At 64.4% G+C, this 55,892-nt stretch carries 54 protein-coding genes, 2 tRNA genes and 2 riboswitches (1 of these 58 running past the window's edge); of the genes, 34 read left to right on the top strand and 22 right to left on the bottom strand.

Annotated elements, in window-relative coordinates:
- Both LB519_RS22645 and LB519_RS22640 read left to right on the top strand, forming a co-directional pair.
- A protein-coding gene (locus tag LB519_RS22645) for an endonuclease/exonuclease/phosphatase family protein (RefSeq protein ID WP_224621261.1) crosses the window boundary here: on the top strand, positions 1-134 show its 3' end. It extends 979 nt beyond the left edge of the window; 134 of the gene's 1,113 nt are visible here — the last part of the coding sequence; its start codon lies off the left edge, out of view; the stop codon is at positions 132-134.
- A gap of 3 nt (positions 135-137) precedes the next feature.
- Complete coding sequence (locus LB519_RS22640) at positions 138-854, top strand: hypothetical protein (RefSeq protein ID WP_013531068.1); 717 nt, start codon at positions 138-140, stop codon at positions 852-854.
- Here the strand turns inward: LB519_RS22640 and LB519_RS22635 are convergent.
- The 4 genes from LB519_RS22635 to LB519_RS22620 form a co-directional block, all read right to left on the bottom strand.
- Positions 851-1,093, bottom strand: a complete 243-nt coding sequence (locus LB519_RS22635; RefSeq protein ID WP_013531069.1) for a hypothetical protein — start codon at positions 1,091-1,093, stop codon at positions 851-853. The two genes, LB519_RS22640 and LB519_RS22635, sit on opposite strands and share 4 nt — an antisense overlap.
- Positions 1,094-1,225: 132 nt before the next feature.
- Positions 1,226-2,443 (bottom strand): ABC transporter permease, encoded by a 1,218-nt coding sequence (locus LB519_RS22630; protein WP_224621258.1) that lies wholly within the window; start codon positions 2,441-2,443, stop codon positions 1,226-1,228.
- Positions 2,440-3,153 carry an ABC transporter ATP-binding protein gene (locus LB519_RS22625; protein ID WP_224621257.1) on the bottom strand — a complete coding sequence of 238 codons (714 nt, stop codon included), beginning with the start codon at positions 3,151-3,153 and terminating at the stop codon, positions 2,440-2,442. The genes LB519_RS22630 and LB519_RS22625 overlap by 4 nt, the downstream gene beginning before the upstream one ends.
- Before the next feature lie 4 nt (positions 3,154-3,157).
- Positions 3,158-4,450 (bottom strand): efflux RND transporter periplasmic adaptor subunit, encoded by a 1,293-nt coding sequence (locus LB519_RS22620; protein WP_224621256.1) that lies wholly within the window; start codon positions 4,448-4,450, stop codon positions 3,158-3,160.
- A 101-nt stretch (positions 4,451-4,551) separates the two neighbouring features.
- Here LB519_RS22620 and LB519_RS22615 point away from each other — a divergent pair, with 101 nt between their 5' ends.
- Positions 4,552-5,460 carry a PhzF family phenazine biosynthesis protein gene (locus LB519_RS22615; RefSeq protein ID WP_027160563.1) on the top strand — a complete coding sequence of 303 codons (909 nt, stop codon included), beginning with the start codon at positions 4,552-4,554 and terminating at the stop codon, positions 5,458-5,460.
- A gap of 106 nt (positions 5,461-5,566) precedes the next feature.
- A tRNA-Lys gene (locus LB519_RS22610) sits at positions 5,567-5,642 on the top strand.
- 461 nt (positions 5,643-6,103) lie between these two features.
- On the opposite strand, the gene cobT is transcribed toward LB519_RS22610, so the two are convergent.
- Genes cobT through cbiE form a run of 7 tightly spaced genes read right to left on the bottom strand, consistent with a single transcriptional unit; the run spans position 6,104 to position 12,445 of the window.
- Positions 6,104-7,114 (bottom strand): nicotinate-nucleotide--dimethylbenzimidazole phosphoribosyltransferase, encoded by a 1,011-nt coding sequence (cobT, locus tag LB519_RS22605; protein WP_224621255.1) that lies wholly within the window; start codon positions 7,112-7,114, stop codon positions 6,104-6,106.
- Between the two features lie 52 nt (positions 7,115-7,166).
- The gene (gene cobS / locus LB519_RS22600; RefSeq protein ID WP_224621254.1) at positions 7,167-7,943 is read right to left on the bottom strand and encodes an adenosylcobinamide-GDP ribazoletransferase; all 777 of its coding nucleotides are present in this window, start codon (positions 7,941-7,943) and stop codon (positions 7,167-7,169) included.
- Positions 7,944-7,946: 3 nt separating this feature from the next.
- Complete coding sequence (locus tag LB519_RS22595) at positions 7,947-9,260, bottom strand: cobyrinate a,c-diamide synthase (protein ID WP_224621253.1); 1,314 nt, start codon at positions 9,258-9,260, stop codon at positions 7,947-7,949.
- Entirely contained in the window at positions 9,257-10,075 is an 819-nt protein-coding gene (gene cobA, locus LB519_RS22590) for a uroporphyrinogen-III C-methyltransferase (RefSeq protein WP_224621252.1), read from the bottom strand. Before cobA ends, LB519_RS22595 begins: the two co-directional genes overlap by 4 nt.
- On the bottom strand, positions 10,072-10,836 hold the full coding sequence (gene cobM, locus LB519_RS22585; protein WP_224621251.1) for a precorrin-4 C(11)-methyltransferase: 765 nt from the start codon (positions 10,834-10,836) through the stop codon (positions 10,072-10,074). Before cobM ends, cobA begins: the two co-directional genes overlap by 4 nt.
- The gene (locus LB519_RS22580; protein WP_027160558.1) at positions 10,833-11,219 is read right to left on the bottom strand and encodes a cobalamin biosynthesis protein; all 387 of its coding nucleotides are present in this window, start codon (positions 11,217-11,219) and stop codon (positions 10,833-10,835) included. Before LB519_RS22580 ends, cobM begins: the two co-directional genes overlap by 4 nt.
- On the bottom strand, positions 11,216-12,445 hold the full coding sequence (gene cbiE, locus LB519_RS22575; RefSeq protein ID WP_127385520.1) for a precorrin-6y C5,15-methyltransferase (decarboxylating) subunit CbiE: 1,230 nt from the start codon (positions 12,443-12,445) through the stop codon (positions 11,216-11,218). The genes LB519_RS22580 and cbiE overlap by 4 nt, the downstream gene beginning before the upstream one ends.
- A 1-nt stretch (position 12,446) precedes the next feature.
- Here cbiE and LB519_RS22570 point away from each other — a divergent pair, with 1 nt between their 5' ends.
- On the top strand, positions 12,447-13,223 hold the full coding sequence (locus tag LB519_RS22570) for a cobalt-precorrin-6A reductase (RefSeq protein ID WP_024501371.1): 777 nt from the start codon (positions 12,447-12,449) through the stop codon (positions 13,221-13,223).
- Here LB519_RS22570 and LB519_RS22565 read toward each other — a convergent pair.
- From LB519_RS22565 to LB519_RS22530, 8 genes are all read right to left on the bottom strand, one after another.
- A complete protein-coding gene (locus LB519_RS22565) occupies positions 13,187-13,951 on the bottom strand; it encodes a precorrin-3B C(17)-methyltransferase (protein ID WP_024501370.1) in 765 nt (254 codons plus the stop codon). The genes LB519_RS22570 and LB519_RS22565 overlap by 37 nt on opposite strands.
- A complete protein-coding gene (locus tag LB519_RS22560; protein WP_063172428.1) occupies positions 13,948-14,706 on the bottom strand; it encodes a precorrin-2 C(20)-methyltransferase in 759 nt (252 codons plus the stop codon). The genes LB519_RS22565 and LB519_RS22560 overlap by 4 nt, the downstream gene beginning before the upstream one ends.
- The gene (locus tag LB519_RS22555; RefSeq protein WP_224621250.1) at positions 14,703-15,335 is read right to left on the bottom strand and encodes a precorrin-8X methylmutase; all 633 of its coding nucleotides are present in this window, start codon (positions 15,333-15,335) and stop codon (positions 14,703-14,705) included. Before LB519_RS22555 ends, LB519_RS22560 begins: the two co-directional genes overlap by 4 nt.
- Before the next feature lie 2 nt (positions 15,336-15,337).
- The gene (gene cobG / locus LB519_RS22550) at positions 15,338-16,831 is read right to left on the bottom strand and encodes a precorrin-3B synthase (protein WP_224621249.1); all 1,494 of its coding nucleotides are present in this window, start codon (positions 16,829-16,831) and stop codon (positions 15,338-15,340) included.
- Entirely contained in the window at positions 16,828-20,190 is a 3,363-nt protein-coding gene (cobN, locus tag LB519_RS22545; RefSeq protein WP_224621247.1) for a cobaltochelatase subunit CobN, read from the bottom strand. The genes cobG and cobN overlap by 4 nt, the downstream gene beginning before the upstream one ends.
- Before the next feature lie 18 nt (positions 20,191-20,208).
- A complete protein-coding gene (gene cobW, locus LB519_RS22540) occupies positions 20,209-21,246 on the bottom strand; it encodes a cobalamin biosynthesis protein CobW (protein WP_127369892.1) in 1,038 nt (345 codons plus the stop codon).
- A gap of 2 nt (positions 21,247-21,248) precedes the next feature.
- Positions 21,249-21,677 (bottom strand): DUF1636 family protein, encoded by a 429-nt coding sequence (locus LB519_RS22535; RefSeq protein WP_224621245.1) that lies wholly within the window; start codon positions 21,675-21,677, stop codon positions 21,249-21,251.
- 38 nt (positions 21,678-21,715) lie between these two features.
- Positions 21,716-21,920: riboswitch (cobalamin riboswitch) on the bottom strand.
- A 30-nt stretch (positions 21,921-21,950) separates the two neighbouring features.
- Positions 21,951-23,150 (bottom strand): winged helix-turn-helix domain-containing protein, encoded by a 1,200-nt coding sequence (locus LB519_RS22530; RefSeq protein WP_224621242.1) that lies wholly within the window; start codon positions 23,148-23,150, stop codon positions 21,951-21,953.
- Positions 23,151-23,481: 331 nt separating this feature from the next.
- Here LB519_RS22530 and LB519_RS22525 point away from each other — a divergent pair, with 331 nt between their 5' ends.
- The 23 genes from LB519_RS22525 (at position 23,482) to LB519_RS22415 (ending at position 48,368) form a co-directional block, all read left to right on the top strand.
- Positions 23,482-23,847 carry an NADH-quinone oxidoreductase subunit A gene (locus LB519_RS22525; protein ID WP_010910112.1) on the top strand — a complete coding sequence of 122 codons (366 nt, stop codon included), beginning with the start codon at positions 23,482-23,484 and terminating at the stop codon, positions 23,845-23,847.
- Positions 23,838-24,419 (top strand): NuoB/complex I 20 kDa subunit family protein, encoded by a 582-nt coding sequence (locus LB519_RS22520; protein ID WP_013531090.1) that lies wholly within the window; start codon positions 23,838-23,840, stop codon positions 24,417-24,419. The genes LB519_RS22525 and LB519_RS22520 overlap by 10 nt, the downstream gene beginning before the upstream one ends.
- A 4-nt stretch (positions 24,420-24,423) precedes the next feature.
- Positions 24,424-25,026 (top strand): NADH-quinone oxidoreductase subunit C, encoded by a 603-nt coding sequence (locus LB519_RS22515; protein WP_013531091.1) that lies wholly within the window; start codon positions 24,424-24,426, stop codon positions 25,024-25,026.
- The gene (locus tag LB519_RS22510) at positions 25,027-26,217 is read left to right on the top strand and encodes an NADH-quinone oxidoreductase subunit D (protein WP_024501361.1); all 1,191 of its coding nucleotides are present in this window, start codon (positions 25,027-25,029) and stop codon (positions 26,215-26,217) included.
- Positions 26,218-27,498 carry an NADH-quinone oxidoreductase subunit E gene (locus LB519_RS22505; RefSeq protein ID WP_224621240.1) on the top strand — a complete coding sequence of 427 codons (1,281 nt, stop codon included), beginning with the start codon at positions 26,218-26,220 and terminating at the stop codon, positions 27,496-27,498. It abuts the gene before it with no gap.
- A gap of 10 nt (positions 27,499-27,508) precedes the next feature.
- On the top strand, positions 27,509-28,813 hold the full coding sequence (gene nuoF / locus LB519_RS22500) for an NADH-quinone oxidoreductase subunit NuoF (RefSeq protein WP_013531094.1): 1,305 nt from the start codon (positions 27,509-27,511) through the stop codon (positions 28,811-28,813).
- A gap of 70 nt (positions 28,814-28,883) precedes the next feature.
- Positions 28,884-29,573 carry an NADH-ubiquinone dehydrogenase gene (locus tag LB519_RS22495; protein ID WP_027160548.1) on the top strand — a complete coding sequence of 230 codons (690 nt, stop codon included), beginning with the start codon at positions 28,884-28,886 and terminating at the stop codon, positions 29,571-29,573.
- Between the two features lie 73 nt (positions 29,574-29,646).
- Positions 29,647-31,728 (top strand): NADH-quinone oxidoreductase subunit NuoG, encoded by a 2,082-nt coding sequence (gene nuoG / locus LB519_RS22490; RefSeq protein ID WP_224621238.1) that lies wholly within the window; start codon positions 29,647-29,649, stop codon positions 31,726-31,728.
- A 2-nt stretch (positions 31,729-31,730) separates the two neighbouring features.
- Complete coding sequence (gene nuoH / locus LB519_RS22485; RefSeq protein WP_013531097.1) at positions 31,731-32,774, top strand: NADH-quinone oxidoreductase subunit NuoH; 1,044 nt, start codon at positions 31,731-31,733, stop codon at positions 32,772-32,774.
- Positions 32,774-33,265, top strand: a complete 492-nt coding sequence (nuoI, locus tag LB519_RS22480) for an NADH-quinone oxidoreductase subunit NuoI (RefSeq protein WP_013531098.1) — start codon at positions 32,774-32,776, stop codon at positions 33,263-33,265. Before nuoH ends, nuoI begins: the two co-directional genes overlap by 1 nt.
- Before the next feature lie 122 nt (positions 33,266-33,387).
- Complete coding sequence (locus LB519_RS22475; RefSeq protein WP_013531099.1) at positions 33,388-34,008, top strand: NADH-quinone oxidoreductase subunit J; 621 nt, start codon at positions 33,388-33,390, stop codon at positions 34,006-34,008.
- Position 34,009: 1 nt separating this feature from the next.
- The gene (gene nuoK / locus LB519_RS22470) at positions 34,010-34,318 is read left to right on the top strand and encodes an NADH-quinone oxidoreductase subunit NuoK (RefSeq protein ID WP_010910101.1); all 309 of its coding nucleotides are present in this window, start codon (positions 34,010-34,012) and stop codon (positions 34,316-34,318) included.
- Between the two features lie 10 nt (positions 34,319-34,328).
- A complete protein-coding gene (gene nuoL / locus LB519_RS22465) occupies positions 34,329-36,302 on the top strand; it encodes an NADH-quinone oxidoreductase subunit L (RefSeq protein ID WP_224621237.1) in 1,974 nt (657 codons plus the stop codon).
- The gene (locus LB519_RS22460; RefSeq protein WP_024501357.1) at positions 36,302-37,807 is read left to right on the top strand and encodes an NADH-quinone oxidoreductase subunit M; all 1,506 of its coding nucleotides are present in this window, start codon (positions 36,302-36,304) and stop codon (positions 37,805-37,807) included. Before nuoL ends, LB519_RS22460 begins: the two co-directional genes overlap by 1 nt.
- A gap of 18 nt (positions 37,808-37,825) precedes the next feature.
- Positions 37,826-39,262, top strand: a complete 1,437-nt coding sequence (gene nuoN, locus LB519_RS22455) for an NADH-quinone oxidoreductase subunit NuoN (protein WP_013531102.1) — start codon at positions 37,826-37,828, stop codon at positions 39,260-39,262.
- A 5-nt stretch (positions 39,263-39,267) separates the two neighbouring features.
- Positions 39,268-40,089, top strand: coding sequence for a biotin--[acetyl-CoA-carboxylase] ligase (locus LB519_RS22450; protein WP_024501356.1), 822 nt, complete (start codon positions 39,268-39,270; stop codon positions 40,087-40,089).
- Positions 40,090-40,206: 117 nt separating this feature from the next.
- A complete protein-coding gene (locus LB519_RS22445) occupies positions 40,207-41,877 on the top strand; it encodes a ribonuclease J (protein ID WP_224621235.1) in 1,671 nt (556 codons plus the stop codon).
- A gap of 110 nt (positions 41,878-41,987) precedes the next feature.
- Positions 41,988-42,392 (top strand): methylmalonyl-CoA epimerase, encoded by a 405-nt coding sequence (mce, locus tag LB519_RS22440; RefSeq protein WP_063168232.1) that lies wholly within the window; start codon positions 41,988-41,990, stop codon positions 42,390-42,392.
- Complete coding sequence (locus LB519_RS22435; protein WP_013531106.1) at positions 42,389-42,673, top strand: DUF1467 family protein; 285 nt, start codon at positions 42,389-42,391, stop codon at positions 42,671-42,673. Before mce ends, LB519_RS22435 begins: the two co-directional genes overlap by 4 nt.
- A 633-nt stretch (positions 42,674-43,306) precedes the next feature.
- Positions 43,307-44,635, top strand: a complete 1,329-nt coding sequence (gene proS, locus LB519_RS22430) for a proline--tRNA ligase (protein ID WP_064993748.1) — start codon at positions 43,307-43,309, stop codon at positions 44,633-44,635.
- Positions 44,632-45,918, top strand: coding sequence for a lipoprotein-releasing ABC transporter permease subunit (locus LB519_RS22425; protein WP_013531108.1), 1,287 nt, complete (start codon positions 44,632-44,634; stop codon positions 45,916-45,918). The genes proS and LB519_RS22425 overlap by 4 nt, the downstream gene beginning before the upstream one ends.
- Positions 45,915-46,598, top strand: a complete 684-nt coding sequence (locus LB519_RS22420; protein ID WP_224621307.1) for an ABC transporter ATP-binding protein — start codon at positions 45,915-45,917, stop codon at positions 46,596-46,598. Before LB519_RS22425 ends, LB519_RS22420 begins: the two co-directional genes overlap by 4 nt.
- Positions 46,599-47,117: 519 nt before the next feature.
- On the top strand, positions 47,118-48,368 hold the full coding sequence (locus tag LB519_RS22415) for a site-2 protease family protein (protein ID WP_224621233.1): 1,251 nt from the start codon (positions 47,118-47,120) through the stop codon (positions 48,366-48,368).
- Positions 48,369-48,389: 21 nt separating this feature from the next.
- On the opposite strand, the gene lipB is transcribed toward LB519_RS22415, so the two are convergent.
- Positions 48,390-49,133 (bottom strand): lipoyl(octanoyl) transferase LipB, encoded by a 744-nt coding sequence (lipB, locus tag LB519_RS22410; protein ID WP_013531111.1) that lies wholly within the window; start codon positions 49,131-49,133, stop codon positions 48,390-48,392.
- Between the two features lie 232 nt (positions 49,134-49,365).
- Here lipB and LB519_RS22405 point away from each other — a divergent pair.
- The 3 genes from LB519_RS22405 (at position 49,366) to LB519_RS22395 (ending at position 51,602) form a co-directional block, all read left to right on the top strand.
- Positions 49,366-49,450, top strand: a tRNA-Leu gene (locus LB519_RS22405).
- Positions 49,451-49,639: 189 nt separating this feature from the next.
- Positions 49,640-51,058: a magnesium transporter gene (gene mgtE, locus LB519_RS22400; protein ID WP_013531112.1), complete on the top strand. Its 1,419-nt coding sequence runs from the start codon at positions 49,640-49,642 to the stop codon at positions 51,056-51,058.
- Between the two features lie 157 nt (positions 51,059-51,215).
- Positions 51,216-51,602, top strand: a complete 387-nt coding sequence (locus tag LB519_RS22395) for a MerR family transcriptional regulator (RefSeq protein ID WP_013531113.1) — start codon at positions 51,216-51,218, stop codon at positions 51,600-51,602.
- Positions 51,603-51,686: 84 nt separating this feature from the next.
- Here the strand turns inward: LB519_RS22395 and LB519_RS22390 are convergent, their stop codons facing one another.
- Together LB519_RS22390 and LB519_RS22385 are read right to left on the bottom strand one after the other, a co-directional pair.
- Complete coding sequence (locus LB519_RS22390; protein WP_024501351.1) at positions 51,687-52,163, bottom strand: methyltransferase family protein; 477 nt, start codon at positions 52,161-52,163, stop codon at positions 51,687-51,689.
- Positions 52,160-53,158 (bottom strand): heparan-alpha-glucosaminide N-acetyltransferase, encoded by a 999-nt coding sequence (locus LB519_RS22385; RefSeq protein WP_224621231.1) that lies wholly within the window; start codon positions 53,156-53,158, stop codon positions 52,160-52,162. Before LB519_RS22385 ends, LB519_RS22390 begins: the two co-directional genes overlap by 4 nt.
- Before the next feature lie 223 nt (positions 53,159-53,381).
- On the opposite strand from LB519_RS22385, the gene LB519_RS22380 reads away from it, so the two are divergent.
- The 3 genes from LB519_RS22380 to LB519_RS22370 all read left to right on the top strand — a co-directional run bounded on the left by LB519_RS22380 (position 53,382) and on the right by LB519_RS22370 (position 55,844).
- Positions 53,382-54,581, top strand: a complete 1,200-nt coding sequence (locus LB519_RS22380) for an MFS transporter (RefSeq protein WP_224621228.1) — start codon at positions 53,382-53,384, stop codon at positions 54,579-54,581.
- A gap of 65 nt (positions 54,582-54,646) precedes the next feature.
- Positions 54,647-54,843, top strand: a riboswitch (cobalamin riboswitch).
- 35 nt (positions 54,844-54,878) lie between these two features.
- A complete protein-coding gene (locus tag LB519_RS22375; RefSeq protein WP_013531117.1) occupies positions 54,879-55,058 on the top strand; it encodes a CbtB domain-containing protein in 180 nt (59 codons plus the stop codon).
- Between the two features lie 15 nt (positions 55,059-55,073).
- Positions 55,074-55,844 (top strand): CbtA family protein, encoded by a 771-nt coding sequence (locus LB519_RS22370; protein WP_063172412.1) that lies wholly within the window; start codon positions 55,074-55,076, stop codon positions 55,842-55,844.
- Positions 55,845-55,892: the final 48 nt, after the last annotated feature.

The raw sequence follows: 55,892 nt of genomic DNA, 5'->3' as shown, positions 1-55,892 counted from the left end.
TCATCCGCAACGGCCAGCCCTGGCGCACCATCTTTCCGCCGGGGCAGGAAGTGGAGCGGTTTCCGCGTGCCGGCTGGGACCGGCCGAAGGCGTCGGACCATTGCCCGGTGGCGATCACGCTGGACATGACCTGACGCATGAGTTTCGACCTGCCACGCAACGTCATCCTGCCGGTCGACGCCATCGACGTCCGGCTCGATCCCGGTCCGCACCCGTTCGCAAGGGACAATGCAGAGGCGATCGCCGAGAACTGGCAGCACGAAATCGCTGCCAATCCGGCGCTGTTCGACGGCATGGTGGTGCTGCTGTCGCAGCTTGCCTACCGCGACAACCGTCTCGCCGGCCGCTGCCATGCGGTCAACTATTCGACTTTCATGCTGTGGCGGAAGCGGCGCGAGAATTCGGGCGCCGAGCATGCCTATGCCCATGCCATGCTGGTGGCTGCCGACAATGCGCTGGTGGCGATCCGCATGGGTCCGCACACGGTCAACGCCGGCCGCGTCTATTTTGCCGCCGGCTCATTCGAGCCGGTCGATTTTCGCGATGGCCTGGTCGATGTCGATTTCAACATGATCCGCGAAGTGCGCGAGGAAACCGGCCTCGACCTGTCAGGGGCTCATCGCGGCAAGCGCTACCACGCCATGTCGACCAACAGCGGCACGGTGATCTTCCGCCGCTACCACGCGGCGGCGCCCGCAGACGAGATCGCCCAGCGCATCTCAGCCTTCGTCGCCACCGAAACCGAGCCGGAGATCGACGGGCCAGTGATCATCCGCCATGCCGCCGACCTGCCGGTCGGCCTGTCACCGCACATGAAGCCGCTGATCGAGTGGCATTTCGCAAACGGGAGTTAAGGGCGCGTCTTGTTCTGTGCCGCGTTGCGATCGTTGCGGGCGGCGACGAGGAACAGGATGAAGCCGATGCCCAGCAAACCGCCCATCGCCATTCCCATGGTCTGGCCGACGACTGCCTGAAAATCGGCTGTGACGCGATCGGGATTGGCCATGCCGAAGCGGGCGAGATACCACCAGATGCCTGCAAGGAAGGCCTCGATGACGACCATCGTCAGGATCAGTCGTGCCTTCTTGCTCATTGGCTATTCCTCCACCCAAGCGTGAATTGCCCTAGCATCATGAACGGCGCGGCGACAGTGGCGGGTAGGGTGGAAACGTCTAAGGCTGTGCAAAACCGGTCTGAGCGCTGGCCGCGTCCCGGCCGGGTTGCCCTATTCGTGCCTAAGCGCGTCGATCGGATCGAGCCTGGCGCCGCGCAGCGCCGGGAAGAAGCCGAACACCATGCCGATGAGCGCGGAAAAGCCGACGGCGAGCAGGATCACCGCCGGGCTCGGCGCGAACGGGATGGTCAGCGTCACCGCGGCGAGGCCGGCCAGCGCCAGCCCGATCAGGATGCCGATAATGCCGCCGAGCAGCGACAGCACCGTGGCCTCGACCAGGAACTGGATCAGGATGTGCTTTTCATGCGCGCCGATGGCGAGCCTGATGCCGATCTCGCGGGTGCGTTCGGTGACCGACACCAGCATGATGTTCATGATGCCGATGCCGCCGACCAGCAGGCTGACGCCGGCGACGGCGCCCAGCATGCCGGTCATGGTGGTGGTGGCGCTGGCCATGGCGTCGGCGATCTGGGTCATGTCGCGGATGGCGAAATCGCTTTCACGATCGGGCGTGATGCGTCTGGCGTCGCGCAGAATGTCCTCGACGCGCGGCTGCAGCTCGCTGGTCGGCGTGCGGTCATCGGCGGCGATGTAGATGTTGTCGATGTCGCGGTTGCCGGCGATGCGGCGCTGGTAGGCGTGCAGCGGCATCAGCACGACATTGTCCTGATCCTGACCGAAGCCGGTATAGCCCTTGGGCTCGAGCAGGCCGATGATCTTGCAGGAGGTGCGGTTGACGCGGATGATCTCGCCCTCGGGATCGCCAGCGCCGAAGAATTGTTGGCGCACCGTCTCGCCGATCAGGCACACGCCGGTGCCCGAGCGGGTTTCGGAATCGCTGAACGGGCGGCCCGACACCAGTTTCCAGTCGCGCGCATCGAGATAGGCGCTGTCGGTGCCGGTAACGCCCGAGGTCAGGCTCTCGGTGCCGAAGATGACCCGGACCTGCTTTTGCGAAGCCGGCGAAATGGCGCGGGCGCCAGTCAGATGCGCAACCAGCGCCGTCAGCTCCTTTTCGGCCAGCGGACGCACCACCTGGTCGAGCCCGCCCGGGCCACCGGGACCGGCCGGGCGACCGGAGCGGACGACCAGCAGATTGCTGCCGAGCTTGGAGATGTCGGCCTTGACCTTCTGCGTGGTGCCCGAGCCGATGGTGAGCATGGCAATGACGGCGGCAACGCCGATGACGATGCCGAGCAAGGTCAGGAACGAGCGCAGCACGTTGCGGCGGATCGAGCGCAGCGACAGGCGGACGGTTTCCCAGATCATGGTTGTGCGATCTCCAGCTTCCTGGAATCAGAGGCGACGTGGCCGTCGAGGAAGCGGATGGTGCGTTCGGCATAGTCGGCGACATCGGCCTCGTGGGTGACCATGGCGATGGTCAGGCCAAGCTCCTTGTTGAGCCGCGTCAGCAACTCCATGATCTCGTGCGTGCGGGCGGTGTCGAGATTGCCGGTCGGCTCGTCGGCGACGAGCAGCGTCGGGCGCGTGACGATGGCGCGCGCGATCGCCACGCGCTGCTGCTGGCCGCCGGACAGTTCGGCCGGCGTGTGGTGCTCGCGGCCGACAAGGCCGACCTCCGCCAGGGCCTGCATGGCAAGGTCGCGGCGCTCGCGGGCGGCCACGCCGCGATAGATCAGCGGCAGTTCGACATTTTCGGCCGCCGTGGTGCGGGCCAGCAGATTGTAACCCTGGAAGACGAAGCCGACATAGAGGTTGCGCAGCATGGCGCGGCGGTTGCGGTCGAGGCGGCCAGCGTCGATGCCCATGAAGGAATAGGTTCCGGTCGTCGGCGTGTCGAGGCAGCCGATGATGTTCATCGCCGTCGACTTGCCGGAGCCGGACGGCCCCATGATGGCGACGAATTCGCCACGCCGGATGGCAAGATCGACGCCGGCCAGCGCATGCACCTTGGCCTCGCCCTGGCCATAGCTCTTCCAGACCTTGTCGAAGGTGATGAGGGCAGCACCGGCGGCCACGGCATCAGCTCCGCTGCTGCGACGCGGTGATGACCTGTACGCCTTCGTCGAGGCCAGAAATGATCTCGGTCAGTTCGCCGTCGGTGGAGCCGATCTTGACGTTGACCGGGTGCGGACGCCCGTTCTCCAGCACGTAGAGCGTGCGCGAGCCGTCGGTGGGCACTGTGGCGGCCTGGCGCTGGCGGTTGCCGCCGGGGCGGCCCATGCGGCCGGTGAACAGGTCGCTGAGGCTCCAGCCGCGGGCGGCCTGCTGGGCAGGACGATAGCGGAAGGCGGTGGCCGGTACGGTGAGCACGTCCTTGGCCTGCTTGGTGACGACCGAAACGGTGGCGGTCATGCCGGGCCGCAGCAGCAGCTCGTTGTTGTCGACCTCGAGCCGCGCATTGTAGGTGACGACGCCGTCAGTGGTGACCGAGGCATAGGAGATGTCTCGGATCTCGGCATCGAACGGCCGCTCGGGGAAGGCATCGACAGTGAAGCGGGCATGCTGGCCGGATTTGACCGCACCGATGTCGGCCTCGTCGACCGCCGCCACCAGTTCCATGTTCCTGAGATCGGCGGCGATGATGAACAGCACCGGCGCCTGCAGCGAGGAGGCGACCGTCTGGCCGGGATCGACCGAGCGCGTCAAAACGATGCCGTCGATCGGCGCATAGATGGTGCTCTTGGCAAGGTCGGTCTGCTGCGCCTTGAGGTCGGCCTGGGCGATGGCGAGGTTGGCCTGCGCACTGTCGAGAGCTGCCTTGGAACGGTCGCGCGTGGCGGTTGCTGCTTCAAGCGACTGGTCGGTCGCCATGCCGCGCTTGGTCAGTTCGGCGGCGCGCACCAGCGCCTTCTCGTTTTCCGCCAGCGTAACCGTGGCGTCCTCGACATTGGCGGCGGCGGCCTTGGCCGAAGCTTCGGCGCGCTCGATCTGGACTTCGAGTTTCACCGTGTCGAGTGTCGCCAGCACGTCACCCTTCTTGACCTGCTGGTTCTCCTCGGCCGAGACCGAGCGGATGATGCCGGACAGTTCGCTTGAAATATCGACTTGGGTGAGTGGCTGCAACGTGCCGGTCGCCGACACCGCGACGGTGAGGTCGGCCTTGGCGGCAGGCACTGTGGTGTAGTCAATCCTGGCCGGCGAGCCCGCATACCATTGATAGAGGCCAAGCGCGGCGGCGAGCACGATCAGCGCCAGCAACGCATAGAGCCACCCACGACGGCGCGATCTGCGCCGGCCTGTCTGGTCGAGCCCAAGCGCCGTCTCGATGGCGGAATCCGATTCCGTCTTTGGCAGATTGACAATCTGGTCCACGCTGGACCCCTATAATGCGCAATGTCCCTATCTGTGCACAGATCAGGCTTACCGGTTCAAATATCAAATTAAATTTCGCCCATGTTGGGATTGAGGCAGGAATGAAAACCCGGAATTACTTGCTTTACGATGTGTTTACGACCGAGCGACTGGCCGGCAATCCTTTGGCCGTCGTGCTCGATAGCAAGGGATTGGACACGGCCGCGATGCAGGCCATCGCGCGCGAATTCAACCTGTCCGAATCGGTGTTCGTCTTGCCGCCGGACAATCCCAAGCACAAAAACCGCATCCGCATCTTCACGCCCGACTATGAAATGCCGTTCGCCGGCCATCCGACGGTCGGCGCCGCGATCGCGCTGGCCGAACTGGCGGAAGAGGGCGGCGCCGGCATCTTCGTGCTGGAGGAAAACATCGGTCCGGTGCGGTGCGCCGTCAGCAAGCATGACGGCAACACTTTTGCCGAGTTCGACCTGGCGAAGCTGCCGGAGCCGCTGAAGCTCGATGCCGATCCGGAGGCGATCGGTGCCGCGCTTGGGTTGACGCCGCATGAGATCGGCTTCGAGAATCACCGCGTCGCGTTCTGGTCGGCGGGCGTGCCCTACGTCACCATCCCGGTTGCCAATCTCGAGGCGGCGGGCCGCATCCGGCTGGACAACCAGGCATGGTCGGAACTGGCGCCGCGCAAGAGCGAGTGGGCCTTCGCCAGCCCCTATGTCTACTGCCGCGAGACGGTGAACCACGAAAGCGCCTTCCATGTGCGCATGATCGTGCCCGGCACGCCTTCCTACGAAGACCCGGCGACCGGCTCGGCGGCAGCCGCCTTTGCCGGCGCCATCATGCATTTCGACGCGCCGACCGATGGCATTTCACAGCTGTGGATCGAGCAGGGGCTGGAGATGGGCCGGCCATCGCGCATCCGCCTCGAACTGACCGTGCAAGGCGGAAAACTGGCCTCGGCGCGCATCGGCGGCAACGCAATCAAGGTGGCGGAGGGCAAGCTGTTCGTTTGATCGAACGCATGCTCGGTCGATTTGTCGGGAAATGATTCCGGCAGGGCTGGACAGGACCGATGGTGGCGGCTATATGCCCGCCAACGCCGGTTTTTGCCGGCCGAGTGGGTGCGTAGCTCAGTTGGTAGAGCAGCTGACTCTTAATCAGCGGGTCCACAGTTCAATCCTGTGCGCACCCACCAAATTCCTAGAAGAGTTGGTGGAAAGACCCTGAAAGCGAGACGCGTTTGGCGCGTCCCGGGCAGGCTGTCTGACTGTGATTTTTTAACCGCGCTATCCGGATCTTGTGGCGATTCAGCCGCGTTGGAAATGCGGCTCAGAAACCGGCCGAATCGAAAAGCAAGGCTCTTTTCCCCGGCTGCAGCATCGCTGGCGCCAATTCCGTCTTTTCCCCCGGAGAAATCGCTGATGGGCCACCAGAAGAAGACCAGGAAGACAACGAAAATGCCGGTGTCGATCGGGCCATGACTTGAATAGCTGCTGTGACGGAACACAACAGCGACCGCCCCGGCGATAACACCGCAGCTGCGGCAGGATGAAATTTCTTCATCCACAAAAATCTATTTGAGAATCGCCGTTGCCGTAAGATGCCTCCTTTGTCGTGACAACGGCATCTTTGTCGGCCGATACGGGGAATGAATAATTACTTCTCCGAAACGCCAGCCTCGGCAAAACTCGCCATGCGGGCATGGCACTCCAGCGCCGAGCGGACGATGTTGACGGCGAGGCAGGCGCCGGAGCCTTCGCCGAGCCGCATGCCGAGATCGAGCAGCGGCGGCAGGCCGAGCGCTTCGAGCAGGCCGCGATGGCCGGACTCAGCGGAGACATGGGCTGCGATGGTGTGGGCGAGGCCGGTTGGATGCAGCTTTGCCAGCGGGGCTGCGGCGGCGGTGCAGACGAAGCCGTCGAGCAGCACGGGTATGCCGAGATGGCGGGCGGCCAGCGTGGCGCCGAAGATGGCGGCCAGTTCGCGTCCGCCGAGTGCGGCAGCAATGCCAAGCGGATCGGCGAGGGCTGCGGCGTGGCGCTTCAGGCCGGCTTCGATGGCGACCACCTTGCGCTTCAAGCCGGCGTCATCGACGCCGGTGCCGCGCCCTGTCCACTTTTCCGCGCCGCCGCCGAACAGGGCTGCTGAGATGGCAGCCGCCGGCGTGGTGTTGCCGATGCCCATCTCGCCGAAGCAGATAAGGTCAAGATCCTTCGTCACCGCATCATAGCCGGCCGAGATCGCCGCCAGAAAGGGCGCTTCGTCCATTGCCGGACCTTGGGTGAAGTCGCCGGTCGGATGGTCGAGATCGAGCGGGATGACGTCGAGTTCGGCGCCGGCCATGCGGGCAAGCTGGTTGATGGCGGCACCGCCGCCAGCGAAATTCGCCACCATCTGCACGGTGACTTCCGAGGGATAGGCCGACACACCTTGCGCGGTGACGCCGTGGTTGCCGGCGAAGACGAAAACCTTGACGCGGTCGAGTTTCGGCATGTCGCGGCCCTGCCAGCGCGCCAGCCACGCGGCGATGGTCTCGAGCCGGCCGAGGCTGCCTTGCGGCTTGGTCAGCGTGTCCTGGCGGCGTGCGACCGCATTGGCCGCGGCATCGCTGCCAGCCGGCAGGTCGAGGCAGGCGGCGCGCAATTCACGTAGGGATTTGAAGGGCATGGGGGCAAAGTCTCCGAAAAGGAATCAGGCCATGGGGATCAGGCCAAAGGGATCAGGAAAGCGCTACGGAAGCGACGAGCAGCACCGCGATCTCGCTTGCCTGCTGCAAGGCGCCGATCGTGTCGCCGGTCTGGCCCTCGATCTGGTTGAAGCAAAGGGCGCGGAATGCGGCAAACAGCAGGCCAAGCAGGATCAGCGCGAAGACGGCGCCGCCCAGCCCGAGCAGGAGAAGCGGGATCGCGCCGAGCAAGGCGCCGGCTATGGCGGTTTCCTGCGAGACGGTGCCGGCGTCGACCGAGAGGCCGTTGACGCGCGCTGGAGGCAAGAGATGCATGAAGGCGCCAAGCAGGCCGCGCGAGGCCGCGTGTGCGGCCAGGAGGGCAAACAGGGCCTGTGTGGGATCGACGAACTCCGACAGCGCGCTCCAGCGGATCAGCAGCGACAGAGCCAGCGCCGCCGCACCATAGGCGCCGATGCGGCTGTCGCGCATGATCTCAAGTTTGCGGCCGCGCGATTTGCCGCCGCCAAAACCGTCGGCGACGTCGGACAGTCCGTCCTCATGCAGGCAGCCGGTGGTGAGCAGGGTTGCAGCAAGGGCAAGTGCGGCCGCCGGCCCCATGGCAAGGCCGAACCGTTCCGCCGTGGCAAAAACGATGGCGGCGATCAGGCCGACGACGAGACCGGCGATGGGGGCGGCCCAGATCGCCGCGGCAAGGCTGCGGCCGCGAAAATCGAAGACGGGCAGCGGCAGCCTGGTGAAGAAGACCAGGCAGAGCGCGATGTCGTCGACGACCTGTCGTGGTGAGAGGGCCAGATTCCCGAATTTCATGCTCTAGCCCCTCGCAATCGCATGGAAGAAGGTGCCGCTGACATGGCCGCGCCGGTAGCCTGAGGCGCCGATCGGATTGCCCTGGCCGTCCGCAAGGTCGGCCAGCGGCTCGTCATTGCCGGTGGCCGTCATCTGCGCATAGTGGAATTCGTGGCCACGAATCAGCGCCCCAGCCGGGCCCAGCGGGCAGTCGGCGCGCAGCCGCGCCTCGCGGTAGCCGAGGTTCATCTTGCGCCTGGCGAAGCTTGTGGCATGGCCGAGCAGGCCGAGCATCGCATGCGTTTCGCCCGACGCGTCCTCCAGGGCTTCGCCGAGCACCATGAAGCCACCGCACTCGCCATGGATGGGCTTCGTCGCGGCGAAACGCGCCATGCCGGCGCGGAAAGTCGCGGCGGCGGCGAGCTTGCCGGCGTGAAGCTCGGGATAGCCGCCCGGCAACCAGCAAACGTCGCAGGTCCCGTCGGGCGCTTCGTCGACGAGCGGCGAGAACGGGACGATTTCCGCACCCGCCTTGCGCCAGTAGGCGGCGACATGCGGATAGAGGAAGGTGAAGGCGGCATCCTCGGCCAGCGCGATGCGTTGGCCGGGCGGCGCCAGCGCGTCGTCGAAACCGCCGGGCGCGGGGGTGAGGGGCGTCGCCAGGGCCATGATCGCATCGAGATCGAGCGACTTTTCCGCCATGTCGGCCAGCCGGTCGAGATGCGCCATCAGGTCGTCATATTCGCCAGCCTGGACAAGGCCGAGATGCCGCTCGGGCAGGTTCAGAGTGGGATCGCGCAGGATGGCGCCGACGACCGGCAGGCCGATCGCCTCGATGGCCTCGCTGCACAGCTTGCGGTGCCGCTCGCTGCCCAGCCGATTGAGCGCGACACCGGCCATGCGCACGTCAGGATCATAGGTGGCAAAACCCTTGGCGACAGCCGCCGCCGTGGTCGACTGGCCGGAGACGTCGAGCACAAGCAGCACCGGCAGGCCATAGAGCCGCGCCAGGTCGGCCGCCGAGCCGGTTCGGCCGGGAGCCGCGGGTATCCCGTCGAACAGGCCCATGGCGCTTTCCAGGATGACGAAATCGGTGTCATCGGCGGCTTGCGCGGCAAGCGCGTTGAGCAGCGATGGCGGCATCGCCCAGCTGTCCAGATTGACACCGGAGAGGCCCGTGGCGGCGGTGTGGAAGCCGGGGTCGATATAGTCGGGCCCGGATTTGGCGCCGCGCACCTTCAGCCCGCGCCGGGTCAGCGCCCGCAGGATGCCGATGGTGACGCTGGTCTTGCCGGAGCCGGAGCGCGGCGCGCCGATGATGATGGCGCGGGCCGTCATGCTTGCCCCGCCAGGGCCGCGCGCATGGCAACGATGCCGCCAACGACGATCAGCGCCGGCGAGGCCAGACCGGCGGCCGCAGCTTCCTCGGCAATGGTGGCGAGCGTGGCGACGACGGTTCGCTCCTGCGGCGTCGTCGCGGCGACGATCACTGCCGCCGGTGTCGACGGCGCCAGCCCGCCATCGAGCAGTGCTGCGGCGATCAAGGGCAGATTGGCCATGCCCATATAGACGACCACAGGCTGGCCGGTGCGGGCGATCGCTGCCCAGTCGAGATCGTCATCGGTGCCGGCGGCGTGGCCGGTGGCCAGGATCACCGCCTTGTTGATGCCGCGCATGGTGGCGGGGATGCCGGTTGCGGCCAGCGCACTGAGGCCCGAGGTCAGGCCGGGCAGGACGCGGAACGGGATACTTTCCCGCGCCAGCGCCAGAGCTTCTTCGCCGCCACGGCCGAAAATATAGGGATCGCCGCCCTTCAGCCTGACGACGCGGCGGCCGTCGCGCGCGAGCCGCACCAAAAGTGCGGTGATGTCGTCCTGTTTCATCGACGGTTTGCCGCCGCGCTTGCCGGCAAAGAAAAGCTCGGCGTTTTCGGCAACTGCGACAATGTCAGGGGACACCAGTGCGTCGTAGACCAGCGCATCCGCCTCGGCCAAAGCCGCCAACACTTCGAGCGTCAGGCAGCCGGGGTCGCCGGGGCCGGCGCCGGCCAGCCAGACATGGCCCGGCTCGAGCCGGCGCGGCTTGAAGTTCAGCCGGGACAAGGCTTTTTCGAGCGTGGCGTTTTCGCCGGTGTTTTTGGTGCTGCCGCTCACAATCCGTCCCGTCCGCGAAAACGCCGCTGATAATGGGCGTCGTATAATGAACTCTCGCCAAAACCTTGCGCCGCCAGCGAGCGGCCGACGAAGATGATCGCCGTGCGCTCCATCGGATCGGCGGCGAGCTGTGCCTCGATGGTCGCCAGCGTGCCGGTCAGCACGCGCTCGTCCGGCCAGGAAGCGCGGAAGACGACCGCCACCGGGCAATCGCCGCCATAGTGCGGCGTCAATTCGGCGACGACACGGTCGATGGCGTGGATGGCAAGATGAATAGCGAGCGTGGCGCCGGTGCGGCCGAAGCCGGCCAGCGTTTCGCCGGGCGGCATCTTTGACGCGCGGCCGGAAATGCGGGTCAGCACCAGGCTTTGCGCCACTTCGGGAATGGTCAGCTCGCGGCGCAATGCTGCGGCGGCAGCGGCGAAGGAGGGGACGCCCGGCGTCAGCGTATAAGGGATGCCGTGCTTTTCCAGCCGGCGGATCTGCTCGGCGACCGCGCTCCATACCGACAGGTCACCGGAATGCAGCCGGGCGACATCCTGGCCTGATTTGTGCGCCTCGAGATAGGCGGCCTCGATCTCGTCGAGCGACATCGGCGCGGTGTCGACCAGCTTTGTCCCCGGCGCGCAGTGCTGCAGCAATTCGGGCGCGACGATCGAGCCGGCATGCAGGCAAACCGGGCAGTTTGCCAAAAGCCTTGCGCCGCGCAGCGTGATGAGGTCGGCCGCACCTGGACCGGCGCCGATGAAATGAACGGTCATGGCGCATCTCCGCTGATGGCGATGGCGCAGGTGACCGGGCCGAGCACCGTGCGGGGGCCAAGCAGTTTTGCGCCTGTGCCGGCCACGGCGAGGGCGGACGCCTCGGAGACCGATGGTGTGCCGGCAACATCCTGCGAGAGATCGGAATGGCTGAGCGTATCCGACGAGGCAGCTTGAAGTGCTGAGTCGTCGACGACGATGACGGGAAGACTCAGCGTGCGGCCAGCGGCGGCGATCGCTTCTTCATCCTTTTTGAACGCGGCAGTCGCCAGTGCCGACAGCGCCGTCATCGCCAACCCATGCGCCTCCAGCGCCGTTTCGATCGCCGCAAGCACGTCTTCGACGCCCACGCCCTTTCGGCAGCCTATGCCTGCGACCATCATGGCTTCATCCAGCTCCATTGCGTCACTGGCATGGCCGGCCGCCAGGCCTGCATCGAGCCGACCGGCGAGGCCCGGGAGATGTTTATCCGCGTGAGATCGCCGCCGAGCTTCGTATGTTGGGCAAGAAGCAGGGCTTCCATCTCCAGCGTCACCGCGTTTGCCACGAGACGGCCGCCAGTGTGCAGGGCCTTGATGGCAGCTTTCAAGACACCGGCATCGCTGCCGCCACCGCCGATGAAGATCGCGTCTGGCGTGTCCAACCCGGCAAGCGCCTTGGGCGCGCTGCCTTCGACCACGACAAGGCCGGGAACGCCACAGGCAGCGGCGTTGCGACCAATACGGGCAGCGCGCACCGGATCGGCCTCGATGGCAAAAGTGCGCATGGAAGGGTGGGCCAGCATCCATTCTATGCCGATGGAACCGGAGCCGGCGCCGATGTCCCACAGCAATTCGCCGCGCCGCGGCGCCAGCGCCGACAGGGTGATCGCGCGGATTTCGCGCTTGGTGATCTGGCCGTCATGGTCGAACAGGTGATCGGCAAGGCCTGATGTGAGCGGCAGCACGCGCGCGTCCGGACCGGATTCAACTTCGACCGCCAGCACGTTGAGCGGATTGAGGTTTTCGAGGTCGAAGGCATCGGCGCGGACCGAGCGCTGGGTCTCGCTTGGCCCACCCAACGCCTCCAGGATCGTCAGCCGCGATGCGCCGAAGTCGAGTTCCGCGAGCAGGCGGGCAATCGCCGCGGGGGCTTCTGCATCCGAGGTCAGCGCCAGGATGCGCGCGCCTGGCTGCAGCAGCGGCCGGATCAGGTCGAGCGGCCGGCCGTGCAGCGAGACGGTTTCGATATCCTGCAGCGCCCAGCCGAGCCGGGCGGCCGCCAGTGAAACGGCTGAAGGCGCGGGGATAACGTGCATCTCCTGCGCCTTGACCTTGCGGGCGAGCGTGGCGCCGACGCCGTGGAAGAAGGGATCGCCGGACGCGAGCACACAGACGTTCCTGCCGGCAAGCGCCAGGACGTCAGCCATCTCGGCATCGAAGGGAACCGGCCATGGGCGCGGCTCGCCCTTGGCGAAGGAAGCGACAAGGGCGAGGTGCCGCTTGCCGCCGAAGATGATCTCAGCCTGGGCAATCCGCTGCTTGGCCTCGTCGCCGAGACCCGCTAAACCGTCCTCGCCGATGCCGACGACTGTCAGCCAGGCGGCTCGCGATTGACGCTCAGCAGGCATGATGACCCACCGTATCCTGATCCTCGGCGGCACTACCGAAGCGCGGCAACTGGCCGGAAAACTGGCGGCGCGTGCCTCGGTCACGCTGTCGCTGGCCGGCCGCACCGAAAGCCCGGTCGCGCAAGGCGTGCCGGTGCGAAGCGGAGGCTTTGGCGGCGCCGACGGGCTGGCCGCTTACCTCACGGAAACGGCCACCGATCTGCTGATCGACGCCACGCATCCCTATGCGGCGCAAATCTCCGCCAATGCCGCACAAGCCGCGCGCATGGCCGGCGTGCCGATCCTTGCCCTGCGGCGTCCCGGCTGGGAGCCTGTCGAAGGCGACCGCTGGACGTTGGTCGGTACGGTCGGCGATGCCGCGCAAGCGCTTGGACCGGCGCCGCGCCGCGTTTTTCTGGCACTGGGCCGGCAAGAGGTTGCGGCTTTCGAAGCAGCGCCCCAGCACCACTATCTCATTCGCAGTGTCGATCCGGTCGAGCCGAAGCTGGCCGTGCCTGACGCCGAATATCTGTTGGCCCGTGGCCCGTTTCGCGACGCGGAGGAACGCGCGCTGCTCGAAAGGCACCGCATCGATGTCGTGGTGTCCAAGAACAGCGGCGGCGAGGCGACCTTTGGCAAGATCGCCTCGGCGCGGGCGCTTGGCATCGAGGTGGTCATGATCCGCAGGCCTGATCTGCCGGACGTGCCCTCGGCTGAAACCGTCGAAGCGCTGGCCGCCATTGTCGATCGATTTGGGGTCGATCATTTTGTCCGTCCGGTGGACGAGCGCGGCGTGTAGACCAGCGCCGGCTTCTCCGTGCGCTTGATAATCCTGGTTTCCGGCGAGCCGATGATAATGCAGGTCGCCATGTCCGCCTTTTCAGCCTCGACATCGGCCAGCAGGTAGACCTCGATACGCTCGTCCGGGCGACCGGCGGCGCGGCCGAAGATTACCGGCGTGGTGCCCGGCAGGATGGCGGTCAGGCACTCGAAGGCGCGGCCGAGTTGCCAGGGGCGGGCCTTGCTGATCGGGTTGTAAAGCGCGATGACGAAGCCGGCACCGGCCGCCGCCAGCAGGCGCAGTTCGATCAATTCCCATGGCTTTAGATTGTCGGAGAGCGAGATGGCGCAGAAATCATGGCCGAGCGGCGCCCCGATGCGGGCGGCAACCGCAAGCATGGCGGTGATGCCGGGCACCACGGCGACATCGACCGCGCGCCATTCGACCGGACCGGCCTCGATCGCCTCGCAGACGGCCGCCGCCATGGCGAACACGCCGGGATCGCCGCCGGAGACCACGGCGACGTCATGGCCCTCTGCGGCCTTGCTCAATGCGTCCTTGGAGCGGGCGAGTTCCTCGCGGTTGTCGGAAGCGACGCGGGTCTGGTCCGGGCGCAGGTCCAGCCGATCGAGATAGGGCTTGTAGCCGTAAAAGAATTTCGCCTCGGCGACAGCGCGGCTGGCCTCCGGGGTGACCTGATCGGCATTGCCGGGCCCAAGGCCGATGACGGTGAGACGGCCACTCATGCCTGTGCTCCCACGGCGCCGGGGCGACCGGACCAGCCGGCGACCAGCACGATGGCGAAGTAGGGTGCCTTGTCGTCCTTTTTGTCGGCAAGCTTCATCGAGACGCTGCCGGCCATGGTGCCGCGCTCGACATAGACGGCGCGCGACAGCTTGGCCGTAGCCTCCAGCGCCCGCCTGATCTTGGGCAGGTTGCGGCCGACCTTCATGATCACGGCGGCATCGGTGTCGGCCAGCCGGCGGGTGAGCTCGAATTCGCTCATCGTGCCCGGCAGCACGGTGAGCACGTCGTCGCCCTGGACGATCGGAATACCGGTCTGCGACCAGCAGCCGGACATGGCGGTGACGCCGGGGATGACTTCGGTCGGAAAACGATGGGCGAGGCGCACATGCAGATGCATGTAAGAGCCGTAGAACAGCGGGTCGCCCTCTGACAGCACCGCAACCATTCTGCCGGCTTCGAGGTGCTCGGCGACCTTTTCGGCCGACTCCTCGTAGAAAGCCGTGATCTGCGAGCGGTAGTCGTCGTGATCCCTGGCGATTTCGGTTGTGACGGGATAGAGCAGCGGCAATTCCGTCATTTCGGGCCGGAACTGCGCTTCGACGATGGCACGGGCGTTGCTGTTGTTGCCGCGCTTGGCGAAATAGGCCACGACATCGGCCTCGGCCAGGATGCGGGCGGCTTTTAGGGTCAGCAGTTCGGGGTCGCCAGGACCGGTGCCGACGCCAACGAGGCGGCCTTTGAGAAAGGCGTTCACAGGCCAGGCCTCGCCAATGAATTGAGCGCGGCGGCGGTCATGGCACTGCCGCCAAGCCGGCCACGCACGATGGCGTAGGGAACGCCGTAGGAATTCTCGGCCAGCGCATCCTTGGATTCGGCCGCACCGACGAAGCCGACCGGCATGCCGATGATGGCCGCCGGCTTCGGTGCGCCATCGCGCAGTTTTTCCAGGAGATAGAATAGCGCGGTCGGCGCATTGCCGATGGCAACCACAGAGCCGGCCATGCGCTCGCCCCAGAGGTCGATGGCGGCGGCCGAGCGGGTGTTGCCGATCTCCCTGGCGATGTCGTGCGTACGCGGGTCGCGCATGGTGCAGATCACCTCGTTGCCCGCCGGCAGCCTGGCGCGGGTGACGCCATGCGAGACCATTTCCGCGTCGCAGAAGATCGGCGCGCCGGCCGCCAAAGCGGTGCGGGCGGCGGCAACGAAATCCTTGGAGAACACAAAATGACTTGAAGCTTCGACCTGGCCGCAGGCATGGATCATGCGAATGGCGACATCGGCCTCGGCTTCGGAGAAGCGCGACAGATCGGCCTCGGCGCGGATGATGGCGAAGGAGCGCTCGTAGATCGCCGTGCCGTCATGGATGTAGTCGTAGGCGGCCATGCTCATTTCCGTTTTTCAGTTTGGGCCTGTCGGTAGGCCTCGGCGATACCGGCCGGCCCGAGCCTTGTCAGGCAAGCGGCGGCGGTTTCACCTTGATATCGTGTGCTGCGGATCATCGCCGCGACGCGGCCGATGCCGCGCGCGGCGTCATAGCCCGGCCTGTAGCCGGCAGGAAGGGCCTTTGCCGTCGCGTTCACGACAAGTCCGGCTCCATTTTCGCCGCCGACGATCGTCATCGCTGCCGGACCGGGGTGGGCGCAGCCTTTGGCACAGCCGGAAATGTGAAGGGTGAAGTCGAGGATGTCGGCTGTTTCAGCGGCTATCGTCTCGGCGATGTCGCGTGTGGCGATGCGGCCGGAGGCGCAGGCCGGCATGCCCGGGCAAGCGGCAATGCGCGTGCGCGGGTCGGCGGGGGCGATGACGAAGCCGAGGGTGGCGGCTGTGTGCTGGAGGGGGCGGTTGGCGGCGGTTGGCTGACCGAGGAAGAGCAGGGCGCGACCGGGGGCGAGGCGGATTTCGGTTGTACCGAGGGTGAGGGCGTGTTGGGCGAGGGCGATGATGTTGTCCGCCGGCATGCTGCCGTAGGGCAGGGCGATGCCGAGGGCGGTGGCGTGGCCGGCTAAGGGGAAAAAGCCGATAGGTTTGCGCGAGGCGCCCCCCTCTGTCCTGCCGGACATCTCCCCCTCTAGGGGGGAGATTACGCCGTCACCGATGGTTTCGCCAATCTCCGGTGCTGTTAAGGAAAAGCCGGCGTCGAAGCTGCCAATCTCCCCCCCTGAGGGGGAGATGTCCGGCAGGACAGAGGGGGGCGCCTCGCGCAAACTCGTCAAGCATAGCCAACCCGCCAGAGACACTAATTGCCTCTCCGATAAATCCCTTGCGTGGGCCTCGCGGCCTTTCTCTGCAACCATTCTTAGAGCTGCAACGGCAATATCGCGCGCCGCACCTTGATCGGCAAACGCCAGCGGCCTCGCATTCCTCCCGTCACCCGCGACAGACACCCGCCACCGAACTCCCGCATCGGTGCGCGTTGCAGCAAGCCGCACGTCGGCCGTGACCGCATCCATGGTGAGTTGCCCGCAGCCGTCCACAACGACCGACACCTTCGGTCCTAGGCGCTGTACGAGCCCAGCTTCTTCGATCGCAGCCCTGATACGTTCAGCCAGCGGCCGGGGATCGGCAATCTCTTGCGGATCAATGCCTGCCAGCGGCCCGGTCTCGACCGGCACGCCGGTGCGCACCGCGATATCAAGCGCATCGACCTCCGCCGCCAGCAGCGCAGCACTTTGCGCCGTCAGCCCGCGTATCTGCAAACTGCCGCGCGCGGTGACTTCCATGATGCCATTGCCGTGCCGCAAGGCGGATTCGGCTAGTCCGATCAACGACTCTGGCGACATCCCCCCAGCGACCGGGTTGAGCCGCACCAGCAGGCCGTCGCCGGTTTGCATCGGCGCCGACAAAGCCGGACAGGCGCCGCGGCGCGAGAAGGCGTTCATGCCGCCACCCCAAGCGCTTCTGCTTCGGCAATCAGGGCCGTCAAATCGCCGTCGATGGAATTGCGCAGGGGATGCCACAGGCCGCGCCGGCGCGCCGACAGGAAGCGCTCGGCGATGATTTTTGCGGCGGCTGGGTTTTCGCGCAGGATGAAGGCGCGGACCATGGGATCGCCTAGATAGGCATCATGAACCGCCTCGATCAGCGTTCCCGAAATGGCGTGCGTGGTTTCGGCGAAGCCGACCAGCCGGTCGACGGTTTCGGCGAATTCGGAGGCACCGCGCGGGCCGTGCCGCATCTGGCCAGCGATGAAACGGGCATTAACGGCGCGAGCACGCACGACACGCGCTACGGCCTCACTGATCGAGCGTGGCTTCGGCTCTTGCGGGTCCGTGGTGTCGAGCACGATGACGTCGGCATTCCTGCCGAGCGCCGCAAGTGCTGCGGAAAAGCCGCCGATGAAAGCGACATCGGCGGAGCCCTCGAGGATGTCGCGGCCGGGGTCGTCGCCGGTGTGGACGAGAAGATCGGCTTCGGCGATGCGGCCCTCGAAAACGCCGGGCGCGGAGATGCCTTCGCCCCCGGCGCCGCCATAGGCGTGCGATGTAGCGTCGAGATAGGCGCGGCCGATTTCGTCGCGCGCGCTCCAGTTGCCGGAGGACATGAGATCCTCGACGCCGGCGCCATAGGTGCCGGGCGAGGTGCCGAAAATGCGCGGGCTGATCTTGCCGTCGGCGCGGGTTTTGGCCGCGAGCGGGTTTTCCGAATCGTCCTCGTCGCGCGCGGCAACCGCGTTGGCTGCGGCATCGATCAGCGCGATCTGGGTCGGGAACATGTCGCGGAACAGGCCTGATATGCGCCATGTGACATCGACGCGTGGCCTTCCGAGCGTGGCCGGCGGCAGCACTTCGATGCCGGTGATGCGGCCGGTGGCCAAATCCCATTGCGGCCGGCAGCCCATCAGCGCCAGGCCTTGAGCGATCTCCTCGCCGCCGGTGCGCAGCGATGCCGAGCCCCAGAGATCGATGACCAGCGAGCGTGGCCAGTCGCCATGCGACTGCATGTAGCCGCGCACGACTTCCTCCGCCGCGGCCCTGCCCAGATCATAGGCGGTCGGCGTCGGCATGGTGCGCGGGTCCGAGGTGAACAGATTGCGGCCGGTGGGCAAGACGTCCGAGCGGCCGCGCGCAGGCGCGCCCGCCGGACCGGCCTTGACGTGGCCGCCATCGAGCGCGGCAAGCAGCGCCGTCTTCTCGGCTTCAGCGCTTTGTCGCCGCATGGCGTCGGGCTCATCCTCCGGAGCGCGGCCATAGATATGCAGCCCGTCCTTGATGGCAAAATCCTTGAGATCGCAAAGCCAGGCGTCGATGCGGCGCAGCGCCTCGTCCGGTGCATCGGTTCTCGCGACGCCGGCTTCGGTGGCGAGGCCGGTTTTTTGCGCGGTGTCGACGATCAGTTTCGCCAGTCGGTCACGGCGGCGACGGTCGAGCCCGTCGGCCTGGGCATATTCATCGACCAGCCGCTCGAGCTTATGCTGGTTTTCGTCCAGCCCGGCGCCGGTCAGCGGTGGCGGCAAATGGCCAAGGGTGACGGCGGCAATGCGCCGCTTGGCCTGCGCCGCTTCGCCCGGGTTCGAGACGATGAAGGGATAGATGACGGGCAGGGGGCCGGTGACGATCTCCGGAAAGCAGTTTTCCGACAGAGCAACGGTTTTGCCCGGCAGCCATTCAAGCGTGCCATGGGCGCCGACATGGACCAGCGCGTGGACGCCGAGCGACTTGCGCAGCCAGAGGCCGAAGGCGATCAGCGCATGGCGCGGGGGCAGCGTCGGGTCGTGGTAGTCGGCGCGGCGGTCGACGGAGCGGCCGCGGTCGGGGGCGAGGGCGATGGTGACGTTGCCGAAGGTGGCGGCGCGGAAGGGGAAGCTTCCGCGCAAACCTGTTTCGTCTTCCGCTTTGCCCCAAGCGGCTTCGACCGCAGTGATTGCCGCAGTCGGCAACTCCGTCGAGAAGGCAATGTAGTTATCTAAGGCCAATCCAGTATCGCTGGCTTCCAGCAAATCCAGCAACCCACGCGGCGTCTGCGGAATCCCCTCAATCACATAGCCCTGCTCCTTCAGGTCATGCAGCATGGCGAGCACGCTGGACGGCACGTCGAGGCCGACGGCGTAGCCGGTGCGGCCAGGAGCGCTAGGGTAATCCGGGATCAGGATCGCCAGCTTGCGCCCGGCGCGGGGCGTCTCCTGCAACTTGATGAAGGCCGCGACGCGGTCAGCGACCTGCGCCACGCGATCCGGTTCCGGCCGGTTGGCGAAGGCGCGGTGGCCGAGTGCGGGATCGGTCTCGGTCTCGCCCTTGAAGGAAATGGCGCCGGCGAGGACGCGGCCGTCGAGTTCGGGCAGCACGACATGCATGGCGAGGTCGGCGGGTGCCAGGCCACGCTGGTTGTTTTGCCAGATGTCGCGGCGGGTGGTGGCGACGATGACCTGGAAGACAGGCACGCCGGCGCGGTCGAACAGCGTTTCGATGCCGGGTTCGGCGCCTGAGGCGAAAGCGGTCGCGGTGATGATGGCGGCGGGCTTCAGCGCCGTCAGTGCTGTTTCCACGAAGGCGAGGGAGGTTGGGTCCTTGAGGCTGGAGACGAAGATCGGGACTGGGTCGATGCCGCGCTGCCGCAGCGCTTCAACAAGCGCATCGATGGGCGCGACATCGGCGGCCAGCAGCATCGAGCGATAGAACAGGATGGGGATGATAGGAGCGTTGACGTTGTAAGCGCCAGCATTCGATAAGTCCCGCTTCTCCACAACTCCACTTCCAGGCACGTAAAAACCAGCTTTCGGCACCACCACCGGGCCGATAACTTCCGCATCCGACCCCGCCAGCCGCGCCAATTTCCGCACCAGCGCGCCCATATTCGCCGGGCCGCCCTCGCGGAAATAGTCGAGCAGAGCGTCAAGTTCTTGGCGCGGCAGCGTCGAGGCTTCGATCAGGCGCAGATCCTCGTCGCGGCATTCGCCGGGCAGCAGCGCCAGTTTTATGCCGCGTTCGCGGGCGGTCGAGGCAAGCTGGTCGCAGCCGTAGCGCCACCAGTCGTAGCCGCCGAGGATGCGCACGAGGATGATCTTGGCATGGCGGGCGACGCTGTCGACCCAGAGGTCGACGGACATGGGATGGCGCAGGTCGCGCAGTGCGGCCAGCCGCATCGAGGGCAGGCGGTCGGCATCGGTCCTCCACGCCGCCGCCAGTCCGGCGAGGTCGCTGTCGGTGAAGGACAGCGCCACGATATCCGCCGGCGTCTGCCGCAGATCGACCGGCTCGGCGAGGTCGTCGAGCGAGGCGGATGTCGTGGTGAGGATGTGCATCGCGACCCGTGTCCGAAATCAGCCGGCGAGTATACGCTCGATCGCCGGACGGTTCAGCCCCTTCAGGCCGATGACGACGAGGCGCGAACGGCGGTCATCCTGCGCGGTCCAGGCGCGGTCATAGTAATGATTGACGCGCGGCCCGACGGCCTGCAGCAACAGCCGCATCGGCTTGCCGCCGACCTCGACGAAGCCTTTTACACGCAGCACGTTCTCTTCTTCTGCGACCGTGGCGACGCGTTTTGCCAGTTCATCGGGATTGGCGACCGAGGCTATGTCGACAATGAAGGTGTCGAAGTCGTCATGCTCGTGGTCGAAGGCGCCGTCATGATGGGATTTGCGGTTCTCGATGTCATCCTCGACGGCGAGACCGAGCCCGAGCAGCACGGAGGGATCGACCTTGCCATGCGAGGTCGGCACGATCTTCACCGCGCGGGCGGAGTGTTCGCCAATGATGGCATTGGCGCGGGCGGTGCCGGCGGCGTCCATCAGGTCGCTCTTCGACAGGATGATCAGGTCGGCGCAGGCGATCTGGTCCTCGAACAGTTCTTCCACCGGATCGTCATGGTCGAGCGTCTCGTCCCCGGCGCGCTGCGCCTGGAGGGCCTCCATGTCGTTGGCGACGCGGCCTTCGGCCAATGCCGGTCCGTCGACCACGGCGATGACGCCATCGACGGTCACCCGGCTTTTCACGCTCGGCCACTGAAAGGCCTGGACCAGCGGCTTGGGCAGTGCCAGGCCCGAGGTTTCGATCAGGATATGGTCGACCTTCGGCGTCAGCGACAGGATTTGGTCGAGCGCCGGGACGAAATCATCGGCGACGGTGCAGCAGATACAGCCATTGGCCAGTTCGACGATGTTTTCCTCGGGGCAGGTGTCGATACCGCATCCCTTGAGGATCTCGCCATCGATGCCGATGTCGCCGAATTCGTTGACGATGATGGCGATGCGCTTGCCGCCGGCGTTTTCCAGGAGATGGCGGACCAGCGTCGTCTTGCCGGCGCCGAGGAAGCCAGTGACGACGGTGCAGGGAACGCGGGATACGGAAGTGGTCATGGTCAATCCTTCAGCATGTCGATGGGTGGAATGCGGGCCACGAGGCCGCGCTTAAGGCTATCGGGGCGGCCACGCCAGGGAATGAGACCGTCGGTCGAGGTGGCGAAGAGCTTTGCGCCTGTCACGAGGTCGGCGCCGCTGGTCGCGGTCAGGTCGCCGAAGACATAGCTCCAGCAGCCGTCGCGCAGGATCGCGGCGCTGAGGCGCCGCTTGCAATTGCCAAGGCATTCGACGCTGCGGATGCGGATATCGTCGCCAGCGGCGGCGCGGCGCGTGTCGTCCGTCAGCAACTCGCCGGCGCGGGGATGAGCGTCGGAGCCGGTCTCATTGCGGCAGGAGCCGCAGACGATGATGGTGACGCCGGCCAAGGCATCATCATGGCCGGACGAAATATCCGCTGTGCCAGCCGAAAAACTGCTGTCGTGGTCCAAAGATCGGGCTCCTTGCCCGGAAACCCGCCGGGCGATCGGATTCTACAGTCGCAGACGGCAGGTCTCCTGGCTCGCGAGTCATCGCCTTGGGTAGCCGCCTTCCCGGGAATTCCCAGTGGTTTTCGGCCTTGGCTCTTCGCTTACAGTTGCGGGGACAGCCGCGGATTTGGGATTTTGCCCCGCACCGCATTCCCTCTTAGCCCTTGCCGTTGCGGGCAAGGGACCATCTGGAACCGGATTTAGGCTTTTGCGGGCGGCGGTGTCAACGCGAGCTTACGACACGGCTATGTCGGCCAGCGCCGCGCCCAAATCGCCGGCAGGCGTCACTTCGATGCGTTCGAGCCCGAGCCAACCTTGCATCTGCTTCAATTCCTCGAACAGCTCCGCAGCGGTTTCAGGCGGCGCACCGGGCTCGGCATAGGCCGCATGGACCCGCAGTATGCTGGCCGGGCGATCGGCCTTGAGGTCGACGCGTGCCACGATCCTGTCGCCGAGCAGGAACGGCAGGACATAATAGCCATACTGCCGCTTGTCGGCAGGTGTGTAGATCTCGATGCGGTAGTGGAAATCGAACAGCCGCTCGGTGCGCGAGCGCTCGAAGACGACCGGATCGAAGGGTGCCAGCAAGGCGCGGGCCTCGACTTTGCGCGGCAGACGGGCGTCCCGGTGAAGATAGGCCGGCTTGTCCCAGCCTTCGACACGCACCGGCAGCAACTCGCCCGTTTCAACCAGTTCCTCCAACCGGCCTTTCATATCTGCCGGCGACAGGCGGAAATAGTCGCGCAAATCGCTTGAAGTCGCCACGCCGTGGGCGCGGGCGGAAATGCGCAGCAATTCGCGGTGCGCGTCCTCAGGCGTCGGCACCGGCAGGTCGAGGATCGCCTGCGGCAGCACGCGCTCGGGCAGGTCATAGAAGCGCTCGAAACCGCGGCGGTGCGCCGTGGTGATGCGGCCGGCCCAGAACAGCCATTCGAAGGCGTGTTTGGCATGGCTCCAGCCCCACCAGCCGCCCGAACCTTTCTGGCCCTCCAGCGCGGAAGCGGCGATCGGGCCGCGCTCGGCGACCTCGCGGTAGATCTCTTCGATGTAGGCGGCGTGCTCGCGGCCCCATTTGGCGAGACCCAGATACATTTCCTCGCCCCGCTCGGCGCGCTGCATGCGCCAGCGCATCAGCGGGTATGTCTCGACCGGCAGGAAGGAGGCCTCGTGCGCCCAATATTCGAAAACCATCCGCTTGCGCGTCACAGCCGCGTTGTCGAGCAGCGAGAACGGGTAGGGGCCAAGGCGCGAATAGAGCGGCATATAATGAGCGCGCACCACCGCGCTGACGGAATCGATCTGCAACAGGCCGGTGCGGGAGAGGGTGCGGGCAAAATGCCGGCGGTCGGGCGTGCCGGTCGGGCGAGGATCGAGGAACCCTTGGGCGGCAAGGGCGATGCGCCGGGCCATCGGGAGCGAGATCTTTTCCTTCATGCAGGTATCACTTTGACGTGTTTTGACCGAGGGTCGAATGGCTGATTCCAACCCATGCTAGCAGGGTTTTGGCGGCATCCATGTCAGGAGAGAAAAGTGGAGTAAAAAGCGAAGGAAATCAAACAGGAGCGGATCGGACCAGTTTGCCGCGATATGCCATCCAGGTCGATGTTTTGAACAAGGTTTGACTTGCTTCGCTGGAAGTGCTGCGCTAACCCTCGCCGCGTTGCAGCATAGGCCCTTAAAACGGTTCAGCGGTTAAACTGTCACGCTTCCGCATTAGGGTCCGGTGCTGTAATCAACGTGGATTGGCGCCAACGGAAAGCCGAGCATGAACGCACTCTTGAGCTCATACCTGCCCATCGTCCTGTTCATAGGCGTGGCGCTGGTTGTCGGCCTGGCGCTGCTGGCCGCGCCCTTCCTGGTGGCCTACCGCAATCCCGATCCCGAAAAGCTTTCCGCCTACGAGTGCGGTTTCAACTCGTTCGACGACGCCCGCATGAAGTTCGACATCCGTTTCTACCTGGTGTCGATCCTGTTCATCATCTTCGACCTGGAAGTAGCCTTCCTGTTTCCGTGGGCGGTGTCGTTTTCGAAGATCGGAATGCTCGGTTTCTGGTCGATGATGGTTTTTTTGGCGGTGCTGACCATCGGCTTTGCCTATGAATGGAAAAAAGGAGCGCTGGAATGGGATTGAACGACAGTTCAGGCACCCTCGTCGCGCCGAAGCCCAAGGGCATCATCGATCCCAACACCGGCAGGCCGGTGGGGGAGGACGATCCCTTCTTCCTCGAGATCAACAACGAGTTGGCCGACAAGGGCTTTCTGGTCACTTCGACCGAGGCGCTCATCACCTGGGCGCGCAGCGGGTCGCTGATGTTCATGACGTTCGGCCTCGCCTGCTGCGCGGTCGAGATGATCCACACCTCGATGCCGCGCTATGATTCGGAGCGGTTCGGTGTCGCGCCACGCGCGTCTCCGCGCCAGTCCGACATCATGATCGTCGCCGGCACGCTGACCAACAAGATGGCGCCGGCGCTGCGCAAGGTCTACGACCAGATGCCGGAGCCGCGCTACGTCATCTCGATGGGCTCCTGCGCCAATGGCGGCGGCTATTACCACTATTCCTATTCGGTGGTGCGCGGCTGCGACCGCATCGTGCCGGTCGACATCTATGTGCCCGGCTGTCCGCCGAGCGCCGAAGCGCTGCTCTACGGCATTCTTCTCTTGCAGAAGAAGATCCGCCGCACCGGCACGATCGAACGGTAAATCCATGACCGCATCCCTGAGCGAACTGTCGACCTATCTCGGCGAGAAGCTGATCGGCCGCGTGAACGAGGCTGATATCGCCTATGGCGAACTCACCATCCATGTCGAGCCGCGCGATCTGGTCGAGGTGATGACCTTCCTGCGCGACGATGCGCGCTGCCAGTTCATCTCGATCATCGATGTCTGCGGCGCCGACTATCCGTCGCGGGCCAAGCGTTTCGACGTCGTCTATCACCTGTTGTCGCCGAAGCAGAATGTGCGCGTCCGCGTCAAGGTGCAGGCCGACGAGGAAACCATGGTGCCGTCGATCACCGGCGTCTATCCCGGCGCCGACTGGTTCGAACGCGAGACGTACGATCTCTACGGCGTTTTGTTCTCGGGCCATCCCGACCTGCGCCGCCTGCTGACCGACTATGGCTTCGAAGGCCATCCCTTGCGCAAGGATTTCCCGCTGACCGGCTTCGTCGAGGTGCGCTACGACGACGAGGCCAAGCGCGTTATCTATGAGCCGGTCGAGCTCAAGCAGGAATTTCGCAATTTCGATTTTCTGTCCCCGTGGGAAGGTACGGATTACGTGCTGCCGGGTGACGAGAAGGCAAAGCAGTAAATGGCTGAAACCTCCGTCCGCAACTTCAACATCAATTTCGGCCCGCAACACCCCGCGGCGCACGGCGTTTTGCGCCTTGTGCTGGAGCTGGACGGCGAAGTCGTCGATCGCGTCGATCCGCATATCGGACTGCTGCATCGCGGTACCGAAAAGCTGATCGAAGCCAAAACCTATCTGCAGGCGGTGCCCTATCTCGACCGGCTCGACTATTGCGCGCCGATGAACCAGGAACATGCCTTTGCGCTGGCCGCCGAGCGTCTGCTCGGCATCGAGGTGCCGAAGCGTGGCCAGGTGATCCGCGTTCTCTACAGCGAGATCGGTCGCATCATGTCGCACATCCTCAATGTGACGACGCAGGCGATGGACGTCGGTGCGCTGACGCCGCCGCTGTGGGGCTTCGTCGAACGCGAAAAGCTGATGGTGTTCTATGAGCGCGCCTCCGGTTCGCGCATGCATGCCGCTTATTTTCGGCCCGGCGGCGTCCATCAGGACCTGCCGCGTCAACTGGTCGAGGACATCGGCAAGTGGATCGACCCGTTCCTGAAGTCGATCGACGACCTCGACCGGCTGCTGACCGGCAACCGCATCTTCAAGCAGCGCAACGTCGATATCGGCATCGTCTCGCTGGCGGATGCCTGGGCCTGGGGTTTTTCGGGCGTGATGGTGCGTGGCTCGGGTGCAGCCTGGGACCTGCGCAAGTCGCAACCCTATGAATGCTATTCGGAGATGGATTTCGACATTCCGATCGGCAAGAACGGCGACTGCTTCGACCGCTACCTCGTGCGCATGGAAGAAATGCGCCAGTCGGCGAAGATCATGCGCCAGTGCGTCGACCTTTTGCTCGGCAAGGAGAGCACCGGCCCGGTGTCGAACCTCGATGGCAAGGTGGTGCCGCCCAAGCGCCAGGCGATGAAGCGCTCGATGGAAGCGCTGATCCATCACTTCAAGCTCTACACCGAGGGTTATCGCGTGCCGGCCGGCGAGGTTTACGCCGCCGTCGAGGCGCCGAAGGGCGAATTCGGCGTCTATCTGGTCTCCGACGGCTCCAACAAGCCCTACCGCTGCAAGCTGCGCGCGCCGGGTTTCGCGCATCTGCAGGCGATGGATTTCCTCTGCCGCGGCCACATGCTGGCCGACGTCACCGCCGTTCTCGGCTCCCTCGACATCGTGTTTGGTGAGGTCGATCGCTAAATGTCAGTCCGCCGTCTCGCAGAAGCCAGCGTCCAGCCAGCATCCTTCGCCTTCAACCGGGCGAATGCCGCGGCTGCGAAGCAATGGATCAAGAAGTACCCGAAGGGCCGTGAACAGTCGGCCATCATCCCGCTTCTGATGATAGCACAGGAGCAGGAAGGCTGGGTGACGAAGGCGGCGATCGAGACGATCTCCGACATGCTCGGCATGCCCCGCATCCGCGGGCTGGAAGTCGCGACCTTCTACACGCAGTACCAGTTGAATCCGGTCGGCACGCGTGCGCACATCCAGGTCTGCGGCACCACGCCCTGCATGCTGCGCGGTTCGGAAGCGCTGATGGATGTCTGCCGCTCCAAAATCCATCACGACCAGTTCCACACCAACGACAAGGGAACCTTGTCTTGGGAAGAGGTGGAATGCCTCGGTGCCTGCGTCAACGCGCCGATGGTGATGATCTTCAAGGACACGTTCGAGGATCTGACGCCGGAACGCCTGGCTGAAATCATCGATCTCTATGACGCCGGCAAGGGTGCTGCGGTGGAACCGGGGCCGCAGAATGGCCGCACCGGCTCGGAGCCGGCCTCCGGCCTCACCACGCTGAAGAGCGAAAAGGCGATCCTCAAGTCGACCCGCGACAGGGAAGCCAGGGAGGCGGCCAAGGCCGCCAGGGCGGCACCCGACGCGATCGTCGCAGCGCCGGTGCCGGCGCCGGCCGCGGCCCCTGTCGCACCGTCCAACACCAGCAAGCCGAAGACCGACGCCCCTGAAACCAGCCCGGCGCTGAAGACGCCTTCAAAAACCAAGGTCGCGCCGGCGGCTGAAAAGGCGGCGAGTGTTGCCGCTCCACTGCATTCGGCCGCCAATGCCAACAAGGCAGACTCCAAAGTCGAGCAGGTTTCCAAGCAGCGCAGTGGCCCCATCACCAAGGCCGAGCCGGCCTCCGCCTTCAAGGCGCCAGAGGTCAAGGTACCGGCCGCCAAGCCGGCCAAACCGTCGCTCGGGGACAAGAACTGCCCGGCCGGCATCGACAGGCCGGCACAGGTCGATGACCTCAAACTGATCTCCGGCGTCGGCCCCAAGATCGAGGGCATCCTGCATACGCTGGGCATCTTTACCTTCGCGCAGGTCGCGTCGTGGAAGAAGGCCGAACGCGAGTGGGTGGATGGCTATCTCTCTTTCCAGGGCCGCATCGATCGCGACGACTGGGTCAAGCAGGCCAAGGCGCTCGCCAAGGGTGGCGTCGCCGAATACATCCGCGTCTTCGGCAAGAAGCCGGTCTGAGGGACGAAAAATGCTCGGGGATAAAGACCGCATCTTCACCAATATTTACGGCCTGTTCGACAAGTCCTTGGCCGGCGCGATGGCGCGCGGCGCCTGGGATAACACGCCCGGCATCGTCGCCAAGGGCCGCGAGTGGATCGTCAACGAGATGAAGGCGTCGGGCCTGCGCGGCCGTGGCGGCGCCGGCTTCCCGACCGGCCTCAAATGGTCGTTCATGCCCAAGCAGAGCGATGGCCGGCCGAGCTATCTCGTGATCAACGCCGACGAATCCGAGCCCGGCACCTGCAAGGACCGCGACATCCTGCGCAACGACCCGCACACGCTGGTCGAGGGCGCGCTGCTTGCCGGTTTCGCCATGGGTGCGGTTGCCGCCTACATCTATGTGCGCGGCGAGTTCATCCGCGAGCGCGAGGCGCTGCAGCGCGCGATCGAGGAGGCCTATGAGGCCAAGCTGATCGGCAAGAACAACACGTCCGGCTACGATTTCGACATCTACATGCACCACGGCGCCGGCGCCTATATCTGCGGCGAGGAGACTGCACTTCTCGAAAGCCTCGAAGGCAAGAAGGGCCAGCCGCGGCTGAAGCCGCCATTCCCGGCCAATGTCGGCCTCTATGGCTGCCCGACCACGGTCAACAATGTCGAATCGATCGCGGTTGCGCCGACCATCCTGCGCCGCGGTGCGGCCTGGTTCTCGTCCTTCGGCCGGCCGAACAATGTCGGCACCAAGCTGTTTTGCATCTCCGGCCATGTCAACAATCCGTGCACGGTCGAAGAGGCGATGTCGATCCCGTTCCGCGAACTGATCGAGACGCATTGCGGCGGCATTCGCGGCGGCTGGGACAATCTTTTGGCGGTCATACCGGGCGGCGCTTCGGTGCCGCTAGTGCCGGCCGAGCAGATCATCGACGCGCCGATGGATTTCGACGCGCTGCGCGACCTCAAATCCGGCCTTGGAACCGCGGCTGTCATCGTCATGGACAAGTCGACCGATGTCGTGAAGGCGATCGCGCGGCTTTCCTACTTCTACAAGCACGAGAGCTGCGGCCAGTGCACGCCATGCCGCGAAGGCACCGGCTGGATGTGGCGGGTGATGGAACGGCTGGTGCGCGGCGAGGCGCAGAAGCGCGAGATCGATATGCTGCTCGACGTCACCAAGCAGATCGAAGGCCATACGATCTGCGCGCTGGGCGACGCGGCGGCATGGCCGATCCAGGGCCTGATGCGGCATTTCCGCGGCGAAGTGGAGCGGCGCATCGACGAGTTTTCGCGCAATGCGCACCGGGCCGAGCCTGTGATGGTGGCGGCGGAATAGAAGAACGTTTTACGCGGACGAAAGTCCGCAGCGAAGGGCGGGCGAACGACGAAACGACCAGGAGAACTCTATGGCGCCGTATTCGAACCCGCTGATGCCCAATTTGGACCAGATCGACAAGATGAACCAGGACTTGACCAGGATGATGCCGAAGGAGATGGCCAGTGCCGTCAACCTTTTCGTGCATCCTGTGGCGGGTGCGGCGGCGATGTCGGCGCTTGGCCTCGGGCTTGCCAATCATGCTTTCGGCGTCTGGCTGGGCGCGTTTTCAGGTGCGGCAGAAGCCTCGCAACGGCTGCTGCAGCCGATCGTCGATGATTTCGAGGCGCGCGTCGCGCAGTTCGATGATCCGAACTCTTCCTCCACCAAGGCGCGGGCGACGGCGAAAACCATGATCGCCGAGGCGCAGTCCTTCGCCAGGGAGGTCACCGATATTGCCGCCAAGGAAGCCGCAACTGCCGTGCCGGCCGCAAACGCCGCTCCAGCAACAAGCGGCGTCGGCGATGCGCTGTTGCCCGAGGATTTCAGGCAGCCCAAGGCCGTGGAGAAGCCGGCGAAACCGGCGGATCTCAAGGCGATATCGGGCATCGGGCCCAAGCTGGAAAAGGTTCTCAACGGCCTCGGCATCTGGACGTATGCCCAGATCGCGGCATGGACGCCGCAAGAGGTTGCCTGGGTCGAGGACTATCTGTCGCTCGGCGGCCGCATCGGCCGCGACGATTGGACAGCTCAAGCGGCGGCGCTCGCCGTCAAGAAGTGAATGAAGTGCCCGACGTGGTCTCGACCGCGTCCGGAAAAAGAGATTGCGGGAACTCCGCAGGGGTTTGAGGCGAATGGCAAAGCTCAAGGTCGACGGGAAAGAGATCACTGTACCCGACCACTACACGCTGCTGCAGGCGGCGGAAGACGCTGGCGCGGAAGTGCCGCGCTTCTGCTTCCATGAGCGGCTGTCGATCGCCGGCAATTGCCGCATGTGCCTGATCGAGGTGAAGGGCGGGCCGCCCAAGCCGCAGGCCTCCTGCGCCATGAACGTGCGCGACCTGCGTCCCGGCCCGAATGGCGAGGCACCGGAAATCTTCACCAACACGCCGATGGTCAAGAAGGCCAGGGAAGGCGTGATGGAGTTCCTGCTGATCAACCATCCGCTGGATTGCCCGATCTGCGACCAGGGCGGCGAATGCGACCTGCAGGACCAGGCAATGGCCTTCGGCGTCGATTCCTCGCGCTATCATGAGAACAAGCGCGCGGTCGAAGACAAATACATCGGACCGCTGGTGAAGACGGTGATGAACCGCTGCATCCACTGCACGCGCTGCGTCCGCTTCACCACCGAAGTCGCCGGCATTTCCGAACTGGGCCTGATCGGCCGTGGCGAGGATGCCGAGATCACCACCTATCTCGAACAGGCGATGACCTCGGAGCTGCAGGGCAATGTCATCGACCTTTGCCCGGTCGGCGCGCTGACCTCGAAGCCATTCGCCTTCCAGGCGCGGCCGTGGGAGCTGACCAAGACCGAATCCATCGACGTGATGGATGCGGTCGGCTCGGCGATCCGCGTCGATAGCCGGGGCCGCGAAGTGATGCGCATCCTGCCGCGCGTCAACGAGGCGGTGAACGAGGAGTGGATCTCCGACAAGACCCGCTTCATCTGGGACGGCCTGCGCACGCAGCGTCTCGACCGCCCCTATGTGCGCACGGACGGCAGGCTGGTTGCCGCCAGCTGGGCCGAGGCCTTCGCCGCGATCAAGGACGCGGTGTCGAAGACGGCGCCCGAAAAGATCGGCGCTATCGCGGGCGATCTCGCCGCCGTCGAAGAAACCTATGCGCTCAAGCTGCTGATGGCTTCGCTCGGCTCGAAGAATACCGATTGCCGCCAGGATGGCGCCGCACTCGATCCGGCGCTCGGCCGCGCGAGCTACATCTTCAACCCGACCATCGAAGGCATCGAGCAGGCCGATGCGGTGCTGATCATCGGCGCCAACCCACGCTATGAAGCCTCGGTGCTCAATGCCCGTATCCGCAAGCGCTGGCGGACCGGCAATCTGCCGGTCGGCGTCATCGGCGATGTCGGCGATACCCGCTACGACTACGAACAGCTGGGCGCCGGGCCGGATTCGCTGAAGGATTTGGCTGACGGAAACGGCAAGTTCTTCCAGACGCTGAAGAAGGCGACGCACCCGCTGATCATCGTGGGACAGGGCGCGCTGGCGCGTGCCGATGGCGCGGCCGTGCTCGGCCAGGCGGCCAAGCTCGCGGCCGCCGTCAACGCTGCCCGCGCAGACTGGAACGGCTTTGCCGTGCTGCACAATGCGGCCGGGCGCGTCGGCGGTCTCGATCTCGGCTTCGTGCCGGGCGAGGGCGGCAGAAACGTTGCCGGCATGCTGGGCGAAATGGAGCTCCTGTTCCTGCTCGGCGCCGACGAGATCGACATGGCCAAGACCGGCGGCGCCTTCGTCGTCTATATCGGCACGCATGGCGACCAGGGCGCGCACCGCGCCAATGTCATCCTGCCGGCGGCCGCCTACACGGAAAAATCGGCCACCTATGTCAACACCGAAGGGCGTGTGCAGCAGACCAACCGCGCCGGCTTCGCGCCGGGCGAGGCGCGCGAGGACTGGGCGATCCTAAGGGCGCTGTCGGATGTGCTGGGCAAGAAACTGCCGTTCGATTCGCTGCCGCAGCTGCGCGCCAAGCTTTATGGCGAATACCCGCATCTGGCCCGTATCGACCAGGTCGCGGCCGGCAATGCCGAGGATATCGCCGAGGTGGCGAAGCTCGGCGGACGGCTGAATAAGGGCACCTTCACCTCGCCGGTGAAGGATTTCTACCTGACCAACCCGATCGCGCGGGCATCGGCCGTGATGGCGGAATGCTCGGCACTGGCCAAGAGCGGCTTCAAGCAGGCGGCGGAATAAGCATGGACACTTTCTTCTCCTTCTACGTGCTGCCGGCGCTGCTGATCCTGTTGAAGTCAGTCGTGCTGATCGTCGTTCTTTTGATCTTCGTCGCCTACATCCTCTACGCCGACCGCAAGATCTGGGCGGCGGTGCAATTGCGCCGTGGCCCGAACGTCGTCGGCCCCTGGGGCACGCTGCAGGCTTTCGCCGATCTGTTGAAGTTCGTCTTCAAGGAGCCGGTCATCCCGTCCGGCGCCAACAAGGGCGTGTTTCTTTTGGCGCCGCTGGTGTCGGCCGTGCTGGCGATCTCGGCCTGGGCGGTCATCCCGGTCAGCCACGGCTGGGCAATCGCCAACGTCAATGTCGGCATCCTCTATGTCTTCGCCATCTCCTCGCTCGAGGTCTACGGCGTGATCATGGGCGGCTGGGCGTCGAACTCGAAATATCCGTTCCTCGGCGCGCTGCGCTCGGCCGCGCAGATGGTGTCCTACGAAGTTTCGATCGGCTTCGTCATCGTCACCGTTCTGCTCACCGCTGGCTCGCTCAACCTCACCGATATCGTGCTGTCCCAGCATGATGGAATTGGTACGCGGCTTGGCCTGCCCAACACCTTCCTCGACTGGAACTGGCTGGCGCTGTTCCCGATGTTCATCATCTTCTTCATCTCGGCGCTGGCCGAGACGAACCGCCCGCCTTTCGATCTGGTGGAAGCCGAATCGGAACTGGTCGCCGGCCACATGGTCGAATATTCGTCGACGCCGTTCCTTTTGTTCTTCCTCGGCGAGTATGTCGCCATCGTGCTGATGTGCGCGCTGGCCACCATCCTGTTCCTCGGCGGCTGGCTGCCTCCGTTCGACTTCGCGCCGTTCACCTGGGTGCCGGGCGTCATCTGGTTCGTGCTGAAAGTCTGCTTCGTGTTCTTCGGCATCTCCATGGTGAAGGCCTTCGTGCCGCGCTACCGCTACGACCAATTGATGCGGCTTGGCTGGAAAGTGTTCCTGCCGATCTCGCTGTTCATGGTGGTCGCCACCGCGGCCTTCCTCAAGATCACGGGGTTTGCGTGATGTCCGCTCTTTCCCAAGCCGCCAAATCGCTGCTGCTGCAGGATTTCGTCAGCGCCTTCTTCCTGTCGATGCGCCAGTTCTTCGCGCCGAAGGAGACGATCAACTATCCGCACGAGAAGGGGCCAACCAGCCCGCGCTTCCGCGGCGAGCATGCGTTGCGCCGTTACCCGAACGGCGAGGAACGCTGCATTGCCTGCAAATTGTGCGAGGCGATCTGCCCGGCGCAGGCCATCACCATCGAGGCCGGCCCGCGCCGCAATGACGGCACGCGCCGCACGGTGCGCTACGACATCGACATGGTGAAGTGCATCTATTGCGGCTTCTGCCAGGAAGCCTGCCCGGTCGACGCCATTGTCGAGGGGCCGAATTTCGAGTTCGCGACGGAGACGCGCGAGGAACTCTACTACGACAAGGACAGGCTGTTGGCGAATGGCGACCGGTGGGAGCGCGAGCTGGCGCGCAACATCTCGCTGGACTCGCCCTACCGCTGATATTTGACGCATGGACGGGGCGAGGGGCCTCGTCTAAGGACACAACGAAACTTGCGGCCTGAGGCGGCAAACATCGAAACAGGACGGTTGTCCTGTTTGTACAGGAACCCGGGGGATCCCCAATGTTGAGTGGACTAGAGGCGGCCTTTTTCTACCTCTTCGCCTTTGTCGCGGTGGCATCGGCGTTCATGGTCATTTCGTCGCGCAACCCCGTGCATTCGGTGCTGTTCCTGATCCTGACCTTCTTCAACGCCGCCGGCCTGTTCATGCTGACCGGCGCCGAGTTCCTGGCGATGATCCTGCTCGTCGTCTATGTCGGCGCGGTGATGGTTCTGTTCCTGTTCGTCGTCATGATGCTCGACGTCGATTTCGCCGAACTGAAGAGCGGCGCCCTGCAATATGCGCCGATCGGCGCGCTGGTCGGGCTGATCCTGGCGGCGGAGCTGATCGTGGTTCTCGGCGGCTACACCTTCGCGCCGCAGCTCGCTTCGACGGTCTCCAAGCCCATTCCGGATCTTGCCACGCGGACCAATACCGCCGCGCTCGGCGACATCCTCTATACGGACTACCTCTACTACTTCCAGATTTCGGGCCTCGTGCTGCTGGTCGCCATGATCGGCGCCATCGTGCTGACGCTGCGCCACAAGCCAGGCGTCAAGCGGCAATCGATCGCAGCCCAGGTCGGCCGCACACCGGCGACCGGCATGGAAATCCGCAAGGTCAAGACAGGCGAGGGACTCTGAGATGGTTGTCGGCATCGCACATTATCTGACCGTATCGGCTGTTCTGTTCACGCTCGGCGTGTTCGGCATCTTCCTGAACCGCAAGAACGTCATCGTCATCCTGATGTCGGTCGAGCTGATCCTGCTGGCGGTCAACATCAATTTCGTCGCCTTTTCGGCAGCACTCGGCGATCTGGTCGGCCAGGTGTTCGCGCTGTTCGTGCTGACGGTCGCGGCGGCCGAAGCCGCCATCGGACTTGCCATTCTCGTCGTCTTCTTCCGCAACCGCGGCTCGATCGCGGTCGAAGACGTGAACATGATGAAGGGTTGACGGAACCACCATGTATCAGGCCATCGTCTTCCTTCCCCTGCTCGGCTTCCTGATCGTCGGCCTGTTCGGCACGTCGCTCGGCGCCAAGGCGTCCGAATACATCACTTCGGGTTTCCTGGTGGTCGCGGCCGTGCTGTCGTGGGTCGCGTTCTTCACCGTCGGTTTCGGCCATGGCGAGGTGTTCACCGTGCCCGTGCTGCGCTGGATACAGTCGGGTGGGCTGGAAGCGTCCTGGGCGCTCCGGATCGACACGCTGACGGTGGTCATGCTGGTGGTGGTCAACACCGTGTCGGCGCTGGTCCACATCTATTCGATCGGCTACATGCACCACGATCCGAACCGGCCGCGCTTCTTCGCTTATCTGTCGCTGTTCACCTTCGCCATGCTGATGCTGGTGACGGCGGACAACCTCGTGCAGATGTTTTTCGGCTGGGAAGGGGTGGGGCTGGCGTCCTATCTGCTGATCGGCTTCTGGTACAAGAAGCCGTCGGCCAATGCCGCGGCAATCAAGGCCTTTGTCGTCAACCGCGTCGGCGATTTCGGCTTCGCGCTCGGCATCTTCGGCGTGTTCGTGCTGTTCGGCTCGGTCAATCTGGGCACCATCTTCGCCAATGCGGCGACGTTCATCCCGGCCGAAGGTGCACCGCAGGGTGCCGCGGTGCTGACTTTCCTTGGCCATGCGCTGGACAAGCAGGCGGCCATGACGATCGTCTGCCTGCTCCTGTTCATGGGCGCCATGGGCAAGTCGGCGCAAGTGCCGCTGCACACCTGGCTGCCGGACGCCATGGAAGGCCCGACGCCGGTTTCGGCCCTGATCCATGCCGCCACCATGGTGACGGCGGGCGTGTTCATGCTGGCGCGGTTGTCGCCGCTGTTCGAACTGTCGCATTCGGCGCTGACGGTCGTGACCTTCATCGGTGCCTTCACGGCCTTCTTCGCGGCCACCGTCGGTCTCGTCCAGAACGACATCAAGCGCGTCATCGCCTATTCGACCTGCTCGCAGCTCGGTTACATGTTCGTGGCGCTCGGCGTCGGCGCCTATGGCGCGGCGATCTTCCACCTGTTCACGCATGCCTTCTTCAAGGCGCTGCTGTTCCTCGGCTCGGGCTCGGTCATCCACGCCGTGTCCGACGAGCAGGACATGCGCAATATGGGCGGCCTCAGGAAACTGATCCCGACCACCTACTGGATGATGGTGATCGGCACGCTGGCGCTGACCGGCGTCGGCATTCCGGTGACGGTCATCGGCACCGCCGGCTTCTTTTCCAAGGACGCCATCATCGAGAGCGCCTTTGCCGGCCACAATTCGGTTGCCGGCATGGCCTTCGTGCTTTTGGTCATCGCCGCCTGTTTCACCTCCTTCTACTCCTGGCGGCTGATCTTCATGACCTTCCACGGCAAGCCGCGGGCGAGCCATGAGGTGATGCACCATGTCCATGAATCGCCGCCGGTGATGCTGGTGCCGCTGTTCATCCTGGCCGCGGGTGCGCTGTTTGCCGGCGTCATCTTCCACAACGTCTTCATCGGCGAGGGCTATGCCGAGTTCTGGAAGGCATCGCTGTTCACATTGCCTGACAATCACATCCTGCACGACATCCACGAATTGCCGCTGTGGGTCGAACTGTCGCCCTTTATCGCCATGCTGATCGGCTTCGCGCTGGCCTGGAAATTCTACATCCGCTCGCCGGAAATGCCGGTCAACCTGGCCGCGCAGCATCGCGGGCTCTACGCCTTCCTGCTCAACAAGTGGTATTTCGACGAGCTCTACGACTTCCTGTTCGTGCGGCCCGCCAAGCGCCTCGGCCACTTCCTGTGGAAGACCGGCGACGGCACCGTCATCGACGGCCTCGGCCCCGACGGTATTTCGGCGCGCGTCGTCGATGTCACCAACCGCGTCGTCAAGCTGCAGACCGGCTATCTCTACCACTACGCCTTCGCCATGCTGATCGGCGTTGCCGCACTCGTCACCTGGATGATGCTCTGATGACCGCCTGGCCAATCCTCTCGCTGGTCACCTTCCTGCCGCTGGTTGGTGTGCTGCTTATCCTGTTCATCAATGACGACAGCGAAAATGCACGCCGCAACATCCGCGCCATCGCGCTGTTGACGACGACTTTCACGTTCATCATCTCGCTGTTCATCTGGACCGGATTCGACAATTCGCAGTCCGGCTTCCAGTTCGTCGAGAAGGTCGCCTGGCTCGATTCCGGCATTTCCTACCATATGGGCGTCGACGGCATCTCGATGCTGTTCGTCATCCTGACGACCTTCCTGATGCCGCTCTGCATCCTGGCCTCGTGGGAATCGATCGAGAAGCGCGTCAAGGCCTACATGATTGCCTTCCTGCTGCTCGAAACGCTGATGATCGGCGTGTTCTGCGCGCTGGACATCGTGCTGTTCTACGTCTTCTTCGAAGCCGGCCTGATCCCGATGTTCATCATCATCGGCGTCTGGGGCGGCAAGCGGCGCGTCTACGCCTCGTTCAAGTTCTTCCTCTACACGCTCGCCGGTTCGGTGCTGATGCTGCTCGCCATCATGGCGATGTTCTTCCAGTCCGGCACAACCGACATCCCGACGCTGCTGACCCACAATTTCCCGGCCAACATGCAGACCTGGCTATGGCTTGCCTTCTTCGCCTCCTTCGCGGTGAAGATGCCGATGTGGCCGGTGCACACCTGGCTGCCCGACGCGCACGTCGAGGCGCCGACGGCGGGCTCCGTCATCCTGGCCGGCATCCTGTTGAAAATGGGCGGGTACGGCTTCCTGCGCTTCTCCTTGCCGATGTTCCCGCTGGCGTCGGAAATGTTCGCGCCGCTGGTCTTCGCGCTGTCCGTCGTCGCCATCATCTACACCTCGCTGGTGGCGCTGATGCAGGAGGACATGAAGAAGCTGATCGCCTATTCGTCGGTTGCCCATATGGGCTTCGTCACCATGGGCATCTTTGCCATGAACCAGGAAGGCGTGCAGGGCGCGATCTTCCAGATGCTCAGCCACGGCCTCGTCTCCGGCGCGCTGTTCCTGTGCGTCGGCGTCATCTACGACCGCATGCACACACGTGAGATCGCGGCCTATGGCGGGCTGGTCAACAACATGCCGAAATACGCCACGGTGTTCCTGATCTTCACCATGGCCAATGTCGGCCTGCCCGGTACCAGCGGCTTCGTCGGCGAGTTCCTGACCATGCTCGGCGTGTTCCGGGTCAACACATGGGTGGCGTTCTTCGCCGCCACCGGCGTCATCCTGTCGGCCGCCTACGCGCTCTGGCTCTACCGCCGGGTGATCTTCGGCGCACTGACCAAGGAGAGCCTTAAGGGACTGCTCGACCTGTCGCCGCGCGAGAAGGTGATCATCTACCCGCTGGTCGTGCTGGTCATCTTCTTCGGCGTCTATCCCGCCCCGGTCTTCGACGCGACGGCCCAATCGGTCAAGTCGCTCGTCACCAATGTCACTGCATCCATCGGCGCCGCGCAGACCGCGGCGGCGAACTGACCAGAGGTTTTGCGAACCATGACGCCGGACCTTCTCTCCAGCCTGTCGCTCTCGACGCCAGAGCTGATCCTTGCCGTCGGCGCGCTGGCGCTGCTGATGGTCGGAGCCTATTCGCGCGCCAACACGGCCAACACGGTAACCGGCCTTGCGGTTGCCGTGCTGGCGATCGCGGGCGCCTGGCTGATCTTCCGAACCGGGCAGGGCAGCGCTTATGGCAATGCCTTCATCCAGGATTCCTTCGGCCGCTTCATGAAGGTGCTGGCACTGGTTGGCTCGGCGGTGACGCTGGTGATGTCGATGCGCTTCGCCAAGGCGGAGCGTTTCGACAAGTTCGAATATCCGGTGCTGATCCTGCTGTGCACGCTCGGCATGATGCTGATGATCTCGGCCAACAGCATGATCGGCCTCTATCTCGGCCTCGAGCTGCAGTCGCTGGCGATCTATGTGCTGTGCGCGATCAACCGCGACAATCTGCGCTCGACCGAAGCGGGCCTCAAATATTTCGTTCTCGGTGCGCTGTCGTCGGGCATGCTGCTCTATGGCATCAGCCTGGTCTACGGCTACACCGGCAACACCGGCTTCCAGGAAATCGCCACGGCACTCGGCAGCGGCGAGCGCCAGCTTGGCCTCGTTTTCGGCCTCGTCTTCGTGCTGGCCGGCCTTGCCTTCAAGATTTCCGCGGTGCCGTTCCACATGTGGACGCCTGACGTCTATGAGGGCGCGCCGACTCCGGTGACGGCCTTCCTGGCGGCGGCGCCGAAAATGGCGGCGATGGCACTGATCGTGCGCGTCACCATGGGCGCGTTCAAGCCAATCGCCGCCGACTGGCAGCAGATCATCGTCTTCATCTCGATCGCCTCGATGGCACTCGGCTCCTTCGCCGCAATCGGGCAGACCAACATCAAGCGCCTGATGGCCTATTCCTCGATTGGCCATATGGGTTACGCGCTGGTCGGCCTTGCCGCCAACAGCCAGGCCGGCGTGCGCGGCGTTGCCATCTACATGCTGATCTATCTGGTGATGACGCTCGGCACCTTCGCCTTCATCCTCGCCATGCGGCGCAAGGAAGGCAATGTCGAGCAGATCAGCGACCTGGCCGGCCTGTCGTCGACCAATCCGGTCATGGCGACGATCCTGACCATCCTGATGTTCTCACTCGCCGGCATTCCACCGCTCGCCGGCTTCTGGGGGAAATGGTACGTCTTCCTCGCCGCCATCAACGCCAATCTCTACGCGCTGGCGATCATCGGCGTGCTGGCCTCGGTAGTGGGCGCCTATTACTATTTGCGCATCATCAAGATCATGTGGTTCGACGAACCGGTCGGCGGCTTCGTGCCGATGGCGACGGAATTGCGTGTCGTGCTCGGCGTCTCCGGCGCCTTCGTGCTGTTCTACGTGTTGATCGGTGGGCCGATCGGCACCTATGCCGAAGCCGCCGCCAAGACGTTTTTCTAGACGGCATGGCATTTCGGCTGGCTCCAACCTCGGCGTCGGAAGGGTTCCGGCTCGAGGCGCATGAGAGCGTCGGCTCCACCAATGCGCTGGCACTGGACCACGCAAGGGCAGGCGACTCCGGCAAATTGTGGGTCGTTTCCAAGAAGCAGGAAAGCGGGCGTGGCCGGCGCGGCCGCGTCTGGGCGACCCCGGAAGGCAACCTGGCGGCGACGCTGCTCGTCATCACCAAGGCAGAGCTTCGCCTTGCCGCGACGTTGGGCTTCGTCGCAGGACTGGCGCTGGCCGATGCACTCGATGCCGTGGTGCCGAAGGGCCGGATCGCCATTGGCCTCGACGGTGGCAGCGAAGGAAAAAACCGTTTCGAGCTGAAATGGCCGAACGACGTGCTTGCCTCCGGCGCCAAGCTGGCCGGCATCCTGCTGGAATCGGCAATCCTCGAGGGCGGCCGTTTCGGAGTGGCGGTCGGCATCGGCGTCAATGTGGTGGCATACCCTGAGGATTTGCCGTATCCCGCAACTTCCTTGCGCGCGCTGGGCGCGGCATGCGATGCGGAAACACTGTTCCTGGCGCTGTCGGATGCCTGGAGCGAGAATGCCCGATTGTGGGATGAGGGGCGCGGACTTGCCGCCGTCAGGCGACGGTGGCTTGATCGTGCCGCGGGGCTCGGCGGCGAGGTTGCCGTCAGAATTGACGGTAATGTGGTGCGCGGGGTGTTTGAGACCATTGACGAGGACTGCCGTTTCGTGATCCGCGACGATGAAGGTTCGGTTCGGACGATCGCCGCCGGCGATGTGCATTTCGGCGCGGTCGCTTCGGCCAGGGCATAGGGCCGTTCATGAACGGTTCTAACTGTTTGTTTTTGCGCAACTCCGGTGGGAAAACCGTTACACACTTTTCCCGGAATTGCTTTTGAGCTTGGCCTGAGGGCCAGGAAGGGAAAAATCATGGCGAAAGCGGAAAACGCCGAACTCGTCTTCGTGCCGCTCGGCGGCGTCGGCGAGATCGGCATGAACTTCGCTCTTTACGGCTACGGGCCGCCCAGCGCGCGCGAATGGATCGTCATCGATGTCGGAGTGACCTTCCCCGATGCCAGCCTGCCGGGCGTCGACCTGGTGCTGCCCGACACACGCTTCATCGAGGAGAACCTCGCCAATCTGCGCGGCATCATCATCACGCATGCGCATGAAGACCATTACGGCGCGCTGCTCGACACATGGCCGAAGCTGAAGGCGCCGGTCTGGATGACGCCGTTCAGCGCCGGCCTGCTGGAAGCCAAGCGGCAAGGCGAGCAGGGCGCACCGAAAATACCGGTCACGATCTACCGGGCGGGCGAGAAATTCACCGTCGGCCCCTTCGAGATCGAAGCCATTCCGGTCGCGCACTCGATTCCCGAGCCGATGTCGCTGGCGATCACCTCGCCGGCAGGCACCGTCATCCATACCGGTGACTGGAAGATCGATCCGGAGCCGACGATCGGGCCGAAGACCGACGAGGCGCGTTTCCGCGCCTATGGCGACAAGGGCGTTCTGGCGCTGATCTGCGATTCGACCAATGCGCTGCGCGAAGGCGAGTCGCCTTCGGAAGTGGCTGTGGGCGAGGGCCTCAAGGGCGTCATCCAGGCTGCCAAGGGCCGTGTCGCCGTCACCACGTTCTCCTCCAATGTCGGACGTATCGTCTCGATCGCCAAAGCGGCGCGCGATGCCGGACGCCAGTGCCTGGTGCTTGGCCGTTCGCTGAAGCGGGTCATCGATGTGGCCGGAGAACTCGGCTACATGGACGGTCTGCCGGAGTTCATCGCCGAGGAGGATTTTGGTTTCATCCCGCGCGAAAACCTGGTCATCATCTGCACCGGCAGCCAGGGCGAGCCGCTGGCCGCACTGGCCAAGCTGTCGCGCGAAGAGATGAAGTCGGTGTCGCTGACGGCAGGCGACACGGTGGTGTTTTCCTCGCGTACGATTCCCGGCAACGAGAAGGCGATCCTCGAGATCAAGAACCGTCTCATCGACCTCGGCGTCAAGATCATCGAGGACGGCGATGCGCTGGTGCATGTCTCCGGCCATCCGCGGCGCAGCGAATTGCGCAAGATGTATGAATGGGTGCACCCGCAGATCGGCGTTCCCGTGCATGGCGAGGCGGCACATCTGGTGGCGCAGGGCTCGCTGATGTCGACATCGGGCATCGGCCAGGTGGCGCAGGTGCGCGACGGCGACATGCTCAGGCTTGCTCCCGGCCCAGCCACAATCATGGATCAGGTGCCGTTCGGCCGTATCTACAAGGATGGCAGACTGATCGGCACCGATCAGGCGATGGGCATCCGCGACCGGCGCAAATTGTCCTTTGCCGGCCACGTGGCGGTCAATGTCGTGTTGGACGACAAATATGAGCTTGCCGGCGACCCCGATTTGGTCGCCATCGGCGTCGCCGAGGCCGATGGCCGTGGCGAGTCGCTGGAAGATCTGATGATCGATGCGGCAATCGGCGCGGTGGACTCGATCCCCCGTCAGCGCCGAAAAGACCTCGACCTGGTGCAGGAAGCAGTGCGGCGCGCCGTGCGCGGCGCCGCCAACGAAGCCTGGGGCAAGAAGCCGTTGGTGACGGTGTTCGTCACTCGCTGAGGGGAGTAGGGCAGTAAGGGAGTAGGGCAGTAGGGATTTCGATACGAGGCAGGTCAGCTTTTCCCCTATTGCCATACTGCCCTATTGCCATACTGCCCTGAGGAAAACCTATGCTCGGACGTCTGAACCATGTCGCGCTTGCCGTGCCGGATCTGGCTGCTGCCGTAGCGGCCTACCGCAACACGCTCGGCGCGGAGGTTACGGCGCCGCAGGCACTGCCGGAGCACGGGGTGACGGTGGTGTTCGTCAATGTCGGCAACACCAAGGTCGAACTTCTGGAGCCTTTGGGCGAGGGATCGCCGATCGCCGCCTTCCTGGAGAAGAACCCCTCCGGCGGCATGCATCACCTTTGCTATGAGGTCGACGACATCCTGGCCGCGCGCGATCAGCTCAAGGCCGCCGGCGCCCGCGTGCTGGGCGACGGCAATCCGAAGATCGGCGCGCACGGCAAGCCGGTGCTGTTCCTGCATCCGAAGGATTTCTTCGGCACGCTGATCGAACTGGAGCAATCATGAGCTGGGTTTCGTTCACCGCCCTGTTTTTCGCGACCTGGTGGGTGGTGCTGTTCGCCGTGCTGCCGTTCAGCGTGAGGACGCAGGACGACGATCACGACGTGACGCTGGGCACGGTTCCGAGCGCGCCGCGTGGGCCTCACATGCTGCGCGCCGTGATCCGCACCACCATCGCCACCGCGATCCTGATGGGCATTTTCTATGGCCTGACGCATGGGCTGGGATACAGCCTCAACGACATCCCGCACATCGTGCCGGAATTCAGCCAGACGCCGGCTAAATAGACTGTCCAGCGACGGCGTTTTCATATGTCGGAACCGGGCGGGTTTCGGCGGGGAATGTCGTGCCGTTTTGCGGCCTGACGAGCGCTGACGCTGGGTAAGGTGGTTTGGCAACGCGTTGCGCTAAGCAGATGATTGCACAAAAAAAATGCAAGGCACGAGGCCTTGCAATTTAAACGCGTCCGATCTGTTTCCGGTTTCCGGCGGCAGCGAGTAACCGCGCCTAGATCGCATCCTCCCAAGACTTTGACCGCGTAGGAGAGCAGATTTTTTTCTGCCCTCTCGGTTATCGAGGTACATTAGCCTAAGGCGAATGAAAATGTCACGAAGAATTTTGCCTTGAAACGGGCATTCTCGTGCTGCACTGCACAATAGTGTGGCAGGCGTTGCTTGGCGAACGATCACCAAGACGCGCACAGTGACCGGGAGGCCTTGCAGCGCCATGGATCTTCTGGACGGGCGAACGGCGGTGCGACGCTTCTGATCCCGGCTACCCATGTTTTTTGGAAATCGATTCCGCTTTTCGGGCCGAAGCGTCCGGGTTCCCATTCCGCCTTGAAATGGCTATGAAGCCGGGTCAAGCAAGCCAAAGTCGCGCCGATTCTGACGCGGCCCTCCTCACTCACGGACCTGTCCATGCGTTTGTCGCGCTATTTCCTGCCGATCCTCAAAGAAAATCCGCGCGAGGCCGAGATCGTCTCGCACCGGCTGATGCTGCGCGCCGGCATGATCCGCCAGCAGGGGCAGGGCAGTTTCTCGTGGCTGCCGCTCGGCAAGCGGGTGCTGGACAAGGTCTGCCGCATCATCCGCGAGGAGCAGGATCGCGCCGGTGCGCTGGAAATCCTGATGCCGACCATCCAGTCGGCCGATCTGTGGCGCGAAAGCGGCCGCTATGACGACTACGGCAAGGAGATGCTGCGCATCAAGGACCGGCAGGACCGCGACATGCTCTACGGCCCGACCAATGAGGAAGTGGTCACCGAGATCGTCCGCGCCTATGTGAAGTCCTACAAGGACCTGCCGCTCAATCTCTACCACATCCAGTGGAAGTTCCGCGACGAAGTGCGGCCGCGCTTCGGCGTCATGCGGTCGCGCGAGTTCCTGATGAAGGACGCCTATTCCTTCGATCTCGACTTCGAAGGCGCCAAGGCGGCCTACAACAGGATGTTCGTGTCCTATCTCCGGACTTTTACGCGCATGGGGCTGCAGGCTATACCGATGCGGGCCGACACCGGGCCGATCGGCGGCGATCTCAGCCATGAATTCATCATCCTGGCCGACACCGGCGAGAGCCAGGTCTACTGCCACCGCGACTATCTTGCGCTCGATGTGCCCGGCGCCAACACCGATTTTGCCAACGACGCCGAGATCGCCGACATCGTCAAAACATGGACGACGCCCTACGCCGCCACCGACGAGATGCATGACGAGGCGGCGTGGGAGAAGATCGGCGAGAGCGACAAGGTTTCGGCGCGCGGCATCGAGGTCGGCCACATCTTCCATTTCGGCGACAAATATTCCAAGCCCATGGGCGCCAAGGTGACCGGACCCGACGGCAAGGATCATTTCGTCTCCGGCGGCTCCTACGGCATCGGTCCGTCGCGGCTGGTCGCGGCGATCATCGAAGCCAGCCATGACGACAACGGCATCATCTGGCCGGAGGCGGTGGCGCCGTTCGACATCGGACTGATCAACATGAAGGCGGGCGACGCCGAGTGCGACGGCGTCTGCGACGAACTGCATGCCGCTTTCGTCGCCGCCGGCAAGGACGTGCTCTACGACGACACCGACCAGCGGCCCGGCGGCAAGTTCGCCACCGCCGACCTGATAGGCCTTCCCTGGCAAGTGATCGTCGGACCGCGCGGTGTCGCCGCCGGCGAGATCGAGATCAAGAACCGCAAGACCGGCGAGCGCGAGACGCTGCCTATCGCGGACGCGAAGAAGCGCTTCGGTGTCGCCGCATGAGCGAGGCGGTGGCGGCAAGATCGGTCGGCGCCGGACCCTTTTCCATCTTCGAGCGCATGGTCGCCTGGCGCTATCTGCGTTCGCGGCGCAAGGAGACGGTGATCTCGGTGATCGCCTCGATCTCGTTCCTCGGCATCATGCTGGGCGTCGCCACGCTGATCGTGGTCATGGCGGTGATGAACGGTTTCAGGGCGGAGCTTTTGACGCGCATCCTCGGCGTCAACGGTCACCTGATCGTGCAGCCGCTCGATTCGCCGCTGGAGGACTATGCGCAGGTCGCCAGCCGCATCAACGGTGTAGCAGGCGTTAAATACGCCATCCCGCTAATCGATGGCCAGGTGCTTGCGCAAGGCAATGTCGGCGGCGGAACCGGAGCGCTGGTTCGCGGCATACGCGGCGAGGATCTGAGCAAGATCGCCATCGTTGCCAGCAACATCAAGCAGGGTTCGATCGCCGATTTCGATTCTGGCGAGGGCGTTGCCATCGGCAAGCGCATGGCTGAGAATCTCGGCCTGACGCTTGGCGATACCATCACCTTGATTTCGCCCGACGGCGACGTGACGCCGATCGGCACCACGCCGCGCATGAAGGGCTACAAGATCGCGGCGATCTTCGAAGTCGGCATGTCCGAATATGACACGTCCATCGTCTACATGCCGTTTTCCGAAGCGCAGCTTTATTTCAACATGGACGGGCGGGCGCAAACGATCGAGATCTATGTCGACAATCCAGACGATGTCGATGCGCTGAAACCGAAAGTGGAGGCGGCGGCGCAGCGGCCGATCGACATGGTCGATTGGCGCCAGCGCAACGAGACCTTCTTCTCCGCGCTGCAGGTCGAACGCAACGTCATGTTCATGATCCTGACGCTGATCGTGCTGGTGGCGGCGCTGAACATCATCTCCGGCCTGATCATGCTGGTGAAGGACAAGGGCCACGACATCGCCATCCTGCGCACCATGGGGGCGTCGCGCGGCGCCATCCTGCGCATCTTCCTGATGACGGGTGCGGCGATCGGCGTGACCGGCACGCTTGCCGGTGTGCTGCTCGGCGTACTGATCTGCACCAACATCGAATCGATCCGCCAGTTCTTCTCGTGGATGACCGGTAAGGTGCTGTTCAATCCTGAACTCTATTTCCTCAGCCAGTTGCCGGCGAAGATGGATCCGCGCGAGACGACCTATGTCGTCCTGATGGCGCTCGGCCTGTCCTTCCTGGCAACGGTGTTTCCGGCATGGCGCGCCGCGCGTCTCGATCCGGTCGAAGCCTTGAGGTACGAATAGTGGCCGAGGTCATTATCGAGCTGAAGAGCGTCGAGCGGCACTACGTCCAGGGACCGCGAAAGCTCACCATTCTCAATGGTGCGGACTTCTCGCTGAAGCGCGGCGAGATGGTGGCGCTGGTGGCGCCGTCTGGCACCGGCAAGTCGACGCTGCTGCACACCGCCGGCCTGCTGGAGCGTCCCGACGCCGGCGACGTCATCCTGGCCGGCCGCGCCTGCGGGCGGCTGTCCGACGACGAGCGCACGGCGATCCGCCGCAACGATGTCGGCTTCGTCTACCAGTTCCATCACCTGCTGCCGGAATTCTCGGCGCTGGAAAACATCATGATGCCGCAGCTCATCAAGGGGCTCAGCCGCAAGGACGCGGCCGAGCGCGCGGCGCAGCTGCTCGAATACATGCAGATCGGCAAACGCGCGGCGCACCGGCCGTCCGAGCTCTCCGGCGGCGAACAGCAGCGCGTCGCCATTGCGCGTGCGGTCGCCAATGCGCCGCTGGTACTGCTGGCGGACGAGCCGACCGGCAATCTCGACCCGGTCACCGCGTCCTATGTGTTCGAGGCGCTGGCGGCGCTGGTCAAGCAATCGGGCCTCGCGGCGCTGATCGCCACCCACAATCACGAGCTGGCATCGCGCATGGACCGGCGCGTCACGTTGGCCGACGGCAAAGTGGTGCCGCTCTAGGGCACGGCGATACTGGGGTGAGGCCGGCCTGCGAAAGGCGGCTTCCTGCGCTTCCCGTTCTACCCCGTTGCGGTAGAACGGTGCTCACGTACCCAAAAGTACGCTCCGCTCCGGTTCTCGAAATCCACCATTCTCGGCTCGGCCTGACCCCAGTCTCGTCGTGCCCTGGTCGGCGCTGGGCAACCGTCGTTCGCCCGTCAACCTTTTCTTAACCCTGCCGATCTGATCGCCCGGAAATTCGGACACGGCCGGATTGTGTCCGTTGACTTTGAAACAAAATTAGAACAAAATACGAACATATCAACAACAGGAGAGAGTTATGACCGATCTGGTTCAGGATGTCATCTCACTGGTTTGCATGAGCACCTTTCTCGTCTCCATGGCGATCTGGATTGGAGCCATGTGATTTGGCGGCGTTCGCCGCCGTGGGTCCCATGCGGTCGAAGACCGCTCCGCCGTTAAGCTTTTCTTGCCGCAGCGACGTTAGAGTGCCCCGGCAAGACAGGGAGCAACGTCCAGGTGTCGCCCATCGTCACGGCCATTCTGGTGGCCAGCAATCTCGGGCTGATCTTTCTGTTGATGACGGTGCCGCTTGGTTTGCGCACGGTCCGGCTGACCCGTCTGGTGGCGATGGATCGGCAGCGCCTCTGGCAGGCGCTGTGGCCGCTCGGCAGCGATGCCGGCTGGTCCGGTGAGATCCTGTCCGCCGAGGCCCCGGACGGCGAGGGCGTGGCCCGCATCACGCTGTCCTGGGAAGGTCGCGACGGCAAGCCGATCGAACGCAAGTCGCGGTTTGAAGACGTCGTCGAAGGCAGCCGCTTCTCGATGCGTGTCATCGAGGATACGGCACTCGACGCTTCGTTCTGGAAGGACTTTCGCGAAACCGCCGAACTCGTTTCGGAAGGCAACAGCACGCGGGTGACGCTCAGCCAGACCGATCGCTATCGTGGCGTTGCCTTCCTGGTGTTCCGCTATTTCGCCCTGCGCCGCGAACTCTCCAAGCTGCAGCGCTGGGCGCGGACCGGAAAGTATCGCAAGGGCGGCTGGTTCGAGCATCCGCTCAGCCAGGTCGGCTTTGCCGGGCTTTCGGCGCTGATCCTGTGGCCATTCTTCGGCCTTCACTTCGGCGGTCTGGCACTGGCCGCGATCCTCACATCGGTGGTCGCCCTGCATGAGCTTGGCCATATGGCAGCGTTCCGGCTGATGGGCCACAACCGTGCACGGATGATCTTCATTCCGCTGCTCGGCGGCATTGCCATTGGCGGGCGGCCCTATGACAGCCGTTTCGAAGTGGCTTTCGTGGCATTGATGGGCGCCGGCTTTTCGGCCTTCCTGGTGCCGATCGCCATCGCAGCAAGCACCTTTGCCGGCGCGGAAGGTCACCGGCTGGCGGCGGCCCTGCTGGCGGCCCTGGCGGGCTTCGCCGCACTGTTCAACATCGCCAATCTGGTGCCGGTGTGGAAGTTCGACGGCGGCCAGGTGCTGCGCCAGATCTGTCCGGGACCGGTCGCGCTGGCGCTGGCTTCCTTCCTCCTGCTCTCGGCTTTCCTGGCCGTGGGTTGGCAGGCCGGCTTTTCCGCCACCTTCCTGCTCGCGACGGGAGCGGTGTTTTCGCTCCTCAGCCTGCTGACTATGAGCAGCGGGGTCAAGCCGCGTCACGAGCTGAAGCCGATCCGCACCATCGACCGGCTGGCCATGGCGGCGGCGTTGCTGGCGGTGTTCGCCATCCATGGCTATGGCGTGTTGTGGGCCTCCGCCCAGCTGATTTGAGCCGTACCGGATCCGGAAGGATCAGCCGGCTTTGCGGGCCGCTTCGACAGGCAAGGCCGTGGCGGGACCGAACACATCCTCGAAGGCGGATTTCAACGCCAGGTCAAGATCGGCCATGGTCAGGGGAAGGCCTAGGTCGACGAGGCTGGTGACGCCGTGGTCCTGCACGCCGCAAGGCACGATGCCGCTGAAATGGTCGAGATCGGGCTCGACATTGATGGCGATGCCGTGAAAGCTCACCCAGCGCCGCAGCCGGATGCCTATGGCCGCGATCTTGTCCTCCGCCGGCGAGCCGTCCGGCAAAGCAGGGCGATCCGGCCGCACGACCCAGACGCCGACCCTGTCCTCGCGGCGCTCGCCCCGCACATTGAAGGCGGCGAGCGTGCCGATGATCCACTGTTCGAGCGCCGCGACGAAGGCGCGGACGTCCTCGCGCCGCCGCTTCAGGTCAAGCATGACGTAGGCGACCCGCTGGCCCGGCCCATGATAGGTGTATTCGCCGCCGCGGCCGGCCGCAAACACCGGGAAGCGGCTGGCGTCGATCAGATCCTCGCCACGGGCGCTGGTGCCGGCCGTGTAGAGCGGCGGGTGTTCGACCAGCCAGACCATTTCGCCGGCTGCCCCGCTGCGGATCGCCTCGGCGCGCGCCTCCATGAAGGCAAGTGCCTCGGGATAGGCGGTAAGGCCGGGCTCGATCAGCCATTCGACCGGTGCTGAGCCGGGAAGCGGCAGGAACGACGTGGCGATCTGGCTGCGTTCGGTCATGGCGTCGTCTTTTCGTTTGTCCATGGCGCGCCCAAAAACGCCTCGCACCTTTGGGCGACATCAACTTGCCTTCCATATGGCGATATCAGGCGCAAACGTCCAGTTCCGGCGCTGCGTTCGGGCCCTGTGGAGCATTATGCCAATCGCCTGACATTATTGCTTGCCGTGCACTTGTTTCACCGGAAACGATTTGCTACACGCCGCGAGCCGGTCGGTTCCGGCTCTACCACGTGCGGTCGTGGCGGAATTGGTAGACGCGCAGCGTTGAGGTCGCTGTGGGGCAACCCGTGGAAGTTCGAGTCTTCTCGACCGCACCATTCTCTTCCCATAATCCGATTTGTGCCGGTCTCGCCCGCTGCGGGCCGGACGCATTTCGTTGATATTCCCGCACTTTACGCCACTTTCTTTTTGAGCGTCGGATTCTCCAAAACCGGTTTCCCCTTTTGGGTCCGATGCTCTAGACCTGATTTGCACCTTTTCCGGGATTCTTGTGGCGGGAGGCGCTGGTGGAAGGCGAGCACGAACGGACGACCGGCGCCGGGGCCGCCGAGGACAACCACGCCGACATCTATGGCGAGGACGGCGCCGTGCTTTCGTCCTTCCTGGCGCGGATCGGCGCGGCGATCGCCGACCGCGACACGCTGACCCTCAAGCATGAAGTCGACGACCTGCATCAGTCGGAGCTCGGCGATCTGCTCGAGGCGCTGCATCCCGAACAGCGCCGCGCGCTGGTCGAACTCCTGGGCGCCGATTTCGACTTTTCCTCGCTGACGGAGGTCGACGAGGCGATCCGTATGGAGATCGTCGACAATCTGCCCAATGCGCAGATCGCGCAGGCGGTGCAGGAGCTCGATTCCGACGACGCCGTCTACATTCTCGAGGATCTCGACCAGGAAGACCAGGACGAGATCCTGTCGCAACTGCCGTTCACCGAGCGGATCAGGCTGCGCCGCTCGCTCGATTATCCCGAAGAGACGGCCGGCCGCCGCATGCAGACCGAGTTCGTCGCGGTTCCGCCGTTCTGGACGATCGGCCAGACCATCGACTACATGCGCGAGGACAACAATCTTCCCGAGCGCTTCAGCCAGATCTTCGTCATCGATCCGAGCTTCAAGCTGCTCGGCGCCATCGACCTCGACCAGATCCTGCGCACCAAGCGTTCGGTCAAGGTCGAGGAGGTGATGCACGAGACGCGGCACGCCATTCCGGCCACCATGGACCAGGAAGAGGCGGCGCGGGAATTCGAGCAGTACGATCTTTTGTCGGCCGCGGTCGTCGACGAGAACGAACGGCTGGTTGGCGTTCTGACCATCGACGATGTCGTCGACGTCATCCAGCAGGAGGCCGAGGAAGATCTGATGCGCATGGGCGGCGTCGGCGACGAAGAGCTTTCCGACAGCATCTTTTCGACCTCGCGCTCACGCGTTCCGTGGCTGCTGATCAACCTTCTGACCGCGTTCCTGGCGGCGTCGGTGATCAGCCTGTTCGACCGCACGATCGAACACATCGTGGCACTGGCGGTGCTGATGCCGATCGTCGCGGGCATGGGCGGCAATGCCGGCTCGCAAACCATGACCGTCACCGTGCGGGCGTTGGCGACCAGGGATCTCGACATCTACAATGCCGGCCGCATCATTCGCCGCGAGATGGGTGTCGGCTTCATTAACGGCATCGTCTTCGCCATCCTGATCGGCATCGTCGCGGCAGCCTGGTTCCGTGATCCCAATCTGGGCGGGATCATCGCGGCGGCGATGATCATCAACATGTTCGTGGCCGCCCTGGCCGGCATCCTGATCCCGCTGCTGCTCGATCGTTTCAAGGTCGATCCGGCGGTCGCTTCGGCGGTCTTCGTCACCACGGTTACCGACGTCGTCGGTTTCTTTGCATTTCTCGGCATTGCCACGTGGTGGTTCGGCGTGCCCTGAGGGCACGCCTTTTGGCTCAATTGACTTTTACGTAAATGCCGTGCGAGGCTCGCGCGGGGCGCCATGTCGATTCCGGCATGGCATGGGTTTTGGTTCGGGACAGAAGGGTGACGCCGCCATGGCGATCGACCCGGTGTTTCGGCGTGTGGGAGTGGCAATGCGAGAATATTATTCGATCACCGAGTTGACCCGCGAGTTCGACGTGTCGACGCGGACGCTGCGCTTTTATGAGGACGAAGGGCTGGTGCAGCCGGTGCGGCGCGGCCGCACGCGGCTGTTTCGCCCCTCCGACCGGCAGCTCATTCGCCAGATCATGCGCGGCAAAAGGCTTGGCTTCTCGATCAACGAGATTCGCGAAATCATCCAGATGTACAAGGAGCCGCCCGGCGAAGTCGGCCAGCTCAACCTGATGATCAAGCGCATCGAGGAAAAGCGCGAGGATCTCCGGCAGAAACGCCGCGACCTCGAGGAGACGCTGGCTGAACTCGACCAGGCCGAGGAGTCTTGTGTGGAGCGGCTGGTGGAGCTTGGCGTGAATACGTAGGCAGAGAGTTTGAGGGACAGCGCCCCCTCTCTCCTGCCGGACATCTCCCCCACGAGGGGGGAGATTGGCCGCTTGAAAGCCAGCTCAAATCCAGCGGCGCACGCGTTTGGCGTAGTCGCGGTATTTCTTGCCGAATTTTGCCGCCAGCACCTTTTCCTCGCCTTCGATCGCCACCTTCTGCGTGGCATAGGCGGCGATGAACGCCAGCGGCAGGAACCACACGATGCCCGAGACAAAGGCGACGCCGATCAACAGCAGCGTGTTGGCCAGATACATCGGATTGCGGGTGACGCCGAAGGGACCCGTGGTGACCAGGTGATCGGGTACAGCGTTGGGGTTGAGCGTGGTCTTGGCCCGGATCATGGTGCGGATCGCGGTGAACCAGAGTGCGGCGACGGCAAACAGCGCCACCCAGCCGGCCGCGAACAGGATATCGCCCAGCAGGTCGCCGATCCAGGGCAGGGGATAGAGCAGGCCCAGTGCGATGCTGACGGCGATGGCGGCGATGTAGATCAGCGGCGGCCACGGTATGAGCCCCGGCTTCGGCTGGTTCTCGGTCATTCGGCCCCTCCCTCCATCAACTTGCTGTCGGTCTTGGCGGTGCACATGCCGGCGAGATCGGACAAATGCGCTTTCCACTCCGCAGTCTGATCGTTGTTGTAGAGCCTATCAAGCGTGGACTCGCCCTCGAGCGTATCGAGCATGCAGACACAGTAGCTCGTACAGAACTCGGTGTCGCGCGACTGCTCGCAGGACAGCTGGCAGGTTTTGAGGAAATTCACCTGCGGGGTTTCGACCTGCGCCGGCATGATCTGCGAGAACAGCCAGACGCAGCCGATCAGCAGCGGCTGGTGGATCAAATAGAAAGCCAGGCTGTGCCGGCCGATGAAGACCAGCGGGTTGGCCAAGCGACCGGGCGCCAGATTGGCAAGCCTGGCAAGCAGGCCGGCACCTGCCGCGAGTTTCGTCACCGCGATGCCCGCAAGTACGGCGCCGAACCACGGAAACAGCGGAACGTAGTCGTTGGAGCGCGGATTGGTCGCCGACAGGCCGACCCACCACAGCCATGGGTGATCGAAGGCCTCGAAGCGCAGATAGACGGGGGCGGCGATAACGAGCGCGGCGACGACAAGCGCCAGCAGCGCCGGCAGGCGCAGGAAGGCGAGACCGAGCAGGCTGGCCAGCGCGATCTCGTGCAAGATGCCGAAGAAGATGAAGCCGTCCGGAGTGGCGATGCGGGTGACGACCGAAATCGCGATCGCGGCTCCGGCGACCATGGCGAACCGCTTCCAGAAGCCGTTCCAGCGGATTTGTCGGCCGTGGGCGAGATACAGGCTGACGCCGACCAGGAACAGGAAGGTCGAGGCGATGCAGCGCGCGTAGATCTTCCACCAGCCGAAGGCGGTCAGGCCGGGATCGGTGTAGCCGAAGAACTCCAGATCCCAGGTGAAATGGTAGCTTGCCATGGCGATCAGCGCGATGCCGCGCACGATGTCGATGGCGACGATGCGCTTTGGTCGATCCTGAACGGGTGCGGTCGGCGTTTGGATGCTCATGGTCTCGCATTCTGATTCAGCCCCGCTGGAGGACTATCACGGTTGCCCGGGACAAAAGAAGACCGGCAACCCTGCCGATAGCGCCGGATCAGCCGCGGCATTGGGCCAGTGCCGGAAAGCCTTTGGCCGGCTTCGCTTTTGCCGGATGCACGTCGGTTTCCTCTTATTGGCGCTGAGGTCGCCACGGCAGATTTGACCCGGTGAATCTGCTTCGGGGAAAGCAATGTCCACCCATGTGCGCCATCCGATCTGGCTACCGGCCCTCAAGGCCGCGGACGCGCGCACCTTCGCTTCGCTCTATGCGGTCGAATCCTTCGCCCGCGCCACGGTGTCGAGCGTCATCCCGATCCAGGCTTACGAGATCCTGCACAACGAGCAGATCGTCTCGATCCTCTACACCGTCGTGGCGATGCTCGGCCTGTCGGTGACATTGTTCATGCCGATGCTGATCCGCCGTTTCGCCCGGCGCTGGGTCTACACGGCGGGCGCCTGCCTGCTGGCCATCGGCTCGCTGTTCTTCGTCACCGACACGCTTGCCGGGCAACTGGCCGGCATGCTGTGCCGGGTGATGGGCGCCAGCGCGCTGTCGATCACGCTCAACCTCTACATCATGGACCACATCCGCAAGACCGACTTCATGCAGGCCGAATCGCTGCGCATGGCGTGGTCGATGCTGGCCTGGACCGGTGGGCCGACGCTCGGCATCTTCCTCTACACGCGCTTCGGCGTCTATGCCGCGCATGGCGCGGTGGCCGTGTTCGCGTTAGCCTTGCTGGCATTGTTCTGGACCTACCGGCTCGGCGACAACCCGTCGATCCGTCCCGGCAAGACGCGACCAGCCAATCCGCTCGCCAATATCGGCCGCTTCATCGCCCAGCCCAGGCTCAGGCTGGCCTGGCTGATCGCGTTTGGGCGCTCCTGTTTCTGGACGACGTTCTTCGTCTATGGGCCGCTGTTCATGGTCATTACGGGTGAGGGCAAGCTGGCCGGCGGCCTGCTGGTTTCGGCCGGCAACGCGCTTTTGTTCATGGCGATTTTCTGGGGCAAGGCGGGAAAGCGCTTTGGCGGCCGCAGGACCATGACATTTGCCTATCTCGCCATGTCGGCCGCGCTTCTGGCGGCGGGCTTCGTCGGCGAAACCGTGCCGCTGCTCACCGGCGCCTTCCTGCTCTGCGGCGCCTTCTTCACCATTGCACTCGACGCGCTCGGCTCGACCGTCTTCATGCGCTCGGTGCGCTCCTATGAAAGATCGCAGATGGCGGCGGTCTATCGCACATATCTCGACTTTTCCGAGCTGACGCCGCCGCTGGTCTATTCGGTGGTGCTGGCCTTCTTCGGCCTGGGCTCGGTGTTCGTCACGCTTGGCCTGCTGGCGGCGGTCTGCGGCTTCGTGACGTGGCGCTATCTGCCGAAATCGCTTTGACCTTCATGGCGCATTCGCAACGGTCGCCGGCGGAATTTGGTTTGCCGGACGCGAGGATTCTGCCTATAGTCGCCGGTGTCGCCGGTTCCATTTTGGAGCCAAGAGGGAATGCGGTAAGGGCGGATTTCGCCCAATGCCGTGGCTGCCCCCGCAACTGTGTGCGGTAGTCCTCTCCATATGCCACTGAAGATTTTTCTTCGGGAAGGTGGGGAAGGACGCTGATCCGTGAGCCAGGAGACCTGCCGGCGACAGGAAACTGACTTCGATGCCCTCGGGTGGAGGGCGAAAGGACAAGACATGACTACCGCTTCCGTCTCCCTCGGCGCTTCCGTCTCCTCGCAGTCGCGCTTCATGCAGCTCGCGCTCGCCGCGCTGCTCGGCATTTTCGTGATGGGCTTTGTCGGCTTCTCGCATATCGATGCGGTCCACAATGCGGCTCACGACTATCGCCATTCGATGGCATTTCCCTGCCACTGACGAGGGGCTGACATCATGAACCTGTTTCGCAACGTCGTGTTCATCGCGGCGATCGCAGGGCTCGTGGCCGGCGTCGTTCTTGCCTGCATGCAGGCCTATGCGACCGTGCCGCTGATCCTGAAGGCGGAAGTCTACGAACAGGTGGGCGGCGGGCATCACCATGACCATGCCGCTCCGGCAGCAACGAATAGCAATGCCATGAGCACAGCCGCTCCGGCCCCTGCCGAAGCGACTGCTGCGGCGGAAGACGAGGGCTGGGCGCCGGCAGACGGTTTCGAGCGTTTCGCCTTCAGCGTGCTTGCCAACATCGTCACCGGCATCGGCTTCGGGTTGATCCTGGTCGCGGTTTCCGAATTCGCCGGCGGCATCGGTGGTTGGCGCCAGGGCGTGTTCTGGGGCCTGGCCGGCTTTGCCGTGTTCACGCTGGCACCGGGCCTCGGCCTGCCGCCGGAACTGCCGGCCATGCCGGCCGCCGATCTCACCCAGCGCCAGATCTGGTGGTGGGCAACGGTGGCGGCAACCGCTGCCGGTCTCGGCCTGATCGCGTTCCGCAAGTCGCTGCCGCTGGCGATCCTTGCCGTCCTTTTGATCGTCGCACCGCATGTTGTCGGGGCACCGCAGCCCGACAGTTACGAGACGGCGATTCCGGAAGGGCTGCATCACCAGTTCGTGGTGGCGGTGACCGTGACCAATCTGGTGTTCTGGCTGGTGCTCGGCGCGGTTGTCGGCGTGGTGCGCGGCCGCTTCACCGGCACCGCGACCAGCCTGCGCGACAGCTTTGCCTGATCGCAAGACACTGACCTTCCTCATCGGCGGTGCGCGCTCCGGCAAGAG

It is taken from the genome of Mesorhizobium sp. AD1-1, from assembly GCF_020164655.1.
Taxonomy (GTDB): domain Bacteria; phylum Pseudomonadota; class Alphaproteobacteria; order Rhizobiales; family Rhizobiaceae; genus Mesorhizobium; species Mesorhizobium ciceri.
Note: the sequence above shows the minus strand (reverse complement) of the source record. Positions and strands in the feature narration are given on the sequence as shown.

Excerpts from the sequence above, each read along its gene's own strand:
- LB519_RS22635 (WP_013531069.1), bottom strand. The coding sequence starts at position 1,093 with ATGAGCAAGAAGGCACGACTGATCCTGACGATGGTCGTCATCGAGGCC.
- LB519_RS22570 (WP_024501371.1), top strand. The coding sequence starts at position 12,447 with ATGACCCACCGTATCCTGATCCTCGGCGGCACTACCGAAGCGCGGCAA.
- LB519_RS22640 (WP_013531068.1), top strand. The coding sequence starts at position 138 with ATGAGTTTCGACCTGCCACGCAACGTCATCCTGCCGGTCGACGCCATC.
- LB519_RS22520 (WP_013531090.1), top strand. The coding sequence starts at position 23,838 with ATGGGATTGAACGACAGTTCAGGCACCCTCGTCGCGCCGAAGCCCAAG.
- LB519_RS22435 (WP_013531106.1), top strand. The coding sequence starts at position 42,389 with ATGAGCTGGGTTTCGTTCACCGCCCTGTTTTTCGCGACCTGGTGGGTG.
- LB519_RS22530 (WP_224621242.1), bottom strand. The coding sequence starts at position 23,150 with ATGAAGGAAAAGATCTCGCTCCCGATGGCCCGGCGCATCGCCCTTGCC.
- cobS (WP_224621254.1), bottom strand. The coding sequence starts at position 7,943 with ATGAAATTCGGGAATCTGGCCCTCTCACCACGACAGGTCGTCGACGAC.
- LB519_RS22525 (WP_010910112.1), top strand. The coding sequence starts at position 23,482 with ATGAACGCACTCTTGAGCTCATACCTGCCCATCGTCCTGTTCATAGGC.
- cobM (WP_224621251.1), bottom strand. The coding sequence starts at position 10,836 with ATGACCGTTCATTTCATCGGCGCCGGTCCAGGTGCGGCCGACCTCATC.
- lipB (WP_013531111.1), bottom strand. The coding sequence starts at position 49,133 with ATGACCGAACGCAGCCAGATCGCCACGTCGTTCCTGCCGCTTCCCGGC.
- cobT (WP_224621255.1), bottom strand. The coding sequence starts at position 7,114 with ATGCCCTTCAAATCCCTACGTGAATTGCGCGCCGCCTGCCTCGACCTG.
- nuoN (WP_013531102.1), top strand. The coding sequence starts at position 37,826 with ATGACGCCGGACCTTCTCTCCAGCCTGTCGCTCTCGACGCCAGAGCTG.
- cobG (WP_224621249.1), bottom strand. The coding sequence starts at position 16,831 with ATGAACGCCTTCTCGCGCCGCGGCGCCTGTCCGGCTTTGTCGGCGCCG.
- cbiE (WP_127385520.1), bottom strand. The coding sequence starts at position 12,445 with ATGCCTGCTGAGCGTCAATCGCGAGCCGCCTGGCTGACAGTCGTCGGC.
- LB519_RS22580 (WP_027160558.1), bottom strand. The coding sequence starts at position 11,219 with ATGATGGTCGCAGGCATAGGCTGCCGAAAGGGCGTGGGCGTCGAAGAC.
- LB519_RS22450 (WP_024501356.1), top strand. The coding sequence starts at position 39,268 with ATGGCATTTCGGCTGGCTCCAACCTCGGCGTCGGAAGGGTTCCGGCTC.
- LB519_RS22375 (WP_013531117.1), top strand. The coding sequence starts at position 54,879 with ATGACTACCGCTTCCGTCTCCCTCGGCGCTTCCGTCTCCTCGCAGTCG.
- LB519_RS22380 (WP_224621228.1), top strand. The coding sequence starts at position 53,382 with ATGTCCACCCATGTGCGCCATCCGATCTGGCTACCGGCCCTCAAGGCC.
- cobN (WP_224621247.1), bottom strand. The coding sequence starts at position 20,190 with ATGCACATCCTCACCACGACATCCGCCTCGCTCGACGACCTCGCCGAG.
- LB519_RS22595 (WP_224621253.1), bottom strand. The coding sequence starts at position 9,260 with ATGACGGCCCGCGCCATCATCATCGGCGCGCCGCGCTCCGGCTCCGGC.
- mce (WP_063168232.1), top strand. The coding sequence starts at position 41,988 with ATGCTCGGACGTCTGAACCATGTCGCGCTTGCCGTGCCGGATCTGGCT.
- LB519_RS22565 (WP_024501370.1), bottom strand. The coding sequence starts at position 13,951 with ATGAGTGGCCGTCTCACCGTCATCGGCCTTGGGCCCGGCAATGCCGAT.
- cobW (WP_127369892.1), bottom strand. The coding sequence starts at position 21,246 with ATGACCACTTCCGTATCCCGCGTTCCCTGCACCGTCGTCACTGGCTTC.
- nuoF (WP_013531094.1), top strand. The coding sequence starts at position 27,509 with ATGCTCGGGGATAAAGACCGCATCTTCACCAATATTTACGGCCTGTTC.
- proS (WP_064993748.1), top strand. The coding sequence starts at position 43,307 with ATGCGTTTGTCGCGCTATTTCCTGCCGATCCTCAAAGAAAATCCGCGC.
- LB519_RS22630 (WP_224621258.1), bottom strand. The coding sequence starts at position 2,443 with ATGATCTGGGAAACCGTCCGCCTGTCGCTGCGCTCGATCCGCCGCAAC.
- LB519_RS22505 (WP_224621240.1), top strand. The coding sequence starts at position 26,218 with ATGTCAGTCCGCCGTCTCGCAGAAGCCAGCGTCCAGCCAGCATCCTTC.
- LB519_RS22390 (WP_024501351.1), bottom strand. The coding sequence starts at position 52,163 with ATGACCGAGAACCAGCCGAAGCCGGGGCTCATACCGTGGCCGCCGCTG.
- LB519_RS22515 (WP_013531091.1), top strand. The coding sequence starts at position 24,424 with ATGACCGCATCCCTGAGCGAACTGTCGACCTATCTCGGCGAGAAGCTG.
- LB519_RS22425 (WP_013531108.1), top strand. The coding sequence starts at position 44,632 with ATGAGCGAGGCGGTGGCGGCAAGATCGGTCGGCGCCGGACCCTTTTCC.
- LB519_RS22445 (WP_224621235.1), top strand. The coding sequence starts at position 40,207 with ATGGCGAAAGCGGAAAACGCCGAACTCGTCTTCGTGCCGCTCGGCGGC.
- nuoI (WP_013531098.1), top strand. The coding sequence starts at position 32,774 with ATGTCCGCTCTTTCCCAAGCCGCCAAATCGCTGCTGCTGCAGGATTTC.
- nuoH (WP_013531097.1), top strand. The coding sequence starts at position 31,731 with ATGGACACTTTCTTCTCCTTCTACGTGCTGCCGGCGCTGCTGATCCTG.
- LB519_RS22460 (WP_024501357.1), top strand. The coding sequence starts at position 36,302 with ATGACCGCCTGGCCAATCCTCTCGCTGGTCACCTTCCTGCCGCTGGTT.
- LB519_RS22495 (WP_027160548.1), top strand. The coding sequence starts at position 28,884 with ATGGCGCCGTATTCGAACCCGCTGATGCCCAATTTGGACCAGATCGAC.
- nuoK (WP_010910101.1), top strand. The coding sequence starts at position 34,010 with ATGGTTGTCGGCATCGCACATTATCTGACCGTATCGGCTGTTCTGTTC.
- LB519_RS22395 (WP_013531113.1), top strand. The coding sequence starts at position 51,216 with ATGCGAGAATATTATTCGATCACCGAGTTGACCCGCGAGTTCGACGTG.
- LB519_RS22385 (WP_224621231.1), bottom strand. The coding sequence starts at position 53,158 with ATGAGCATCCAAACGCCGACCGCACCCGTTCAGGATCGACCAAAGCGC.
- LB519_RS22615 (WP_027160563.1), top strand. The coding sequence starts at position 4,552 with ATGAAAACCCGGAATTACTTGCTTTACGATGTGTTTACGACCGAGCGA.
- LB519_RS22555 (WP_224621250.1), bottom strand. The coding sequence starts at position 15,335 with ATGGCCGCCTACGACTACATCCATGACGGCACGGCGATCTACGAGCGC.
- LB519_RS22370 (WP_063172412.1), top strand. The coding sequence starts at position 55,074 with ATGAACCTGTTTCGCAACGTCGTGTTCATCGCGGCGATCGCAGGGCTC.
- nuoL (WP_224621237.1), top strand. The coding sequence starts at position 34,329 with ATGTATCAGGCCATCGTCTTCCTTCCCCTGCTCGGCTTCCTGATCGTC.
- nuoG (WP_224621238.1), top strand. The coding sequence starts at position 29,647 with ATGGCAAAGCTCAAGGTCGACGGGAAAGAGATCACTGTACCCGACCAC.
- LB519_RS22510 (WP_024501361.1), top strand. The coding sequence starts at position 25,027 with ATGGCTGAAACCTCCGTCCGCAACTTCAACATCAATTTCGGCCCGCAA.
- LB519_RS22475 (WP_013531099.1), top strand. The coding sequence starts at position 33,388 with ATGTTGAGTGGACTAGAGGCGGCCTTTTTCTACCTCTTCGCCTTTGTC.